The 55,666-nt window shown below is 71.5% G+C and carries 42 protein-coding genes and 1 tRNA gene; 18 read left to right on the forward strand and 25 right to left on the reverse strand.

Annotated elements, in window-relative coordinates; genetic code table 11:
- On the reverse strand, positions 1 to 3,161 hold a 3,161-nt coding region (gene putA / locus ACFHYO_RS03260; RefSeq protein ID WP_394318348.1), incomplete at its 3' end, for a bifunctional proline dehydrogenase/L-glutamate gamma-semialdehyde dehydrogenase PutA.
- Between the two features lie 119 nt (positions 3,162 to 3,280).
- On the opposite strand from putA, the gene ACFHYO_RS03265 reads away from it, so the two are divergent.
- Positions 3,281 to 3,745: an Lrp/AsnC family transcriptional regulator gene (locus tag ACFHYO_RS03265; protein ID WP_036701315.1), complete on the forward strand. Its 465-nt coding sequence runs from the start codon at positions 3,281 to 3,283 to the stop codon at positions 3,743 to 3,745.
- Between the two features lie 166 nt (positions 3,746 to 3,911).
- Entirely contained in the window at positions 3,912 to 4,553 is a 642-nt protein-coding gene (locus ACFHYO_RS03270; protein ID WP_394318350.1) for a TerC family protein, read from the forward strand.
- A gap of 66 nt (positions 4,554 to 4,619) precedes the next feature.
- Here the strand turns inward: ACFHYO_RS03270 and ACFHYO_RS03275 are convergent, their stop codons facing one another.
- The 9 genes from ACFHYO_RS03275 to cobT form a co-directional block, all read right to left on the reverse strand.
- The gene (locus ACFHYO_RS03275) at positions 4,620 to 5,801 is read right to left on the reverse strand and encodes a DUF1501 domain-containing protein (RefSeq protein ID WP_394318352.1); all 1,182 of its coding nucleotides are present in this window, start codon (positions 5,799 to 5,801) and stop codon (positions 4,620 to 4,622) included.
- A 12-nt stretch (positions 5,802 to 5,813) separates the two neighbouring features.
- Positions 5,814 to 7,181: a DUF1800 domain-containing protein gene (locus ACFHYO_RS03280; RefSeq protein ID WP_394318354.1), complete on the reverse strand. Its 1,368-nt coding sequence runs from the start codon at positions 7,179 to 7,181 to the stop codon at positions 5,814 to 5,816.
- A gap of 139 nt (positions 7,182 to 7,320) precedes the next feature.
- Complete coding sequence (gene aspS, locus ACFHYO_RS03285; RefSeq protein ID WP_394318356.1) at positions 7,321 to 9,099, reverse strand: aspartate--tRNA ligase; 1,779 nt, start codon at positions 9,097 to 9,099, stop codon at positions 7,321 to 7,323.
- 122 nt (positions 9,100 to 9,221) lie between these two features.
- Positions 9,222 to 9,857 carry a CPBP family glutamic-type intramembrane protease gene (locus tag ACFHYO_RS03290; RefSeq protein ID WP_168783666.1) on the reverse strand — a complete coding sequence of 212 codons (636 nt, stop codon included), beginning with the start codon at positions 9,855 to 9,857 and terminating at the stop codon, positions 9,222 to 9,224.
- A gap of 4 nt (positions 9,858 to 9,861) precedes the next feature.
- Entirely contained in the window at positions 9,862 to 10,689 is an 828-nt protein-coding gene (locus tag ACFHYO_RS03295; RefSeq protein ID WP_394318358.1) for a glycoside hydrolase family 25 protein, read from the reverse strand.
- A 130-nt stretch (positions 10,690 to 10,819) separates the two neighbouring features.
- The gene (locus tag ACFHYO_RS03300) at positions 10,820 to 12,199 is read right to left on the reverse strand and encodes an FAD-binding oxidoreductase (protein ID WP_394318360.1); all 1,380 of its coding nucleotides are present in this window, start codon (positions 12,197 to 12,199) and stop codon (positions 10,820 to 10,822) included.
- Between the two features lie 151 nt (positions 12,200 to 12,350).
- Positions 12,351 to 14,159 carry an aminopeptidase P family protein gene (locus ACFHYO_RS03305; RefSeq protein WP_394318362.1) on the reverse strand — a complete coding sequence of 603 codons (1,809 nt, stop codon included), beginning with the start codon at positions 14,157 to 14,159 and terminating at the stop codon, positions 12,351 to 12,353.
- An 11-nt stretch (positions 14,160 to 14,170) separates the two neighbouring features.
- A complete protein-coding gene (locus ACFHYO_RS03310; RefSeq protein ID WP_394318364.1) occupies positions 14,171 to 15,364 on the reverse strand; it encodes a patatin-like phospholipase family protein in 1,194 nt (397 codons plus the stop codon).
- 38 nt (positions 15,365 to 15,402) lie between these two features.
- Positions 15,403 to 17,265 (reverse strand): cobaltochelatase subunit CobT, encoded by a 1,863-nt coding sequence (gene cobT, locus ACFHYO_RS03315; RefSeq protein WP_394318366.1) that lies wholly within the window; start codon positions 17,263 to 17,265, stop codon positions 15,403 to 15,405.
- A 162-nt stretch (positions 17,266 to 17,427) separates the two neighbouring features.
- On the opposite strand from cobT, the gene ACFHYO_RS03320 reads away from it, so the two are divergent.
- Positions 17,428 to 17,967, forward strand: coding sequence for a hypothetical protein (locus tag ACFHYO_RS03320; RefSeq protein WP_394318368.1), 540 nt, complete (start codon positions 17,428 to 17,430; stop codon positions 17,965 to 17,967).
- Here ACFHYO_RS03320 and ACFHYO_RS03325 read toward each other — a convergent pair.
- Both ACFHYO_RS03325 and cobS read right to left on the reverse strand, forming a co-directional pair.
- Entirely contained in the window at positions 17,957 to 18,739 is a 783-nt protein-coding gene (locus tag ACFHYO_RS03325; RefSeq protein ID WP_394318370.1) for a transglutaminase-like domain-containing protein, read from the reverse strand. The genes ACFHYO_RS03320 and ACFHYO_RS03325 overlap by 11 nt on opposite strands.
- Positions 18,740 to 18,856: 117 nt before the next feature.
- Complete coding sequence (gene cobS, locus ACFHYO_RS03330) at positions 18,857 to 19,834, reverse strand: cobaltochelatase subunit CobS (protein WP_036709607.1); 978 nt, start codon at positions 19,832 to 19,834, stop codon at positions 18,857 to 18,859.
- Between the two features lie 198 nt (positions 19,835 to 20,032).
- On the opposite strand from cobS, the gene ACFHYO_RS03335 reads away from it, so the two are divergent.
- Complete coding sequence (locus ACFHYO_RS03335; protein WP_394318372.1) at positions 20,033 to 21,028, forward strand: DUF808 domain-containing protein; 996 nt, start codon at positions 20,033 to 20,035, stop codon at positions 21,026 to 21,028.
- 103 nt (positions 21,029 to 21,131) lie between these two features.
- Here ACFHYO_RS03335 and ACFHYO_RS03340 read toward each other — a convergent pair whose 3' ends face one another.
- Both ACFHYO_RS03340 and ACFHYO_RS03345 read right to left on the reverse strand, forming a co-directional pair.
- Complete coding sequence (locus tag ACFHYO_RS03340; RefSeq protein WP_036732013.1) at positions 21,132 to 21,620, reverse strand: disulfide bond formation protein B; 489 nt, start codon at positions 21,618 to 21,620, stop codon at positions 21,132 to 21,134.
- A gap of 26 nt (positions 21,621 to 21,646) precedes the next feature.
- Entirely contained in the window at positions 21,647 to 22,243 is a 597-nt protein-coding gene (locus ACFHYO_RS03345; protein ID WP_036709614.1) for a DedA family protein, read from the reverse strand.
- A gap of 200 nt (positions 22,244 to 22,443) precedes the next feature.
- On the opposite strand from ACFHYO_RS03345, the gene ypfJ reads away from it, so the two are divergent.
- Complete coding sequence (ypfJ, locus tag ACFHYO_RS03350; protein WP_394318375.1) at positions 22,444 to 23,289, forward strand: KPN_02809 family neutral zinc metallopeptidase; 846 nt, start codon at positions 22,444 to 22,446, stop codon at positions 23,287 to 23,289.
- Between the two features lie 279 nt (positions 23,290 to 23,568).
- Positions 23,569 to 26,274, forward strand: a complete 2,706-nt coding sequence (gene gyrA / locus ACFHYO_RS03355) for a DNA gyrase subunit A (protein WP_036702461.1) — start codon at positions 23,569 to 23,571, stop codon at positions 26,272 to 26,274.
- Positions 26,275 to 26,483: 209 nt separating this feature from the next.
- Here the strand turns inward: gyrA and ACFHYO_RS03360 are convergent, their stop codons facing one another.
- Both ACFHYO_RS03360 and ACFHYO_RS03365 read right to left on the reverse strand, forming a co-directional pair.
- A complete protein-coding gene (locus tag ACFHYO_RS03360) occupies positions 26,484 to 29,054 on the reverse strand; it encodes a mechanosensitive ion channel family protein (RefSeq protein WP_394318377.1) in 2,571 nt (856 codons plus the stop codon).
- 4 nt (positions 29,055 to 29,058) lie between these two features.
- Positions 29,059 to 30,090 carry a cysteine synthase A gene (locus ACFHYO_RS03365; protein WP_394318379.1) on the reverse strand — a complete coding sequence of 344 codons (1,032 nt, stop codon included), beginning with the start codon at positions 30,088 to 30,090 and terminating at the stop codon, positions 29,059 to 29,061.
- A 277-nt stretch (positions 30,091 to 30,367) separates the two neighbouring features.
- Here ACFHYO_RS03365 and ACFHYO_RS03370 point away from each other — a divergent pair, with 277 nt between their 5' ends.
- A complete protein-coding gene (locus ACFHYO_RS03370) occupies positions 30,368 to 31,873 on the forward strand; it encodes a class I adenylate-forming enzyme family protein (protein ID WP_394318381.1) in 1,506 nt (501 codons plus the stop codon).
- A 36-nt stretch (positions 31,874 to 31,909) separates the two neighbouring features.
- Here the strand turns inward: ACFHYO_RS03370 and ACFHYO_RS03375 are convergent, their stop codons facing one another.
- On the reverse strand, positions 31,910 to 32,272 hold the full coding sequence (locus ACFHYO_RS03375) for a hypothetical protein (protein WP_052174862.1): 363 nt from the start codon (positions 32,270 to 32,272) through the stop codon (positions 31,910 to 31,912).
- Between the two features lie 217 nt (positions 32,273 to 32,489).
- Between ACFHYO_RS03375 and ACFHYO_RS03380 the strand changes: the two genes are divergently transcribed.
- The 9 genes from ACFHYO_RS03380 to ACFHYO_RS03420 all read left to right on the forward strand — a co-directional run bounded on the left by ACFHYO_RS03380 (position 32,490) and on the right by ACFHYO_RS03420 (position 43,008).
- Positions 32,490 to 34,763, forward strand: a complete 2,274-nt coding sequence (locus ACFHYO_RS03380; RefSeq protein WP_394318383.1) for an adenosylcobalamin-dependent ribonucleoside-diphosphate reductase — start codon at positions 32,490 to 32,492, stop codon at positions 34,761 to 34,763.
- Between the two features lie 535 nt (positions 34,764 to 35,298).
- Positions 35,299 to 36,546, forward strand: a complete 1,248-nt coding sequence (locus tag ACFHYO_RS03385) for a DEAD/DEAH box helicase (protein WP_394318410.1) — start codon at positions 35,299 to 35,301, stop codon at positions 36,544 to 36,546.
- 117 nt (positions 36,547 to 36,663) lie between these two features.
- Positions 36,664 to 37,236 (forward strand): thymidine kinase, encoded by a 573-nt coding sequence (locus ACFHYO_RS03390; RefSeq protein ID WP_168782185.1) that lies wholly within the window; start codon positions 36,664 to 36,666, stop codon positions 37,234 to 37,236.
- Between the two features lie 164 nt (positions 37,237 to 37,400).
- Positions 37,401 to 38,516: a D-alanyl-D-alanine carboxypeptidase family protein gene (locus ACFHYO_RS03395; protein ID WP_394318412.1), complete on the forward strand. Its 1,116-nt coding sequence runs from the start codon at positions 37,401 to 37,403 to the stop codon at positions 38,514 to 38,516.
- A gap of 20 nt (positions 38,517 to 38,536) precedes the next feature.
- Positions 38,537 to 39,250 carry a dTMP kinase gene (tmk, locus tag ACFHYO_RS03400; protein ID WP_394318386.1) on the forward strand — a complete coding sequence of 238 codons (714 nt, stop codon included), beginning with the start codon at positions 38,537 to 38,539 and terminating at the stop codon, positions 39,248 to 39,250.
- A gap of 2 nt (positions 39,251 to 39,252) precedes the next feature.
- Entirely contained in the window at positions 39,253 to 40,362 is a 1,110-nt protein-coding gene (locus ACFHYO_RS03405; protein ID WP_394318388.1) for a DNA polymerase III subunit delta', read from the forward strand.
- A gap of 29 nt (positions 40,363 to 40,391) precedes the next feature.
- The gene (locus ACFHYO_RS03410) at positions 40,392 to 41,246 is read left to right on the forward strand and encodes a TatD family hydrolase (protein ID WP_394318390.1); all 855 of its coding nucleotides are present in this window, start codon (positions 40,392 to 40,394) and stop codon (positions 41,244 to 41,246) included.
- Positions 41,243 to 42,067: an MBL fold metallo-hydrolase gene (locus ACFHYO_RS03415; protein ID WP_394318392.1), complete on the forward strand. Its 825-nt coding sequence runs from the start codon at positions 41,243 to 41,245 to the stop codon at positions 42,065 to 42,067. Before ACFHYO_RS03410 ends, ACFHYO_RS03415 begins: the two co-directional genes overlap by 4 nt.
- The gene (locus tag ACFHYO_RS03420) at positions 42,064 to 43,008 is read left to right on the forward strand and encodes an AEC family transporter (RefSeq protein ID WP_394318393.1); all 945 of its coding nucleotides are present in this window, start codon (positions 42,064 to 42,066) and stop codon (positions 43,006 to 43,008) included. The genes ACFHYO_RS03415 and ACFHYO_RS03420 overlap by 4 nt, the downstream gene beginning before the upstream one ends.
- 87 nt (positions 43,009 to 43,095) lie before the next feature.
- Here the strand turns inward: ACFHYO_RS03420 and ACFHYO_RS03425 are convergent, their stop codons facing one another.
- The 8 genes from ACFHYO_RS03425 to metH form a co-directional block, all read right to left on the reverse strand.
- The gene (locus ACFHYO_RS03425) at positions 43,096 to 44,067 is read right to left on the reverse strand and encodes an ABC transporter permease (protein ID WP_036708099.1); all 972 of its coding nucleotides are present in this window, start codon (positions 44,065 to 44,067) and stop codon (positions 43,096 to 43,098) included.
- A gap of 6 nt (positions 44,068 to 44,073) precedes the next feature.
- Positions 44,074 to 45,390, reverse strand: a complete 1,317-nt coding sequence (locus ACFHYO_RS03430) for an ABC transporter permease (RefSeq protein WP_394318395.1) — start codon at positions 45,388 to 45,390, stop codon at positions 44,074 to 44,076.
- A 16-nt stretch (positions 45,391 to 45,406) separates the two neighbouring features.
- Positions 45,407 to 46,495 (reverse strand): ABC transporter substrate-binding protein, encoded by a 1,089-nt coding sequence (locus ACFHYO_RS03435; RefSeq protein WP_394318397.1) that lies wholly within the window; start codon positions 46,493 to 46,495, stop codon positions 45,407 to 45,409.
- Positions 46,496 to 46,556: 61 nt separating this feature from the next.
- A complete protein-coding gene (locus tag ACFHYO_RS03440) occupies positions 46,557 to 47,633 on the reverse strand; it encodes an ABC transporter substrate-binding protein (RefSeq protein ID WP_394318399.1) in 1,077 nt (358 codons plus the stop codon).
- Positions 47,634 to 47,742: 109 nt separating this feature from the next.
- On the reverse strand, positions 47,743 to 48,822 hold the full coding sequence (locus ACFHYO_RS03445) for an ABC transporter substrate-binding protein (protein ID WP_036708104.1): 1,080 nt from the start codon (positions 48,820 to 48,822) through the stop codon (positions 47,743 to 47,745).
- Positions 48,823 to 48,859: 37 nt separating this feature from the next.
- On the reverse strand, positions 48,860 to 49,966 hold the full coding sequence (locus ACFHYO_RS03450; protein ID WP_036700643.1) for an ABC transporter ATP-binding protein: 1,107 nt from the start codon (positions 49,964 to 49,966) through the stop codon (positions 48,860 to 48,862).
- Positions 49,967 to 50,158: 192 nt separating this feature from the next.
- Positions 50,159 to 50,245 (reverse strand) — tRNA-Leu (locus ACFHYO_RS03455).
- Between the two features lie 49 nt (positions 50,246 to 50,294).
- Positions 50,295 to 54,035, reverse strand: a complete 3,741-nt coding sequence (gene metH, locus ACFHYO_RS03460; protein WP_394318402.1) for a methionine synthase — start codon at positions 54,033 to 54,035, stop codon at positions 50,295 to 50,297.
- Between the two features lie 295 nt (positions 54,036 to 54,330).
- On the opposite strand from metH, the gene lipB reads away from it, so the two are divergent.
- Both lipB and ACFHYO_RS03470 read left to right on the forward strand, forming a co-directional pair.
- Entirely contained in the window at positions 54,331 to 55,038 is a 708-nt protein-coding gene (gene lipB, locus ACFHYO_RS03465; RefSeq protein ID WP_394318404.1) for a lipoyl(octanoyl) transferase LipB, read from the forward strand.
- 125 nt (positions 55,039 to 55,163) lie between these two features.
- On the forward strand, positions 55,164 to 55,666 hold a 503-nt coding region (locus ACFHYO_RS03470), incomplete at its 3' end, for a c-type cytochrome (RefSeq protein WP_394318406.1).

Raw genomic sequence — 55,666 nt, forward strand, 5'->3', positions numbered from 1 at the left:
CCGCCGTCCGAGAAGCTGTCGGGGGTCACGTTGACGATCCCCATCAGCCGCGGGCGGTCCATCGAGAGGCCGAGCACCGGCGGGCGCGGCGTCAGGCTCAGCCGGTTCAGCTCGCCCGTGGGGCCGGGCATGAGCCGCGTCTCGACCGGCGCCGCCGGTCCCGGGGCGGCCAGCGCCGCCGCCACATCGGCCAGCGCCGCCGGGCCGTCCGGCGTGCCCGCCGCCGCCCCCGGCGCAGGGGCGTAGAACCGCGGCAGGTAGAGCGGCCCGCCCGCCTTGGGGCCGGTCCCCGACAGCCCCTCGCCACCAAAGGGCTGGCTGCCGACCACCGCGCCGATTTGGTTGCGGTTGACGTAGAGGTTGCCGGCGTGGACCGCGTCCGTCACCTCCTGCACGCGGCCGTCGATGCGGGTGTGCAGGCCGAAGGTCAGCCCGTAGCCGCGGGCATTTATGTCGTCCACCACCCGGTCGAGGTCCTCGGCGGCGAAGCGCGCGACGTGCAGGACCGGGCCGAACACCTCGCGGTCGAGATCGCCGATGCCGCCGACCTCGATCAGCGTCGGCGGGATGAAATGCCCGCCCGCGGGGGCCGCGACCTGATGGGCGATGCGGCGCCCGGCGAGGTAATCCGCGATCCCCTCCTGCGCCTCGGCGTCGATCACCGGGCCCACGTCGGTCTCGAGCCGGGCGGGGTCGCCGACCTGCAGCTCGTCCATCGCGCCCGCGATCATCTCGGTCAGCGGGGCGGCGATGTCGTCCTGCACATAGAGGCAGCGCAGCGCCGAGCAGCGCTGCCCGGCCGAGCGGAAGGCCGAGGCGACCACGTCGCGCACCGCCTGCTCGGGCAGGGCGGTCGAATCGACGATCATGGCGTTGAGCCCGCCGGTCTCCGCGATCAGCGGTGCACCGGGGGCAAGATGCGCGGCCATCGCCCGGGCGATGGTCTGCGCGGTCTCGGTCGAGCCGGTGAACACCACCCCCGCCACGCGCGGGTCCGAGGTCAGCGCCGCCCCGACCGTGCCCCCCTGCCCCGGTAGCAGTTGCAGCGCCGCAGCCGGCACGCCGGCCTCGTGGAGCAGCCGCACGGCGATGGCGGCGACGAGCGGCGTCTGCTCGGCGGGCTTGGCCAGCACCGCATTGCCCGCCATCAGCGCCGCCGCGATCTGGCCGGTGAAGATGGCCAGCGGGAAGTTCCACGGGCTGATCGCCGCGATGATCCCGCGGGGCGGGCGGTCCACCCCCTCGCCCTCGGCGGCGTAGTAGCGCAGGAAATCCACCGCCTCGCGCAGCTCGCCCACCGCGTCGGGCAGGGTCTTGCCCGCCTCGCGGGTGAGCGCCGCGAAGATCGGGCCGAAGTTCGCCTCGTAGAAGTCGGCGGCGCGGCGCAGGGCGGCGGCGCGGGCGGCGGGCGGGGCGTCCCACGGGCGGGCATCGGCAAGCGCGCGGGCGACGGTCGCGCCGTCGGCCTCGGTCACCTGCGCCACAGCCGCGCCGGTGGCGGGGTTGCGCACCGGCTGCACCGGGCCGGTCGGGGCCGAGACGGTCAGCGGCACCGCATCGGGCACCGTCACGTCGCGCGCCACGTCGATCCGCGCCAGCGTGGCCGCATCGCTGAGATCGAAGCCCCGCGCGTTCACCCGCCCGGCGCCGAAGATCGCCGCCGGGGCCGCGAGGCCCTTGGGCGCCCGCGCCTCGGAGAGCGCCGCGAAGGGGTCGCGGGCGATCTCGGCCGGGGTCACGCTCTCGTCGACGATCTGGTGGACGAAGGACGAGTTGGCGCCGTTCTCGAGCAGCCGCCGGACGAGATAGGCGAGCAGGTCGCGGTGCGCGCCGACCGGCGCGTAGATGCGGCAGCGCCCCTTCGTCTCGCGCAGGACGATGTCGTGCAGCCGCTCGCCCATGCCGTGCAGGCGCTGGAACTCGAACCGGATGTCGCCCGCCATCTCGAGCACGGCGGCCACGGTCTGGGCGTTGTGGGTGGCGAACTGCGGATAGATCCGGTCGGCCATGCCGATCAGCTTGCGCGCGTTGGCGAGATAGCTCACGTCGGTCGCGGTCTTCGAGGTGAAGAGCGGAAAGTCGGGCAGCCCCTCGACCTGCGCGCGCTTCATCTCGGTGTCCCAATAGGCGCCCTTGACCAGCCGGACCATGATCCGCCGGTCAAGCCGCGTGGCCAGCGCGTGCAGCCAGTCGATGACCAGCCCGGCGCGCTTGCCGTAGGCCTGCACGACCACGCCAAAGCCGTCCCAGCCGGCGAGGCTTTCGTCCGACAGCACCGCGCGGATGACCTTGAGCGAGAGCACCAGCCGGTCCTGCTCCTCGGCGTCGATGTTCATCCCCATGCCGGCCGCCTTGGCGGCCTGGGCGAGGCGCAGCACGACGGGCACCAGCTCCGCCATCACCCGCGCCTCCTGCGCGACCTCGTAGCGGGGGTGCAGCGCCGAGAGCTTGATCGAGATGCCGGGGTTCTGCGCCACGTCCGGCTTGTCGCAGGCGCGCGCGATGGCGGCGATGGCGTCGGCATAGGCGGTCTCGTAGCGGGCGGCGTCGGCGGCGGTCATCGCGGCCTCGCCCAGCATGTCGTAGCTGTAGCTGTAGCCCTGCGCCTCGCGCGTGCGGGCGCGGTCGAGCGCGGCCTCGATGGTCTCGCCCAGCACGAACTGTCGCCCCATCTCCTTCATGGCGCGGGTGACGGCGGCGCGGATCACCGGCTCGCCCAGCCGCCTGAGCGCGCCGCGCAGCGTCCCGGCGATGCCGCCCTGCGCGTCGTCCAGCACCTTGCCGGTCAGCATCAGCGCCCAGGTCGAGGCGTTGACGAGGCTCGAGGATGCCTCGCCCAGATGCTTGCCCCAGTCCGAGGGGGCGATCTTGTCCTCGATGAGCGCGTCGATCGTGTCGCGGTCGGGGACGCGCAGCATCGCCTCGGCCAGGCACATCAGCGCCACGCCCTCGCGGGTCGACAGCCCGTATTCCGACAGGAAATGCTCCATCAGCGAGGGCTTCGCCTCGGCGCGGATGCGGCGGACGAGGTCCTCGGTCCGCGCGGTGATGCGGGCGCGCGCCTCGGGCGACGGGGCGGCCTTGGCGAGGTCGGCCAGAAGCGCGGCCTCGTCGCGGAACTTGGCGTCGGTGGTGAAGCGGTCGAGGTCGGGCAGGCTCATGGTCGGGCATCCGCGCGAAAGGGGTTCAGGCCCGGATATAGGACGTTGCGTCTGGACGATCCGACCAAAGATGGCGAGGATGACAGGCGATCGGACCATATTGGGGGCGCCAGACTGACATGACCGACCAGCTTGACGCCGCGAACCGCAAGATCCTGCGCGAGCTGGTGGCGAACGCGCGGATCCCGATCAGCGAGCTGGCGCGCAAGGTCGGGCTGTCCAAGACCCCTGTCGCGCAGCGCATCCGCGCGCTCGAGGCGATGGGGCTGATCACCGGCTACCGCGCCATGCTGTCGCCGCTGAAGCTGGGGCTGACCCATGTCACCTTCATGCAGGTGCGGCTGTCGGACACCCGGCAGAAGGCGCTCGAGCAGTTCAACGCCGAGGTCCGCGCCATCCCCGAGATCGAGGAATGCTACATGATCGCCGGCGGCTTCGACTATCTGCTCAAGGTCCGCTCGCGCGACATGATCGAGTTCCGCCGGCTGATGGCCGAGCGCATCTCGGCGCTGCCCCATGTCGCCGCCACCTCGAGCTTCGTGGCGATGGAGGCGGTGGTCGAGCAGGGCTGGACCCCAAGCTGAGCCGCGGCGGCGCGCGGCGCTGCCGTCGGCCATTGCCCTCACCCCCTCTGCGGGCTAGGTGGCAAGGGACGACCGCGCCGTGCGGTCCGGGCCGCGGGCCCTGCCCCGACGGCAGCCCGGCCCGGGGGCCAGACGGCGCACGAGGCGGCACGGGAAGGGACGGCCCATGGAAATCTTTACCGCAGCCGGGTTCACGGCGCTGCTGCAGGTCATCGCCATCGACCTGGTGCTGGCGGGCGACAACGCCATCGTCATCGGCCTTGCCGCCGCCGGCCTGCCGCGCGAGCAGCGCAACAAGGCGATCCTCGTCGGCATCATCGCGGCCACGGTGCTGCGGATCTTCTTTGCCCTGATCACCACGCAGCTTCTGGCCATCAAGGGCCTGCTGCTGGTCGGCGGCGTCCTGCTGCTCTGGGTCTGCTACAAGATGTTCCGCGAGCTGCGCGCCGGCCACCCTGACCCCGAGCATCTGGAAGAGGTGATCGCGGGCGACGGCGACAATGTGGTGACGGCGACCGGCAAGGCGCCGCCGCGCAAGACCTTTGCCCAGGCCGCGATGCAGATCGTCATCGCCGACGTGTCGATGTCGCTCGACAACGTGCTGGCCGTGGCGGGGGCGGCGCACGGGCACACGACGGTGCTGATCGTCGGGCTGGTGCTCTCGATCGCGCTGATGGGGCTGGCCTCGACCTGGATCGCGCGGGTCATCAACCGCTATCCGTGGATCGCATGGGCGGGCCTGCTCGTGATCCTCTACGTCGCGCTCAAGATGATATACGAGGGCAGCCACCAGCTCGGCTGGATCTGAGGCTTCCCCTCTCTGCCCGCTGACCCCGGCCCGGCGCCCGCCGCGGCCGGGGTTTCTCGTTCATGGTCAGCGCAGCAGGCCGGGGTCCGGGCCGAGCGCGAGGCCGGGGAAGATGCGGTCCTCGATCACCCCCGGCGCGACGCCGAAGAGCCCGCGCAGCGCCCAGCCGGCATAGGCGCGCACGTCGCGCGTGGGCATCAGGTCGCGGTCCTGGTAGAGCGCGCCCTCGCCCAGGCCCGGCCAGTCGCCGAGCACGCGGCCGCCGCGCACCGCCCCGCCGGCGAAGAGCATCGCGCCCCCGGTGCCGTGGTCGGTCCCGCCCGAGCCGTTCTCGCGCGCGGTGCGGCCGAACTCGGTCAGGGCGAGGACGGCGGTGCGCGACCAGTTCGGGCCAAGCCCCTCGCGCAGGGTCAGCACGGCCTCGGCCAGCTGGCCCAGCGGGCGGGTGATGACCTGCGCCTGCCGGGCGTGGCTGTCCCAGCCGGTGAGCGAGAAAGCCGCGATCCGGGTCGCGCCGTTGAGCCGCCCGGCGGCAAAGGCGGCGAGCCGCGCGCCCTCGCCCTGCGGGCCGCCCCGGCGTCCCTCGCCCGCCATCGCCCCCGCCCCGCCGATCAGCGCCGCATCGGCGGCCGCGTCGCGGAACAGCGGGTCGTCGTGATAGACCTCGGCCAGAAGCCGCTGCGCCTGCGGGGTCAGCGCCAGCCGCGCCTCGGGCGCCCAGCTCAGCGCATGGGCCGGGCCCGAGAGGATCAGCATCTCCTCGGTGCCGACCGAATAGGCGGTCTCGGCGGTGGCGCCCGGGATCTCGGCCAGCAGGCGGTTCAGCCAGCCGCCCTTCTGCTGGTCGATGGGCAGGTCGTTGCCGGTCCCCGCCTCGAGCAGGTCCTGCCCGTCGAAATGGCTGCGCTTGTCGCGGTAGGGCGTGGCCGCGGCATGGGCGAAACCAAGCTCTCCGGCCTGCCAGAGGGGCATGAGGTCGGCCAGCGCCGGGTGCAGCGCGTAGAACCCGTCGAGGTCATGCGCCCCGCCCGCCGGCCCCACCGACAGCTCCGGGCGCAGCGCCCTGAGCGCCGGGTCGCCGTAGGGCTGCACCACATCGAGCCCGTCCATCGCCCCCCTGAGCACGATGACCACGAGCCGGTTCTCGCCCGGCACGGCGGCAAGGCTGATGGTGCTGAGCCACGGGTGCGCCGCCGCCGAACAGGCGGCGAGCGTGGCGGCCCTCAGGAAGCTGCGGCGGGTGGGCATGGCGTCCCCCTTTCAGCGACGGTTGAAGTCGGTCGAGGCGAGGACGAGCGCCACCCCCTCGCGCACCGTCTCGGCCCGCGGGACGGCGGTGGCCAGCGCCTCGGACGCGCTGCCGCCGAGGGCGGTGTCGATCAGCGCGCGGGGGTCGGGCAGCGGATCGACGAAGCGCGCGGGCACCCTCAGCGCCCAGTCGATCCGGGCCGCGAGCGTCTGCGGCGTGATCCAGTCGGCGGCGGCCTCGGGCCAGCCATCGGGGCCGCGGGCGCGGACGAAGGGCTGGCCCATGCGGGCAAGCGGCGCCCAGAGCAGGCGGTTGGCGTCGGGCGGCGCCAGCGCGAGCACCTCGGCCCCCGTCACGCCGAGCGCGCGCAGCCCGGCCACCACGAAGTCGAAGGGCTGGCGCGCCTTGGCCCGGAAGGTCGCGGAAAGGTCGGGGTGGCCCGCCAGCACCGCGTTGACCTGCGCCAGATCGCCGCCGCTGCCGCGCAGGGTCGCCGCGAGATCCTCGACCAGCCCCGCGGGCGGGTCATCGGCGGCGAAATGGATGGCGAGCTTGCGGGCCAGATGCGCCGCCGTGGCCGGCGCGGCGGCGAGGTCGCCGAGCGCGCGGGCGATCTCGGCCAGGCCGTCGCGGTCGTCGCCGCCGTAGCGGCGGCCCAGCACCGTCTCGACCCCCGGCTCGGCCATCTGCGGGCGGTAGGGCACCGGGTTGCGGGGGTTGAAGCTGAGGCCGGTGAAAAGCTCGGCCAGCGCCCGCACGTCGCCCTGCGCGTAAGGCGCCCCGACCCCGAGCGTGTGCAGCTCGAGCACCTCGCGCGCGAGGTTCTCGTTCAGCCCCAGCCGCTCGCGCGACCGCCGTATGGCCGCGCGCGAGTTCGGCCCGACGCTGCTCGTCTGGTTGAGATAGACGAGCATCATCGGGTGGGTGACGGCGGCCACCACCATGTCGCCCAAGCGCCCGCCGAGGTTCGGGCGGATCGCCTCATCGACCAGCGCGGCGGACAGCAGGTGCTGCGGCGGGTTCTGCGGCACGGTGGTGAAGTGATCGGCCCAGAACTGCACGAGCCGCTCGCCGAACCCCGAGGGCGCGTCGAGCGCCCGCGCGATCCGCCGTTGCAGCACGATCAGCCGCTGCTGGTCGATCGCATCGGCCAGCGCCTTGTAGCCCGCGGGGTCGAGCGTGCCCGCGTCCCGCGCCTTGCGCGCGTCGTCGAGGCGGATGATCGCGGCGGTGGCCTCGGCCCGGGTCCAGCCGTCCGGGCGGGCGGCGTCCGCGACCCCCGCGAGCATGCCCGCGAGGTCCGCAGGCGGGGCCATCCGCGGCGAGAGGCCGAAGCCCAGCCGGATCGCGGCGAGGGCGGGATAGTCGGGCGGGCGCATCGGCGCGTCCTCGGGCGCGGGCTGCGCCCCTGCCGTTATCGCAGGGCCGGGGCGGGCGCGCACCCGCCCTCACGCAAAGCTGATGCGCGGCGGGCGGCAACCCGCCTGCAGCTCAGCCGGGGCCGCGGTCGCCGGACGGTCAGGCGTCCTTCGGCAGCACCCGCAGGCGCAACTCGCGCAGTTGCTCGTTCGTGGGCTCGCTCGGCGCGCCCATCATCAGGTCCTCGGCGCGCTGGTTCATCGGGAACATGATGACCTCGCGGATGTTGCTCTCATCGGCGAGCAGCATCACGATCCGGTCGATGCCCGCGGCGCAGCCGCCGTGCGGCGGGGCGCCATAGCGGAACGCCTTGACCATGCCGCCGAAGCGCTTCTCGACCTCGTCGCGGCCGTAGCCGGCCAGCTCGAAGGCCTTGAACATGATGTCCGGCGTGTGGTTGCGGATGCCGCCCGAGATCAGCTCGTAGCCGTTGCAGGCAAGGTCGTACTGCCAGGCGTGGACCTTGAGCGGGTCGCCATTGAGCGCCTCGAGCCCGCCCTGCGGCATCGAGAAGGGGTTGTGCGAGAAGTCGATCTTGCCGTCGTCGCCGCGCTCGTACATCGGGAAGTCGACGATCCAGGCGAACTTGAACTGGTTCTCGTCGATCAGGCCCAGCTCGCGGCCGATCTCGGTCCGGGCGCGGCCGGCAACGGCCTCGAAGTCGGCCGGCTTGCCGCCGAGGAAGAACGCCGCGTCGCCCTCGCCCAGGCCAAGCTGGGTGCGGATCGCCTCGGTCGGCTCGGCCCCGAGCGCCTTGGCGATCGGGCCCGCGGCCTCGGTCGAGCCGTCCTCGGCCTTGCGCCAGAAGATGTAGCCCATACCGGGCAGCCCCTGCGCCTGCGCGAAGGCGTTCATCCGGTCGGCGAACTTGCGCGAGCCGCCAGTCGGCGCCGGGATGGCGCGGACCTCGGTGCCGTCCTGCTCCAAGAGCTTGGCGAAGATGCCGAAGCCCGAGCCGCGGAAATGTTCGGAGACGTCCTGCATCTCGATCGGGTTGCGCAGGTCCGGCTTGTCGGTGCCGTATTTGCGCAGGCTCTCGACATAGGGGATCAGCGGCCAGTCGGCGTCCACCCGGCGGCCGCCGCCGAAGGTCTCGAACAGGCCCTGGATCACCGGCTGGACGGCGGCGAACACGTCCTTCTGCTCGACGAAGGACATCTCGATGTCGAGCTGGTAGAAGTCGGTGGGCGAGCGGTCGGCGCGCGGGTCCTCGTCGCGGAAGCAGGGCGCGATCTGGAAGTAGCGGTCGAAGCCCGCGACCATGATCAGCTGCTTGAACTGCTGGGGCGCCTGCGGCAGGGCGTAGAACTTGCCCGGATGCAGCCGCGAGGGCACGAGGAAGTCGCGCGCGCCCTCGGGCGACGAGGCGGTGATGATCGGGGTCTGGAACTCGGTGAAGCCCGCGTCCCACATCGCGTCGCGCAGCCACTTGATGACGCGGGAGCGCAGCATGATGTTGGCGTGCAGCGACTCGCGCCGCAGGTCGAGGAAGCGATAGGCGAGGCGGGTTTCCTCGGGGTAGTCCTGGTCGCCGAAGACCGGCAGCGGCAGCTCGTCGGCCGGGCCGAGGATGGCCACGTCGGTGGCGTAGACCTCGATCTCGCCGGTGGGCAGCTTGGGGTTCACCAGCGCCGCGTCGCGCAGCTTGACGCGCCCGTCGATGCGGATGACCGTCTCGGCGCGCAGCTTTTCCAGCGTGGCAAAGGCGGGGCTGTCGGTGTCGGCGATCACCTGGGTCATCCCGTAGTGGTCGCGCAGGTCGATGAACAGCACGCCGCCGTGGTCGCGGACCCGGTGGACCCAGCCCGACAGGCGGACGGTCTGGCCGGCGTCGGCCGCGGTCAGGGCGCCGCAGGTGTGGGTGCGGTAGGCGTTCATCGGGCTGTCCTTTGTTGTCCGCAGCGCTTCAACGCCGCAGGGCGCGCGGTGTCAAGCCGCAGGACCCGGGCGCCGGCCGGGACGCGCCGGATATTTGCCGACGAGCGCGGGTGCGGCGGTGCTCAGAACGGCCGCACCACGTTGCCGGAATAGAAGAACGCCCCCATCCCGACGACGAAAAGCACGTTGCCGGCGATGGCGTGGGCGACCCACGCGGCCGGGAACCCGCGCTGCTGGTAGAGGCGGGCGAAGATCAGCCCGCCCACGAAGGTCATCACCGCCACGACCGCCGACCAGTACATGAGGTGGGCAAAGGAAAACACCGCCGCGTTCACCAGCCGGGCGCTGCGCGCGCTGCCCATCAGGGGGGCGTAGCGGTGGAAGTAGAGGGCGCGGAAGATCAGCTCCTGCGGCAGCGCCGAGAGCAGCGGGTAGAAGATCAGGATGAACGGCACGAAGCGCAGCCACGCGCGCGAGGTGTTGATCTCGAACCCCGGATGGGTGGCTACCATGATCGCGTAGCCGGTCAGCCCCACGCCGAGGCCGAACAGCGCCATGCGGCCCCAGCGGATCCGGCGCCAGCCGCGGACGAGCTCGCGCCAGTCGAACTCTCCGGTCCACCAGATCAGCGCCAGCCCGGCGAGGGTGAAGCCGAAGAGCGCCGGGAACAGCCCGCGCGGCGGCAGGAACAGCGCCATGGCCAGCGGCGCGCCGATGAAGAGGACGAGGAACTCGGCCCAGCGTCCGGCGCGCTGCATGGGATCAGCGCTGCGACCGGGAGGCCACCCAGCGGTTCCACTGGGCGCGGCTGCCGGCAAAGGCGTTCAGATCGACGTTGCCGCCGAAGCCCGGGGACGTCCCCGTGCCGGTGTACTGCCAGAAGGTCCAGCGCTGGCCGGGATAGATCCGCGACGGGTGATCGGCGACCGAGCGCAGCCAGAACTCGGCCCTGACCTGCCCCAGCGCGTTGTCGTGGTAGAAATCGACGGTGGTGTAGATGACCGGCCGCTGCCCGTAGTGATTGCCGACGATGGTCAGGAAGGTGTTGATCTCGCGGTGCACCTCGGCCGGGCTGGGGCGGAAGCGGCAGGTCCGCGACTGGTGGTTCCACTCGAGGTCCAGCACCGGCGGCAGCGCGCCGCGCTCGCGCGGGACGTTGGCGATGAACCACGCCGCCTGCTCGGCGCCCGAGCGGCAGAAGTAGTAGAAGTGATAGGCGCCGCGCGGGATGCCGGCCCGGCCAGCGCCGGCCCAGTAGGTACGGAAGGCGGGGTCCGAGTGGTCGGCCCCCTCGGTCGCCTTGATGAAGGCGAAGCTGATCCCGGCCCGGCGGGCGGTGTGCCAGTCCACGTTGCCCTGATAGCGCGAGACGTCGACGCCATGGACCTGGTGGTTGTAGGGGTGGCCCGAGGTCCAGACATGCGGCGCGCTGTCGCCGAGCGCGGGGACCGCGCCGCCGACGAAGCCGCCCTGCACCGACTGGCCCGAGCCGATGCTCGCGTCCGTCACCACGTGGCGCGTGCTGCCGCCCCCGCAGCCTGCCAGCGCCGTCACCGCCGCCAGCGCGACCGCCTTGATCCAGAGTTTCATGCGTCCCGCCTCGATCCCGTATTTCTTCTTTTGCCCGGGACTATTCCACAGCCCCGCGGCAAACGCCAAGCGGACCCGGCGGCGGCGGTCAGGCGGGGCCGTTCACGAAACCGTCAGCGGCCGCGCGGGGTCAGTTCATGTCGGGCACCATCTTGCCCGGGTTCATGATGTTGTTGGGGTCGAGCGCCCGCTTGATCGTGCCCATCACGGCCCAGGCGGGGCCGTGCTGCGCCTCCATCAGGTTCCGCTTGCCGACCCCGATGCCGTGCTCGCCGCTGATCGTGCCGCCCACGGCGAGCGCGCGGTGCGCCATCCGCTCGGCCACGCCCTTGGCAATGGCGATCTCGGCCTGGTTGCCGGGCTCGAGCAGCATCAGCACGTGGAAGTTGCCGTCGCCCACGTGCCCCACCACGTCCCCGATCAGCCCCGAGGCGTGCATGTCGGCCGAGGCCGCCGCCACCGCCGCCGGCAGCTCGGACATCGGCACGCAGATGTCGGTGCTGATCCCGGTAGCCCCGGGGCGCAGCTTCAGCGCCGCGTAATAGGAGGCATGGCGCGCCGCCCACAGCCGGTTGCGCTCTTCGAGGCTGGTGGCCCAGGCGAAGCCCGCGCCGTGATGCTCTTCGGCGATGGCGCCGAAGAGCTCCGCGTCGCGCTTGACCGCCTCGGGGGCGCCGTTGAACTCGACCATCAGATGCGGCTGCTCGGGGTAGTTCGAGCCGAGGTGCAGGTTTACCGCCCGCATCCCGAGCGCGTCCATGAACTCGATCCGCGCCATCGGCACGCCCATCTGCATGGTCTGCGCGACGCAGGTCACCGCGTCCTCGAGCGTCGGGAAGGCGCAGACGGCGGCGGCCACGTCCTCGGGCTGGCCGTGCAGGCGCAGCGTCAGCTCGGTGATGATCCCGAGTGTGCCCTCGGACCCGACGAGCAGCGCGGTCAGGTCGTACCCGGCCGAGGATTTCGCCGCCCGGCTGCCGGTGCGGATGATGGTGCCGTCGGCGAGCACCGCCTCGAGCCCGAGCACGTTCTGCCGCATGGTGCCATAGCGGACCGCGGTGGTGCCGCTCGCGCGGGTCGAGGCCATGCCGCCGAGGCTCGCGTTGGCGCCGGGATCGACGGGGAACATGAGGCCGGTGGCGCGCAGTTCCTTGTTCAGCGCTTCGCGGGTGACGCCGGGCTGGACCACGGCCAGCAGGTCGGCCGGGCGGATGTCGAGCACCCGGTCCATCCGCATCATGTCGAGGACCAGCCCGCCGCGGACGGCGAGCGCGTGCCCCTCGAGCGAGGTGCCCGTGCCCCAGCCGATCACCGGCACGCCGTGGGCGTTGCAGATTTTGAGGACGGCGGACACCTCTTCGGTCGTCAGCGGCCAGGCCACGGCATCGGGCGGCGGCGCGCTGTGGAACGTCTCGGACGCGCCGTGCAGCGTGCGATCCGATTCGCCGGTGGACAGCCGGTCGCCCAGCACCGCGCGCAGTTCCGAGAGGATGTGATCGGCGATGGGCATGGCAGGCGTCCTCGGGCTCGAGCGGCAGGGGGTGACGGCGCGCAGTCTTGCACCCGCGCGGGCCGAGCCTCAACCCCGGTTGGCATACCAGATCGGGCTTCTTGCCGGGCCCAATGCCCATGCCCCGCGCCCCAGGCGCGGCGGCAGGCGGTCAAACCGTCAGATCGCCCAGCGGCGCCGTCGCCGCGGCCAGCCAGCCGCGCAGGTCGGGGGGCAGCCGCGGCCCGACCTCGGCCGCAACGCGGGCGTGATAGGCGTCGAGCCAGGCGATCTCGGCCCGGCTCAGCATCCCCGGCTCGATCAGGCGCCGGTCGATGGGCACCAGCGTCAGCGTCTCGAACCCCAGCAGGTCGCGCCCGTCCGGGCCGGTCGCGGGCTCGACCGCGATCAGGTTCTCGAGGCGGATGCCCCACTCGCCCTCGCGGTAGTACCCCGGCTCGTTCGAGAAGATCATCCCCGGCTCGAGCGGCAGCTCGGACCGGCGCGAGATCCTGAGCGGCCCCTCGTGGACGCAGAGCGCCGCGCCGACGCCGTGGCCGGTGCCGTGGTCGAAATCCATCCCCGCCTGCCACAGCGGCGCGCGGGCCACCGCCTCGATGTCGCGCCCGGCGAGGCCGCGCGGGAAGCGCAGCCGCGACAGGCCGATCAGGCCCTGCAGCACGCGGGTATAGGCGTCGCGGGCGGCCTCGGGCGCCGGGCCGACAGCGATGGTGCGGGTGACGTCGGTGGTCCCCATTGGATACTGCCCGCCCGAATCGAGCAGCAGCAGCTCGCCCGACGCCACGGTGCGGTTGCTGGCCTCGGTCACCCGGTAATGCACGATGGCGCCGTTCGGCCCGGCGCCGCTGATCGTGTCGAAGCTGATGTCGGTGGCGCCCGCCTCGCGGCGGAAGCCCTCGAGCGCGCGGACCACGTCGATCTCGGAGAAGCGGCCGGGGGTCTGGGCGTCGATCCAGGCGAGCACGCGGACCATCGCCACCGCGTCGGCGAGATGGGCGTCGCGCATCCCCTGCAACTCGGCCGCGGTCTTGCGCGCCTTGGGCAGCGCCACCGGGTCGCGGTCCCGCACCACCGTCGCGCCCGCCGCCGTCAGCGCCGCGGCGACCGCCACCGGCGCGCTCTCGGGGTCGATCCGCACGGCGCCCTTCAGGGCCGACAGGGCGGCGGCGAAATCCTCGGGCGGGGCGATGGCGACGGCATTGCCGAGCGCGGCGCGCACCTCGGGGGTGAACTTCTCGGGCGCGGCGAAGAGCTGCACGGCGCCGGTGTCGTCGATGATGGCGAAGCTCTGCACCACCGGGTTGCGGGGGATGTCGGCCCCGCGCAGGTTCAGCAGCCACGAGATGCTGTCGGGCAGCGTCAGCACCGCCGCCCCCTGCCCCGCGGCCTTCAGGTCAGCTGCCACCTGCGCCCGCCGCGCCTCGGCCGAGGCCCCGGCCAGCGCCTCGGGGTGCAGGCGCGCCGCGCCCACGGGCGGGGCCGGGCGGTCGGTCCAGATCGCGTCGACGGGGTTTTCGATGCGGGTCAGCGTGACGCCGCTCCCCTCGAGTTTCGCGGTGAGCGCCTCGATCTCGGTCACGCCGTGCAGCCAGGGGTCGAACCCGGCCACCCCGCCTTGGGGCAGCGCCGCGCGCAGCCACTCGGCGGCGCCGGTCTCTGGCCAGTTGACGGGGGTCAGCACCGCGGGATCGGTCTCGGCCCGGACCTGCACCCGGTAGCGGCCGTCGATGAACACGCCCGCGCGGTCGGCGGTCACGATGGCGAAGCCGGCGCTGCCCGAGAACCCGGTCAGCCAGCGCAGCCGCGCGTCGCAATCGGCCACGTATTCGCCCTGGTGAGCGTCGGCGCGCGGCACCAGCACCGCATCGATCCCGCGCGGGGCCATCCACGCCCGCAGCGCGGCGATGCGCGGGGCTGCGTCCGCGGGCGCGCCGCCCGACTCGAAGCTCTGCCAGCCCATGCCCGGCCCCCTCAGTTCGACGCCGCCGGACCCAGCAGCGGGCCTGGGTCCGAGGCCCAGCCGTGCCGCGATTGCCCGGTGGCGAGCCCGGCCCGATAGACGGTGTTCATGTAGACCGGATCGAACGGCAGCCCCTGCGGCAACCGCAGCGCCGGCGGCACGGCGGTGACGTGGAAGTCGAAGCCGTCGCGGCGGGCCAGCCGCTCCATCTCGGTGATGTCGACCAGCGACTGCGCCTTGATCATGGTGCTGAGGCTGCGCCCGGCGATGGCCAGCGCGTTCTGGGCCACCGTCTCGGGCTCGGGCGAAAGCTTCGAGTTCCGCACCACCCACATCCGCCGCGGGCCGCGGCGCGGCGGCAGCGTGACCTCGGGCGGATAGGCGAAGACCCCGCGGGTCACGCCGCCGTCCACATGCATCTCCTGGAAGCGGTGGCCTTCGGCGACGACGTCGATGGCGACCGGCGGGAAGGCCGCGGGGATCGAGGCCGAGGCGAGCAGGATGGCGCGGATCAGGTCGACCCGGTCGGGCTGGCCCGAGGCCGCAATGCGGCCGATGTCCCAGATCACCTGCCGCTGGGCGTCGAGGTTGGTGGTCCCGATCAGCAGCATCCGCCCCTTGCGCCGCTCGGCCGCGATCTCGTCCACCATGGCCGGGGTGACGATGGCGGCGATGCGGTCGCGCAAGGGCGAGCTGTCGCCGACCGACGGCGCCCCGGTCAGCACCTGCAGCGGTTTCAGCAGCACCACGTCCGAGCGCCGGGTCTGGGTGTAGGAGCGTTTCAGCTCGTTGTCGTAGCGCGGGCCGAGGAAGGCCAGCGGCGCGATCAGCGCCCCGGTCGAGACGCCGGTCACCATGTCGAACTCGGGCCGGTCGCCGCGCTGGGTCCAGCCGATCAGCAGCCCGGCGCCGAACGCCCCGCCGTCGCCGCCGCCCGACAGCGCGAGAATGTCCACCGCGTCGGTGCCGCGCAGCCGCGCCAGCGCCGCCGTGCCCAGCGAATCGGTCTGCGCGTCGCTGGGGCCGATGACGTTGCCATAGGCGCGGATGCGGCCGTAGCCGGGCGGCTCGGCCGTGAGCGTCACGGATGCGGGCACCGCGGGCAGGTGGCGCACCGGCCCGAGGTCGCAGGCGGCGGTCGAGAGTGCCGCGGCCAGCAGCACGAAAGTGCGGGCGGCCCGGCCCGCGCGGTTCGCTGTCGTCATCCGGTCCCGGCCCCTGCCTCTCATGCCCATCTTCACCCTCAGCGCCGCGCGCTGCCGGCCAGCGCCCGCGCGCGCTTCCGCGGGTCGCTCTCGAACAGCGCGGCGAGCTGTTCGGTGATCGCCCCCGCCAGCTGCTCGGCGTCGGTGATCGTCACCGCGCGCTGGTAGTAGCGGGTCACGTCATGGCCGATGCCGATGGCGATCAGCTCGACCTGGCGGCGCTTTTCCACCATCGCGATCACGTCGCGCAGGTGCTTTTCAAGGTAGATCGCCGGGTTCACCGACAGCGTCGAATCATCGACCGGCGCCCCGTCCGAGATCACCATCAGGATCTTGCGCGCCTCGGTGCGCCGCACCATCCGGCGGTGCGCCCACTCCAGCGCCTCGCCGTCGATGTTTTCCTTCAGAAGCCCCTCTTTCATCATCAGCCCGAGGTTGGGGCGCACCCGCCGCCACGGCGCGTCGGCGGATTTGTAGATGATGTGGCGCAGGTCGTTGAGCCGCCCCGGCGTCGCCGGGCGCCCGGCCTTGAGCCACGCCTCGCGGCTCTGCCCGCCCTTCCAGGCGCGGGTGGTGAAGCCGAGGATCTCGACCTTGACCTGGCTGCGTTCGAGCGTGCGGGCCAGCACGTCGGCGCACACCGCGGCGATCGAGATCGGCCGGCCGCGCATCGAGCCCGAGTTGTCGATCAGCAGCGTCACCACCGTGTCGCGGAACTCGGTGTCCTTCTCGACCTTGAAGCTGAGCGGCGTCGTCGGGTTCGCCACCACGCGGGCCAAGCGGCCGGCGTCGAGCACCCCTTCTTCCTTGTCGAACTCCCAACTGCGGTTCTGCTGCGCCTGCAGGCGGCGCTGCAGCTTGTTGGCCAGCCGCGAGACCGCGCCCTTGAGCGGCTCGAGCTGCTTGTCGAGATAGGCGCGCAGCCGCTCGAGCTCGGCCGGCTCGGCCAGATCCTCGGCCCGGATCTCCTCGTCGAAGGACTGGGTGAAGACCTTGTAGTCGGTCGAGGCCTCGCTGACCGGCGGCGGCAGCTCGGGCGGCATCTCGCTGTCCGGCATCTCGGCGTCTTCGACCAGCTCCTCCTCGGACTGGTCGTCGAGGCTGACCTGCGCCTGGCGCTCGTCCTCGGTCCGCTCCTGGCTGCGCTCGGGGCTGGCCTCGGCGTCCTCGCCCTCCTGCTCTTCGCGGGACTGGTTGTCGCCCGATTCGGGGTCGGGCTCGGCGTTCTCGTCGGCCTCGTCCTGCTGCGGCTCGTCGGGGTCGTCGCCGAGCTGGTCGCCGTAGCCGAGTTCCGCGATCATCCGCCGGGCGAGCCGCGCGAAGGCCGCCTGATCGGCGAGCGCCGCGTTGACGTCGGCGAGCGCGCCGCCCGCCTGCTGCTCGACGAACGGGCGCCACAGGTCGGCGACGTGCTGGGCGGCAGGGGGCAGAGCCCGCCCCGTCGCGGCCTGCCGGACCAGATAGCCGGCCGCGGCGGCCAGCGGCGCGTCGGCGGCGGCGCGGATCTGGCCGTAGCCCTTGCGCTCGGCCTCGGCCCCGAGCCGCGCGTCGATGTTCGACAGCGCCCCCGGCATGTCGCGGGCCCCCAGCGCCTCGCAGCGCGCGGTCTCCATCGCCTCGTAGAGCTCGCGCGCCATCGGCCCCGCGGGGGCGTAGCGGGCGTGGGTGGCGTCGTCGTGGTGGCGCAGCCGCATGGCGAGCGCATCGGCGGTGCCGCGGGCGAGCAGGATCTCCTCGCGCGTCATCCGGCGGCTGACCTGCGGCAGGCGCATGGTGTCGCCCGCGACGCCCGAGGGGTCGGCGGTGTAGGTGACGTTCAGCTCACGCTCGTCGGCCAGCGCGCGGGTGGCCTCGGCCAGCGCCTTCTTGAACGGATCGGCGGGGTTGTCGGCGGGTTTCATGGGGGTGTTGTGGGCCGTTCCGGGGCGGCTGTCCATACGGCGCGGCGGGCCGCGACGCGCCGGACCGGGGCGCTGCCCCGGACCCCGGGGTATTTGGGCCGGAAAGAAACGATGCCGCGCCGGGCGACGTTGGGACGCGACGCCCGACCCGGAGGACCGCCCATGCGCCGCGCCGCTTTCTGCCTTCTGCTCACCACCCTTGCGCCGCTGCCGGCGCTGGCGGCGGACGCCTGCCGGGCGGCGTATGAGCGGGGCTTCACCGAGGGGGTCGCGGCAGTCAACGCGCAGCTGGGCGCGGTGACGGCGCAGATGCAGCGCGACGTGCAGGCGCAGGTGAACGCCCAGCTCGCTACGCTGGACGCGCAGCGCAACGCGGAGCTCGAGGCCCGTCTGGCGGCGGCGCAGGGCGAGGCGCTGGCGGCGCAGGGACCGGTGCAGGCCCGTGGGGAAGGCGGCGTGGCGGTGATGCCCGCCATGCCGACCTTGCCACCGCTGGTGAGGGCGCCGGGCGGCGGGATCGCGCCGGCGCGGCCGGACGGCACGTTGCCGGGGGCTGCGGCGACCGCGGACATGGCGGCGCGTGGGACGGCGGGGCTGCCAGACGATCCGGCGGCGCTGCCGGCCGGGACGACGATCACCATCTCGGATCCGCAGGCGCTGCCGCCCGAGCTTTACCGCGCGCTGGTCGACTTCACCCGCTGATCTCGCTGACCGCGACGCTCTGGCGCTGCATGGTGGCGTTGGTCATCGTGGTCAGGAACGCCACGTCGAGCGCGTCGCGGCCGACCGCGATCAGCGCCATCTGGTCGGCGTGGGCCATGCCCGTCGCGTCGATCAGGTGCCAGGCGCCGTCCAGGTAGACCTCGGTCACCGCGTGGAAGTCGGGTGGCGTCACGCCGGGCGCGAAGACGCTGGCGATGCGCGCCGGGACCTGGGCCGCGCGGCACAGCGTGATCATCAGGTGGGCGTAGTCGCGGCAGACCCCCTGCCGGTCGATGAAGCTGTCGATGGCGGTGGTGTCGATCGTGCTCGACCCGCTGACATAGGTCAGGTGGCCGGCGATCCAGTCTCGGATCGCCTCGACCCGCGCGCCCCCGGTCAGCCCGCCGAACTGCTGGCCCGCGAAGGTCACGAAGCGGTCCGAGGGGCAGTAGCGCGAGGGCAGCAGATAGCGCAGCGCGTCGCCCGGCAGCTGGTCGAAGGGCACGTCCGAGAGGGACGCGAAATCCGGGCGCGGGCGCGTGACCTGGACCTCGGCGTGGTAGCTGCAGGTCAGGTGATCGGCGGCGCGGACCACGATCTTCTCGCCGATCCCCTCTTCGCCCGGGACGCGGGCGAAATGCTCGAGCGGGCCGAGGTCGATGTGGGCCTGCACGATCTCTTGTCCCAACGCGCCGGCGGCCTCGATCGACAGGATGGCGGGGCCGGGCGCGCTCAGCGCGTAGTCGAGCGCGACGTCGATCGAAAGGCGCATGGCAGGTCCTGCTGAGGCTGGGGCGTGGCCGCCATCCCTACGCCGCGCCTGCGCCCCGGCAAGGGGGCGGGGCGCGCGACGTGGCGGCGGATCAGGGGCGGTGGGTGCCGGCTGCGCTCAGCCGGCGCGGGCTGCCGCGCTTTCGGGCAGTTCCTCGTCGAAGAGGCGCTGGTAGAACTCGGCCACCGTCTGGCGCTCCAGCTCGTCGCACTTGTTCAGGAAGGTCAGCCGGAAGGCATAGCCCACGCTGTCGAAGATGCGCGCGTTCTGCGCCCACGAGATCACCGTCCGCGGGCTCATCACCGTCGAGAGGTCGCCCTGCATGAAGGCGGTGCGCGTCAGGTCGGCGAGCGTCACCATCTGGGCCACGATCTTGCGGCCCTTCTCGGTGTTGTACTGCGGCACCTTGGCGATGACGATCGCCGTCTCGGCGTCGTGGCTGAGGTAGTTCAGCGTGGCGACGAGGTTCCAGCGGTCCATCTGGCCCTGGTTGATCTGCTGGGTGCCGTGGTAAAGGCCAGTCGTGTCGCCCAGGCCCACCGTGTTGGCGGTGGCGAACAGGCGGAAATACGGGTTCGGGGTGATGACCTCGTTCTGGTCGAGCAGCGTCAGCTTGCCGTCCGCCTCGAGCACCCGCTGGATCACGAACATCACGTCCGCGCGCCCGGCGTCGTATTCGTCGAAGACGATCGCGGTCGGGTTCCGAAGCGCCCAGGGCAGGATGCCCTCGTGGAACACGGTGACCTGCTTGCCGTCCACCAGCTTGATCGCATCCTTGCCGATCAGGTCGATGCGGCTCACGTGGCTGTCGAGGTTGACGCGCACGCAGGGCCAGTTGAGGCGCGCCGCGACCTGCTCGATATGGGTGGATTTCCCGGTGCCGTGGTAGCCCTGGATCATCACCCGGCGGTTGTAGGCAAACCCCGCGAGGATGGCGAGCGTGGTGTCGGGGTCGAACTTGTAGGTGCTGTCGAGGTCCGGCACGCGCTCAGTGCGCTCGGCGAAGCCCCTGACCTTGATGTCGCTGTCGATCCCGAAGACGTCACGGACGTCGATCTCTTCGGTCGGTTTCGCGTGCATATCCAGATCGGCCATCGCTCGGTCCCCTTCGCCTGTCGAGCCGTGATGGAGCATCCGCGCCCGGGGTGCAAGGGACCGCGGGGGCCTCGCCCGTCTGCGGCGGCGTGTGGGGCCGGACGCTGCGGCGCTGCGGGCCCGGGCCGCGCGAACCGATTGACGCGTCCGGCGTTCACGGGCACCACCGGGGACTGAACCTTAGACGAGAGCACCGAGATGAGCGGACTGATCGCGCTTCTGGACGATGTGGCGGGGATCGCCAAGGTGGCCGCGGCCTCGGTCGACGACGTCGCGGGGATGTCGGCCAAGGCCACCGCCAAGGCGGCCGGCGCGGTGATCGACGACGCCGCGGTGACGCCGAAATACGTCCACGGCTTCGACGCCGACCGCGAGGTGCCGATCATCTGGCGCATCGCCAAGGGCTCGATCTTCAACAAGCTGGTGATCCTGTTGCCGGTGGCGCTGCTGCTGTCGGCCTTTGCGCCCTGGGCCATCGCGCCGCTGCTGATGGTCGGGGGCGCCTATCTCTGCTTCGAAGGCGCCGAGAAGGTGTGGCACGCGATCTCGGGCGGCCACGACGACCACGCCGAGATCGAGATCGACACCAGCGACCCCGCCCATCTGGAGGAGGAGAAGGTCGCGGGCGCGATCAAGACCGACTTCATCCTCTCGGCCGAGATCATGACCATCGCGCTCAACGAGGTCTCGCGGCTGGTGGTCGAGCAGGACATCCACGGCCCCGGCAAGTTCGCCATGGAGGCCGCGGCGCTGGCCTTCGTCGCCGTCATCATCACCGTCGGGGTCTATGGCTTCGTCGCGCTGATCGTGAAGGCCGACGACTACGGCGTGGCGCTGGTGCGGACCCGCTCGGGCTTCTGGGCCTCGGCCGGGCGGGCGCTCGTGCGGGCGATGCCGGGGTTCATGAAGGTGCTGACGGTGATCGGCACCGCAGCGATGATCTGGGTCGGCGGCAACATCGTCATCCACGGGCTGCACGAGCTGGGCTATCACGCGCCCTACGACTTCATCCACGCGCAGGCCGAGCGTGCCGCCCATGCGGTGCCGACGATGGCCGGGGCGGTGAGCTGGTTCGTCACCGCGCTGATCGACGGCATCTTCGGGCTGGCGTTGGGGCTGCTGCTCATCCCGCTGTCGAACGCGGTGATCGCGCCGCTATGGCGCGCCGGGCAGCGGGCGGTGGGCAAGGCCTGAGGCCCGCACGCAGCGGGCTTAGCCCGCGACCGCGGCCGGATTGGTAAAAAGAAAGCGGGGTGCGGGCGGTGTCGGCCCGCGCCGTTTCCGTCAGCGGCGCGGCTCAGCGGCGGCTCAAGCCCCGCGCCAGCGACGCACCCCAGAGGACCGTCAAGCCGGCCGAGATCAGCGCGTTCCACGCCGCCATGCTGAGACCGAGGAACACCCACGCCGGCTCGTCGCAGCGCACGACCTGCGCGCCGCGGATGCGGCTCACGAGGTCCGCCGCGCTGATGGTCGAGAGATCGGCGACCCCGCCGGCGCACGCGCTCGGCCCCGCCCACCAGTGCAGCTCGACCCCGGTGTGGTAGAGCGCAAGCCCCGTGGCCACCGCCGCCGCGACCATCCCGAGACCGGCCCAGAGCGGGCGGTATCCGGCCAGCAGCACCACCGCGCCAACCAGCAGCGCCGCAAGATGCGGCCAGCGCTGCAGCAGGCACAGCTCGCACGGGCGATAGCCCGCCGCCTGGAACCCGAGCGCAGCGAGCAGCAGCAGCCCCGAGGCGGCCGCGGCAGCAAGCGCCAGCGAGCGCGGGGCGAGGGGGTCGGTCATGGGAAGGCTCCGAAGGGAAAGGGGGATCAGTGCGGGCGCCAGGTGACGACGCGGTAGAGATAGACGAGCACCACCGCCGCCACGACGAGTTTCGAGACCGGGTCGATCACATCCGCGACACGCCCGTAGTTGGCCGAGAGCAGGAACCCGGCCGCGGTCAGCAGCCCGGTCCAGATCGCCGAGCCGAGCAGCGTCCAGGCGAGGAACCGCCCCCAGCCCATGCGCGCGATCCCGGCCGGGACCGAGATCAGCGTCCGCACCGCCGGGATCATCCGGCCGAGGAAAACCGCCTTGCCGCCGTGCCGGTCGAACCACGCCTGCGCCCGGTCGATGTCGCCGGGCGAGACGGTCATCACCCGCCCCCAGCGCGCCGCCCACCGCTTGAGCCGGGGCGCCCCGACCCAGGCGCCGAGCACGAACCAGAAGCTCGTCCCGAGCGCCGACCCGGCGATCCCCGCGATCAGCGTGGGCAGGAGCGCAAGCCGCCCCTCGGCCACCAGATAGCCGGCGAGCGGCATGATCACCTCGGACGGGATCGGCGGAAAGATGTTCTCGAGCAGCATCAGCGCGAAGACTCCCGGATAGCCCCAGGACCCGATCACCGATACCACCCAGTCGAACATCCGCCTTGCCCTCGCCGTTTCTCGTGCCATGCGCGCGGCGCGCCCCCGGGGATCGGGGGCCGCTCCGCCCTGCCCGGCCTGCGCCCGGCGGGGCCAGAAACCCCGCCTTGCAGCAGCCGTCAACCCTGCGTAACCATTCGCCATCGACGCGCCCTGCCCCCGATCCGGCGGCGGCGCAGCCTTCTGGAGGACGACGCGAAATGGAATGGCGTGGCCGCCGCGGCAGCGGCAATATCGAGGACCGCCGCAGCATGGGCTCGGCCGGTGTCGGCGGCATCGGGCTCGTCGGGATGCTGGTCGTGCTCGCGGTGGGGTATTTCTTCGGCGTGGACATCTCGCCCCTCGTCGGCGGGATGGAACAGGGGCAGCCGACCGAGCAGCGCCAGCTGACCGCCGAAGAGCAGGAGATGGGGCAGTTCGTCTCGGTCGTGCTGGCCGACACCGAAGAGGTGTGGACCGACGTGCTCGCCCGGCAGGCCAACATGGACTATCAGAAGCCCAGCCTCGTGCTGTTCTCGGGCGCGGTGCAGTCGGCCTGCGGCGGCGCCTCGGCGGCGATGGGGCCGTTCTACTGCCCGAACGACCGCAAGGTGTATCTCGACACCGACTTCTTCCGGGTGATGAAGGGCAAGATGGGCGCCGGCGGCGACTTCGCCTATGCCTATGTGATCGCCCACGAGATCGGCCACCACGTCCAGAACCAGATCGGCATCCTGTCGAAGGTGAACGAGCTGCGCGCCCGGGCGTCCGAGGTGGACTCGAACCGGATCTCGGTCCTGACCGAGCTGCAGGCGGACTGCTTTGCCGGGATCTGGGCCCGGCAGGCGAGCGAGAAGTTCGGCACCATCGACCAGGGCGACATCGAAGAGGCGATCAACGCCGCCCGCGCCGTCGGCGACGACATCCTGATGGAAAAGGCCGGCCGCGCGCCGATGCCCGACTCGTTCACCCACGGCTCGGCGGCCGAGCGGTCCGATTGGCTTCAGCGCGGGCTGGCCTCGGGCGACCTTCGCCAGTGCAACAGCTTCGCCGAGGCAGGTCTCTGACGCCGTAGCCGCGCCTGACGCGACCATACAGCGCCGCGCCCCACCCCGGGCGCGGCGCTTGCGCTTTCCGGCCGCACGCCCCTCGGGCGGGATTGGGGGCCCGGGTTTGTTGAACCTAGCGGCGGTGGGTGATAGACCGCACATCAACAACATATCGAAGGCGCACCCGTGGCCGACACCCCCGAAGACCTGCCCGAAGACCTGCCCCCCGAGGACCAGACCGACGCCGCGACCGACGCGGGCGGCGAGGATGCCGCGTCCGGGGCCGGGGCGCTCGTCATGCCCCATGACGGGCCGACGATCGACATCGCCGAAGAGATGCGCTCGTCCTATCTCGACTACGCGATGTCGGTCATCGTCAGCCGGGCGATCCCGGACCTGCGCGACGGGCTGAAGCCGGTCCACCGCCGCATCCTGTTCGCGATGGACGAGACCGGGAACACCCACGACAAGCCCTACCGCAAGTCGGCGCGGCCCGTGGGCGACGTGATGGGGAAATACCACCCGCACGGCGACAGCGCGATCTATGACGCGCTCGTCAGGATGGCGCAGGACTTCTCGATGTCGCTGCCGCTGCTGGACGGGCAGGGCAACTTCGGCTCGATGGACGGCGATGCGGCCGCGGCGATGCGCTATACCGAGGTGCGCATGGCCAAGGCCGCCAACTGGCTGCTCATGGACATCGACAAGGACACGGTCGAGTTCCAGGACAACTACGACGGCAAGGACCGCGAGCCGACCGTGCTGCCGGCGCGGTTCCCCAACATGCTCGTCAACGGCGCGGGCGGCATCGCCGTCGGCATGGCGACCAACATCCCGCCCCATAACCTGGGCGAGATCGTCGACGCCACGCTGGCGCTGATCGAGAACCCGGACCTGCCGACCGAGCGGCTGCTCGAGATCGTCCCCGGCCCCGACTTCCCGACCGGCGGCATGGTTCTCGGCCGCTCGGGGGTCCGCAAGGCCTATCTCGAGGGGCGCGGCTCGATCGTGGTGCGCGCCCGCACCCGGGTCGAGACGCTGCGCGCCGGCCGCGAGGCCATCGTGCTGGACGACGTGCCCTATCAGGTCAACAAGGCCACGCTGATCGAGCGCATCGCGGAACTGGCCAAGGAAAAGAAGGTCGAGGGCATCGCCCACGTCCAGGACGAATCCGACCGCCACGGCGTCCGCGTCGTGATCGAGCTCAAGCGCGATGCGACGGCCGAGGTGGTGCTGAACCAGCTCTACCGCTTCACCCCCATGCAGACCTCGTTCGGGGCCAACATGCTGGCGCTGAACGGCGGCCGGCCCGAACAACTGACCCTGAGGGACTTCCTGACCCACTTCATCGCCTTCCGCGAAGAGGTGGTGGCCCGCCGCACTGCGTTCGAACTGCGCAAGGCGCGCGAGCGCAGCCACATCCTCTGCGGTCTGGCGGTGGCGGTGTCGAACGTGGACGAGGTGGTGGCGACGATCCGCGCCTCGAAGGATGCGGCCGAGGCCCGCGACCGGCTGATGGAGCGGCGCTGGCCCGCGCACGATATCCTCGAATACCTCAGGCTGATCGACGACCCGCTGCACCCGGTGAACGAGGACGGCACCTACAACCTGTCCGAGACGCAGGCCAAGGCGATCCTCGAGCTGCGCCTGCAGCGCCTGACCCAGCTCGGCGTGCAGGAGGTGACGGACGAGCTGAAGGCGCTGGCCGACGCGATCCGCGACTACCTCGCCATCCTCGCCAGCCGCGCCCGGATCATGGAGATCATCTCGGCCGAGCTGACCGAAGCCAAGACGCTGTTCGCCGTGCCGCGCCGGACCGAGATCGTGGACTGGGCGGGCGATCTGGACGACGAGGACCTGATCGAGCGCGAGGACATGGTCGTGACCATTACCTCGGGCGGCTACATCAAGCGCACCCCCCTGTCCGAGTTCCGCAGCCAGCGGCGCGGCGGCAAGGGGCTGTCGTCGATGGCCACCAAGGAAGACGACGTGGTGACGACGCTGTTCGTTGCCAACACCCACACCGAACTGCTGTTCTTCACCACCGACGGGATGGTCTACCGGCTCAAGACGTGGCGGCTGCCCTTGGGCGGGCGGACCGCCCGCGGCAAGGCGCTGGTCAACATCCTGCCGATCGACGGCGGCACCTCGATCGCGGCGCTGCTGCCGATGGACGCGCCCGAGGCCGAGTGGGACGACTATCAGGTGATCTTCGCCACCGACGGCGGCGAGGTGCGGCGCAACGCGCTGTCCGATTTCACCAACATCATGCGCAACGGCAAGATCGCCATGAAGCTGCCCGAGGGCGTTAGCCTGATCGGCGTCCGCATGGCGACCGACGGCGACGACGTGATGCTGGTGACGGCCAAGGGCCGGGCGATCCGCTTTGCCGCGACCGACGTGCGGGTGTTCCAGTCCCGCGGCTCGACCGGCGTGCGCGGCATCCGGCTGGCCGAGGGCGACCGGGTGGTGTCGATGTCGGTGATCCGCCACTTCGAGGCCGACCCGGCCGAGCGCGCGGCCTACCTCAAGATGCGCCGCGCGGTGGCCGGCGCGCTCGATGACGGGGCCGAGGCGGACGAGGATGACGAGGCCGCCGAAGGCGCGACCGAGGGCGCGATCACGCAGGAGCGCTATGCCGAGATGTCGGCGGCCGAGGACCTGATCCTGACGGTGACGGCGCAGGGGGCGGGCAAGATCAGCTCGAGCCACGGCTACCCGCTGCGCGGCCGCGGCGGCCAGGGCGTGATGGCGATGGACCGCGCGATGCGCGGCGGCGACCTGGTGGCGAGCTTCCCGGTCGAGCCGGGCGACCAGATCATGCTGGCGACCTCGACCGGCCAGTCGATCCGGGTGCCGGTGGACGGCATCAGCTTCCGCTCGCGCACCGCGGGCGGCGTGCGGGTGTTCAACACCGCGGGCTCGGAAACCGTCGTCTCGGTCGCCCGGGTGGCCGATCAGGGCGACGAGGCCGAGGACGAGGCGGGCACCGCCGAGGGCTGAGGGGGACGATAAAAAACTTTGAAAAGGGGCGGCGCGAGCCGCCCCTTCTGTTTCGGGCTCCGACTCACTCGAAGACTCACGCGTGCGCGCTTGGCACAACGTGAACCCGAGCCCGCGCCGAACGGGCTCCGAGCGGCGTCTTTCTGGCGATATACCCCGGGGGGAGGCGGTCGGACCGGCCGCCGGGGGGGCCCGCCCCCCGCCGTGCCTCAGCCCCGGTCGCCGTCGCCGTCCCCGTCGCTGCCGCCCTCGGCGATCTCGAGGCCCGACGAGGTCGCCTGCGTGATCCGCGGGTCCTGCTGCTCCTCGCCCCGCGGCCGGGCCGTGGCGGCCTCGGCCTCGGCGTCGTCCGCCGCGGCGGGGGCGCCCGGCGCCGGCGGGCCGCCCAAGGCCTTCTTGCCGCCTTCGCCCAGCTCTTCGGCGTTGACGATGCGGACCTCGCGGTGGGCGAAGGGGATCTCGATCCCCTCGGCGGCGAAGCGCTCGATGATCTGGTGGCGGATCTCGGACTGCACGCCCATGCCCTGGTTGATGTCCGACAGGATGGCGCGGATCTCGAAGTCGAGGCTGTCGGCGCCGAAGCCCATGAACAGCACGTTCGGCGCCGGGTTGATCAGGACCGTCGGCTGGTCCTCGGCGATCTCGCGCAGGATGTCGACCACCCGGCGGGTGTCGCTGCCGTAGGCCACGCCAACCTTGATGATGATCCGCCCCTGCAAGTTGCCGCGGGTCCAGTTGGTGACCTCTTTCGAGATCAGGTCCGAGTTCGGCACGATCACGTCGGTGCGGTCGAAGGTCTGGATCTGGGTCGAGCGCACCGAGATGCGCTTGACGTAGCCCTGCGACTGCCCGACCTGGATCCAGTCGCCGACCGCCACGGGACGCTCGACCAGCAGGATGATCCCCGAGACGAAGTTTGACACGATGTTCTGCAGGCCGAAACCGATACCGACCGACAGGGCACCGGCGAGGATGGCAAGGCTCGACAGGTCGATCCCGGCCGAGGTCACCGCCAGCAGCGCCGAGAGGAAGATTCCGACGTAGCCGAGGCCCGAGACGGCGGCGTTCTTGGCGCCGATGTCCAGCCGGGTGCGCGGCAGGATCGAGGTCCGCACCGTCACCTGCACCACCCGCGTCGCCATGTAGCCGAGCGTGAAGACCACGACGAAGGTCAGCACCGCCCCGGGCGAGAGCTTCACCCCGCCGAGCGAGAAGCCGTTGCGCAGGCTCATCCACGCCTCGCCGAGGTCCGAGTTGCTCGCCCCCCAGATCAGCGCCAGCAGCGGCATCGCCAGCACCACGAGGCCGAAACCGATGAGCACGGGCGCGAGCGCGTTGCGCGACATGCCCCGGTCGCGCTTGACCACGGACCAGAGGTCGGTGGCGAACTCCTGCAGCACGATCACCAGCATGGCGAGGCCGATGGTCAGGGCCGCCGGCCACAGGATCGAGTTGGCGAGCGTCACGAAGCCGATCACCGCCAGCACGGGGCTCGCCAGCGCGATCAGCCGCGCCGCGGCGCCGAGCGCGGCCATGACCTTGCCGGCATAGCCCGTCTGCTCGGAGGCGTCGTGCTCGGGCCGGTGGCGCAGCACCAGGCCGAGGCGGAACAGCAAGAGCGCCCCGACCACGATCAGCGGCAGGTGCCAGACCGCCGCGGCGGCATCGCTCACCTCGAGCGGGATGCGGCTGCCGGTGCCGGGATCGGTGCGGATGCCCGAGAGCGGCAGGACCGCCTGCCCGGCGATGTGATTGACCGCGAGCGCGGCGGCCATCGAGATGCCGTAGAACTGGCCGCGTTGGCGCTGGACCTCGGGGTAGCAGATCGGCGGGTCGCTGGTCAGGGTGAAGAACCGCAGCGACAGCCAGCGCCCGGTGAAGAACAGCAGGGCCGCCACCGGCAGCACCATCAGCAGCGGCCGCGCCCACGACCCGGCCAGCCCGGTGGTGTCGAGCGCGCGGACCAGCAGATAGGCGCCCGCGGTGGGGATGGCGATCTGCCCCAGCGACACGGCAAAGGCCACCGCGTCGCGGGCATAGTCGCTCGCCCGCGAGCCGAGGCGCGAGGGCAGCGAGTCGATCCAGCGCCGCCCGTAGATCAGCAGCCCGAGCGCCAGCGCCAGATACAGCCCGATCAGCGGCAGCCGCCCGATCAGCGCCCGCCCGGCCGCGCCATAGGTCCGGTCGCGCACGTCGCCGGCGATGCCGTTGAGCACCGTCATCCCCTCGGAGGCCGCGGCGATCAGGCTCGACGGCAGCAGCGGCGAGGGGCTGAGCTTGAGGATCGCGTCGGCCTGCCGGGTGCGGGCGGTCTCGTCGATGGCCCGCACGAGGCTGTCGGCGCGGCTGTAGGCCTCGACCGCGCGCAGGCCGGGGGCCTGCAGCTGGGCGAGCTGCTCGGTCAGCTCCTTGCGGCGCTCGGCGATCTCGGGGGCCTCGGTCTCGCCCTCGGCGGGCGCCGGGCCCAGCGCCGAGATCTGGTCGCGCAGCGTGGCGATGCGCGGGGCGTTGAGCGACTGCGCCTGCAGGAAGCGGTCGCGCCACGAGACGATGTCGGCGCGCAGCCGCTGCAGCGTCTCGGTGGTGGCGCCGCCGGCGTCGACCTCGTCCTCGGCGCGGCTCGCGATCTGGTTCCACGCCTGATAGTCGGGCTCGGTCTGGGCCAGTGCCGGCGGGGCCACCGCCAGGGCCAGCCACAGCGCGGCCAGCGCGGCGAGAAGGACGGCGGACCAGCGGCGGCGGGGCGCGGGCGTGGCGCGGGCAGTCAGTGCAGCAGCCATCCCGTCAGGCCTCGGTCACGTCCGGCAGGGCCGATTCGCGCGTCTCGAGCCAGTGCGGCACCGGCAGGCCCTTGTCGCGCAGGAACACCGGGTTCCAGAGCTTGGTCTGGTAGCGTGTCCCCGAATCGCAGAGCACCGTGACGATGGTCTTGCCCGGCCCCATCTCGCGCGCCATGCGGATCGCGCCCGCGACGTTGATCCCCGACGAGCCGCCGAGGCACAGCCCCTCGTGCTCGAGCAGGTCGTAGAGGATCGGCAGCGCCTCGCTGTCGGGCACCCGGCAGGCGAAGTCGGGGGTGAAACCGTCGAGGTTCGCGGTCACCCGCCCCTGCCCGATCCCCTCGGTGATCGAGTTGCCGGGCGCGTCAAGCTCGCCCTGCGTGTACCACGCAAACAGCGCCGAGCCCTCGGGGTCGGCTATGCCGATCTTCACCCCCTTCGGCTGCAGCGCCATCCCGACCCCGGCGAGCGTCCCGCCCGAGCCCACCGAGCAGATGAACCCATCCACCCCGCCGCCCGACTGGTCCCAGATCTCGGGGCCGGTGGTTTCCAGATGCGCCTGCCGGTTGGCGGTGTTGTCGAACTGGTTGGCCCAGACCGCCCCACCCGGCAGGGTGGCGGCCAGCGCCTCGGCCAGCCGGCCCGAATAGCGGACATAGTTGTTGGGGTTGCGGTAGGGGGCGGCGGGCACCTCGACCAGCTCGGCGCCGGCGAGGCGCAGCATGTCCTTCTTTTCCTGGCTCTGGGTCTCGGGGATGACGATGACCGAGCGGAAGCCCATCGAGGCGCCGACCAGCGCGAGGCCGATGCCGGTGTTGCCCGCGGTGCCCTCGACGATGGTGCCGCCCGGGCCCAGCGCGCCGCGCGCCACGGCGTCGCGGATGATATAGAGCGCGGCGCGGTCCTTGACCGACTGGCCGGGGTTCATGAACTCGCACTTGCCCCAGATCTCGCAGCCGGTCGCCTCGGAAGCCCGGTTGAGCCGGATGAGCGGCGTGCGGCCGATCAGGGCCGCGAGATCGGATGCGTTGCGCATGGTCAGCCCTCGCTGTTGATCCTGCCGTTTAACCAGCCGGGGACGAGCGCGGCAACCCGTCCGCCGCCGGCGAGGGGCGCGGGCGCACGCGATCGTGGGCAGAGTTGAGGCGTGCGGGCAGTCGCGGTTGGCGCGCCGGGGCCGTCGCCGCAGGCGCACAGGCGACGTCAACCACGGTCGCCCCGCGCCGGGTCCGGGGGGCGGGTTGCGGCGGCAGCGGCCCGCCCCCTCGCGCGGCCCCTTGCACCCGCCATGCGGGCAGGATCATCCTGCCGCCATGACCCAGACGCCGCCCCCCGCCCCCTCGGGCCCGCTGAACCTCGCCGCGCACGTGCTGGCCGCGGGGCAGGCCACACCCGACAAGCTCGCCCTCGCCGTCGTCTCGCCGACGCGGGCCGACCGCTGGTCCTACGGGCGGTTGACGGCGGCGGTGCGGGGAACGGCGACGGGGCTGCTCGCCCGCGGGCTCAGGCCCGGCGACCGGGTGCTGCTCAGGATCGGCAACGAGCCCGCGTTCCCCATCGCCTATCTCGGCTGCATCGCGGCGGGGCTGGTGCCGGTGCCGACCTCGGCCATGCTGACCGCCCGCGAGGTGGGCAAGATCGCCGCCGAGATCACCCATGCGCTGACCATTGCCGGCCCCGGCATCGCCCTGCCGGAAGGCGACACCGCCCCGGTCCTGCCGGTGGCCGAGCTGGCCGCGATGGCGACCCTGTCCCCGGCAGCGTTCGCCGAGGGCGACCCGGACCGGCTGGCCTATATTGTCTATACCTCGGGCACCTCGGGCCAGCCGCGGGCGGTGATGCACGCCCATCGCGCCATCCTCGCGCGGGCGATGATGTTTCAGGGCTGGTACGGGCTCACGCCGAACGACCGGCTGATGCACGCGGGCGCGTTCAACTGGACCTTCACCCTCGGCACCGGGCTGATGGACCCCTGGACGCTCGGCGCCACCGCGCTGATCCCGGCCGAGGGCACCGCGCTCGAACAGATCCCGCTGCTGGCCGCGCGGCACGGGGCGACGATCCTCGCCGCCGCCCCCGGCGTCTTCCGCCGCATCCTGCGCGCCGACTGGGCGCCGATCCCCAGCCTGCGGCACGGGCTGACGGCGGGCGAGCGGCTCGACCCGGCGCTGCGCGACGCGTGGCGGGCGCGGACGGGGACGGAACTCCACGAGGCGATGGGGATGTCCGAGTGCTCGACCTTCCTCTCCGGCTCGCCCGCGCGGCCGGCGCCGCCCGGCACGGCGGGCTATCCGCAGCCGGGGCGGCGGGTGGCGATCCTGTCCGAGGACGGGGCCGAGAACCCGCCCGGCACGCCCGGCGTCCTCGCCGTCCATCGCAGCGATCCGGGGCTGTTTCTCGGCTATCTCGGCCAGCCCGAGGAGACCGCGGCCCGCCATCAGGGCGACTGGTTCCTGACCGGCGATCTGGCCGTCGCGGCCGAGGACGGGGCAATTTCGACGCTCGGGCGGGCCGACGACATGATGAACGCCGGCGGGTTCCGCGTGGCCCCCGCCGAGGTCGAGGACGTGCTCGCCCCCGTGCCCGGCGCGGGTGACGTGGCGGCGGCGGAGCTGACCGTGGCAGGCGGGGCGTCGATCATCGCCGCCTTCTGGACCGGCGACGCGACGCAGGACGCGCTCGAGGCCGCGGCCGAGGCGGGGCTTGCCCGCTACAAGCAGCCGCGGCGCTATGTCCGCGTGGATGCCCTGCCCCGCACGCCGACCGGCAAGGTCAACCGTCGGGCGCTGCGCGAGGCGCACCGGCCCCACCCCGGCTGACCCCCGGCTGACGCCGCGGGCGGGCCGTCGCGGGGCTCACTCGGGGAAGCGGATCACGTCCAGCGGATACTCCATCACCGCCTGCAGCGGCTGGTCGAGGTCCTCGCTGAAGGCGAAGACGTGCAGCGCGTCGCCGTGCAGCACGACCCGGCAGAACCGCCCCTCGCGGGCCAGCGCCTTGGGACATTCGGCAAGGTCGGCGTGATCGACCGTCGCCTCGAACACCTCATAAGTCATCACCGCCATCGGCACCGGACGGGCGGGAACGAGGTTGATCGGCGCGGCGACGCCCGCCGTCTGCGGACCGGTCTCCATCTCGCCGGGCTGCGAGGCGAGCGCCGGGGCTGCGGCGAGCACGGTTGCGGCAAGGATGCCGGCGGAAATCCTGTTGCGGATCATTCGGTTGGCCTTCTCGGGCTGGTTGCCGGAAATCCTTATCTCTTTGCTAAGGTAACAGGACTGCGCCGGATTGTCGCACCCCCGCCTGTCAGCCCGTGCCGCCGCCCGTCCGCCGACGCCCCACGGCGTCACCGCAGCGCAGGCTTGCCTGCGCCGGGCGGTTGCCGCAACAAGGCGCCCTGTGCCCCCCACCCTCTCCCGACCCGCAGGACCGCCCATGACCCGCTTTGCCGCCCCCATCGCCGAACAGATCTGGGACATGAAATACCGCCTGCGCGACGCCGACGGCACGCCGCGCTACGGCTCGGTCGAGGACAGCTGGCGGCGCGTCGCCCGCGACCTCGCCAGCGTCGAGGCCGACCCCGCCGCGTGGGAGGACCGCTTCTACGCCGCGCTCGAGGATTTCCGCTTCCTGCCCGCCGGCCGCATCCTGTCGGGCGCGGGTACGGGGCGGTCGGTCACGCTCTTCAACTGCTTCGTCATGGGCACCATCCCCGACAGCATGGAGGGCATCTTCCAGTCCCTCAAGGAAGCCGCGCTCACGATGCAGCAGGGCGGCGGGATCGGCTACGACTTCTCGACCATCCGGCCCAAGGGGGCGCCGGTGACGGGGGTGGCGGCGGATGCCTCGGGTCCGCTGTCGTTCATGGACGTGTGGGACGCGATGTGCCGCACGATCATGTCGGCGGGCTCGCGCCGCGGGGCGATGATGGCCACCATGCGCTGCGATCACCCCGACATCGAGGCCTTCATCGCCGCCAAGCAGGACAGCGCCCGGCTGCGGATGTTCAACCTGTCCGTGCTGGTGACAGACGACTTCATGGCCGCGCTCAAGGCCGATGGCGACTGGCCGCTGGTCTTCGGCGGGCAGGTCTACCGCACCCTGCGCGCCCGCGATCTGTGGGACCGGATCATGCGGGCGACCTATGACTATGCCGAGCCGGGGGTGATCTTCATCGACCGGATCAACGCGATGAACAACCTCGCCTATGCCGAGACGATCGCCGCGACCAACCCCTGTGGCGAACAGCCCCTGCCGCCCTATGGCGCCTGTCTGCTGGGCTCGGTGAACCTCGCCCGGCTGGTCCGCGACCCCTTCGGCCCCGAGGCGGCGCTGGACGAGGCGGCGCTCGACGAGCTGGTGACCGTCGCCGTGCGGATGATGGACAACGTGGTGGACGCGAGCCGCTTTCCCCTGCCCCAGCAGGCGGCCGAGGCGCGCGCCAAGCGGCGCATCGGGCTGGGCGTCACCGGGCTCGCCGACGCGCTGATGATGGTCGGGCTGCGCTACGGCGCACCCGAGGCCGCCGCCGCCACCCGCCGCTGGATGCGCCGCATCGCCCGCGCGGCCTATCTCGCCAGCGCCGATCTGGCGCGGGAAAAGGGCGCCTTCCCGCTTTACGACGCCGAGGCGTTCCTCGCCTCCGGCTTCATGCAGCGGATGGACGAGGACGTGCGCGCCGCGATCCGCACCCACGGCATCCGCAACGCGCTGCTGACCTCGGTCGCGCCCACGGGGACGATCTCGCTTTACGCCGGCAACGTCAGCTCGGGGATCGAGCCGGTGTTCGCGCTGAGCTACACCCGCAAGATCCTGCAGAAGGACGGCACCCGCAGCGAGGAAGAGGTGGTGGACTATGCCGCCAGCCTCTGGCGCGAACGGATGGGCGACGCCCCCCTGCCCGACTGGTTCGTGGACGCCCAGACGCTCGACCCGCTCGACCATGTCGCCATGCAGGCGGCGGCGCAGGAGTGGGTGGACAGCTCGATCTCGAAGACCATCAACTGCCCGCCCGACATTCCGTTCGAGGCGTTCAAGGACGTCTACCTCGCCGCGTGGGACCAGGGCTGCAAGGGCTGCACCACCTATCGCCCGAACGCCGTGACCGGGTCGGTCCTGTCGGTGGCCGAACCCGCGGCCGCCCCCGCCGCCGTGCCCGTAGAGCAGCTGCCGGCGTTCTATCTCGAGGCGCCGATGGACCGGCCACAGGCGCTCGAGGGGGCGACCTACAAGCTCAAGTTCCCGGGCAGCGAGCACGCCATCTACATCACGCTCAACGACATCGAGGAGGGCGGGCGGCGGCGGCCGTTCGAGGTGTTCATCAACTCGAAGAACATGGAGCATTACGCCTGGACCGTGGCGCTGACGCGGATGATCTCGGCGGTGTTCCGGCGCGGCGGCGACGTGTCCTTCGTGGTCGAGGAGCTGAAGGCCGTTTTCGACCCGCGCGGCGGGGCCTGGATCGAGGGCCGCTACGTCCCCTCGATCCTCGCCGCGATCGGCGGCGTGATCGAGCGGCACATGGTGGCGATCGGCTTCCTCGCTGCCGAGGGCGCGGGGCTGAAGGCCGACCCCACCGCCGACACCGCGCCCCCCGGGCCGGGGGCCGTCCCCGTCGGCCCCTCGTGCCCGGCCTGCGGGATGCCGGGGATGCGGATGGTCGAGGGCTGCCTGACCTGCCCGAGCTGCGGCCACTCGAAATGCGGCTGAGCCCGGATGCGGCAGGGTTTCTGCCGCATCCGCCCTTGACTTTCGGCCCCCCGGCCCCGATCTAGGCCACGTCCAGGAACCCGCTGCCGCGTGAGCAGCCGCAGTCTGACTGCCAAGGGCCGGACGCTCAATCGGTTTCCCCTCTCACGCAGGGTTGCCCGCGGGACCTCGTATCGCCCCGCGCCCCTGACGTTGCCGCGACCGACCCCTGACCGGGGCGGCGTCGGCGTGATCTTTCCGCGCGGCCCGATACGGGGGCGGCGCCACAGGACCATGAGAAATGACTGACAACATGACCCAAGCCCGCCCCGCCAACCCGGCCGGGCGCACCCAGAAACCCCGCCGCAGCGGCGACGCCCCCCATCGCGGTCCCCGCGAGGGCGCGCACGGCACCGACGGCCCGCGCGGCAAGTCGCGCTTCGACGCCGACAAGCCGAAATCCGCGGGATTCGGCGCCCGCCGCGGCCCCGGCCGCGCCAAGAAGGCGCGCGCCGAAGGCCAGGCCGAGCCCTTCATCCGCCGCGCCATCCCCGAGATGGACACAGCCTTCACCCGCATGGGCATCGACCCGCGCGTGGCGATTAACCTGCCCGAGCTGGGGCTGAACGAGCCGACGCCGATCCAGGCCGAGGCGATCCCGGCGCTGGTCGCGGGCCGTGACCTGCTGGGCCTCGCCCAGACCGGCACCGGCAAGACCGCCGCCTTCAGCCTGCCGATGCTGACCCGCCTCGTGACCAAGGGCGAGCGGGCCGAGCCGATGAGCTGCAAGGCGCTGATCCTCGCCCCCACCCGCGAGCTCGCCACCCAGATCGCCCAGAACGTCGAGGCCTTTGCCCGCGGCACCGGCATCCGCAGCTTCCGGGTCGTCGGCGGCGCCTCGATCAACGTGCAGGTGGACCGCCTCGCCCGGGGTGTCGACGTGCTGATCGCCACGCCCGGCCGCCTGATCGACCTGATCGAGCGCAAGGCTGTCCGCTTCGACCAGACCCGCTATCTGGTGCTGGACGAGGCCGACCAGATGCTCGACATCGGCTTCATCCACGCGCTGCGCCGCATCGCCAAGCTGCTGCCGGCCGAGCGTCAGACGATGCTCTTCTCGGCCACCATGCCGAAGCTGATGGAAGAGCTGGCCGACAGCTATCTGACCGATCCGGTCCGCGTGGCGGTGAACCCGCCGGGCAAGGCCGCCGAAAAGATCGACCAGGGCGTCCACTTCGTGAACCAGGGCGACAAGGCGGCGCTGCTGGCCGAGTATCTCTCCAAGCACCCGGGCGAGCTTGCGATCGTCTTCGGCCGCACCAAGCACGGGTCCGAGAAGCTGTCGAAGCTGCTCGAGAAATGGGGCTTCTCGGTCGCCGCGATCCACGGCAACAAGTCGCAGGGCCAGCGCGAGAGGGCGCTCTCGTCCTTCCGCTCGGAAGAGACGCAGGTGCTCGTGGCGACCGACGTCGCGGCGCGCGGGCTCGACATCCCGCAGGTTGCGCATGTCTACAACTTCGACCTGCCGAACGTGCCCGAGAACTACGTCCACCGCATTGGCCGCACCGCGCGCGCCGGGCGTGACGGCCGCGCCGTGGCGTTCTGCGCCCCGGCCGAGGTCGGCGAGCTCAGGGCCGTGGAAAAGGCCATGAAGGCGCAGATCCCGGTCATCGGCGGCGAGCCGCCGGCCGGCCCGGTGCCCAGCCCGCGCAAGCCCGGCGCCCGCCCGCAGGGCGACGGTGCCGCCCGCAAGCGCCCGGCGCGCCGCCCCTCGCGCGCGCCGAAGGGCCAGCAGCGCGGCTGACCCCGCGCCCGCCTCGACCCCGTCCAGCCCGGCGCCCCCCCGCGTCGGGCTGGATCTTTTCGGCCCCCCCGTGCGCCCGCCCCTTGCAGCCGCCGCGCCGAGTTGGCACCCCGCGGCATGGCCAAGCTTTATTTCCACTACTCGACGATGAATGCCGGCAAGAGCACGCTCCTGCTGCAAGCCGCCCACAACTACCGCGAGCGGGGCATGACGCCCCTGCTGCTCATCGCGGCGCTCGACACCCGCGCGGGGCCGGGGCGGATCGGCAGCCGCATCGGGCTGGGCGCCGACGCCATCGCCTTCGACGCCGACACCGACCTCTTCGCGCTGATCGCGGCCGAGGGCCCCGACGCCGCCTGCATCTTCGTGGACGAGGCCCAGTTCCTCACCCCCGCGCAGGTCTGGCAGCTCGCCCGGGTGGCCGACGACTGCGGCCAGCCGGTCATGGCCTACGGCCTGCGCACCGATTTCCGCGGCGAGCTGTTCCCCGGCTCGGCGGCGCTGCTCGCCATTGCCGACGACCTGCGCGAGGTGCGCACGATCTGCCATTGCGGGCGCAAGGCCACGATGGTGGTGCGGCTCGGGCCGGACGGCGCGGTGCTGCGCGAGGGCGCCCAGATCCAGGTCGGCGGGAACGAGAGCTACGTCTCGCTCTGCCGCCGCCACTGGCGCGCGGCGATGGGCGCCTGAGGCGGTTCAGGGAATCTTTACCGCCGCGCTGTAGGACGAGAGCGGGGGTGAGCGTTGCGGCAGGGCTGCGGCTGCGTTAACCCTGACGCCGAACCGGCAAAGGACGACCCATGCGGCTTTCATCGCTTTCTCGCACCGCCCGTGGCGCGCTCGCTGCCGCGATCATGGCGCTGACCGCGCTGCCCGCGGCGGCGTTCGACACCACCGCCCGCGCGGCCTGGGTCTATGACGTCGCGACCGGCACCGTGCTGATGGAGAAGGACGCCGACCGGGCGATTCCCCCCGCCTCGATGTCGAAGCTGATGACCGTCTACATGCTGTTCGAGGCGATCCACGAGGGGCGCGTCAGCCTCGACACGCGTTTCCCCGTCTCGACCAAGGCCCGGCAGATGAAGGGCTCGACGATGTTCCTGAACGAGCGCGACCGCCCGACGGTGGAAGAGCTCATCAAGGGGATCATCGTGCTCTCGGGCAACGACGCCTGCGTCGTGGTGGCCGAGGGGCTGGCCGGCACCGAAGAGGCATTCGCGCGCGAGGCGACGGCCCGGGCCAAGGCCCTGGGGCTGACCGAGACGCATCTGACCAACGCCTCGGGCTGGCCCGATCCGCAGCACCGGATGTCCACCCATGACCTCGGCGTGCTGGCGCAGCACCTGATCACCGACTTCCCCGAGCTCTACAAGAACTTCGCGCTCAAGGAATACGCCTTCGACAACCGCGCCCCCGCCAACCGCCACAACCGCAACCCGATCCTCGGGCTCGGGATCGGCGCGGACGGGCTCAAGACCGGTCATACCGAAGAGGCGGGCTACGGCCTTGTCGGCTCGGCGGTGCAGGACGGGCGGCGGGTGATCTTCGTGCTGAGCGGGCTCGGGTCGGAAAAGGCGCGGGCCGAGGAATCCGAGCGCATCGTCAACTGGGCCTTCCGCCAGTTCACCATGAAGACCGTGGTGCCAAAGGGGGAACGGGTGGCCTGGGCGCCCGTCTGGCTGGGGGCCGCGCGGCGGGTGGCGCTGACCACGCAGGACGGCGTGAATGTGCTGATCCCGGCCGGGGCGGCCTCGGGCGTGACCGCCGAGGCGGTGTTCGACGGCCCGATCGAGGCGCCCATCACTGCCGGGCAGCGGCTGGGCGAGCTCGTGGTGACGGTGCCGGGGTCGGTGCAGTCGCGCCTGCCGCTGGTCGCCGCGGACGACGTGCCGCGCGCAGGCTTCATGGGCCGGATGCAGAACGCCGCGATGCGGCTGGGCCGTCAGGCCGCCGCAGCCGTCGGCGGCTGACGCGCCGGGGCCCGCGGACGGTGTTCATCAGCCTCGAGGGCATCGACGGGTCGGGCAAGTCCACCCAGGCGCGGCGTCTGGCCGAGGCACTGAGGGCCGAGGGGCATGAGGTCGTGCTGACGCGCGAGCCCGGCGGCGCGCCGGGGGCCGAGGACATCCGCCGCCTGCTGGTCGAGGGCCGCGCCGACCGCTGGTCGGCCGAGACGGAGCTGCTGCTCTTCACTGCCGCGCGCCGCGATCACCTCGAACGCACCATCCGCCCGGCGCTCGACCGCGGGGCGTGGGTCGTGACCGACCGCTTTGCCGACTCGACCCGCGTCTATCAGGGGGCGACCCGCGGCGACCTGCGCGCGACGGTCGATGCGCTGCACGCGCTGATGATCGGGGTCGAGCCGGACCGGACCTTCGTGATCGATCTGGACCCGGCCGAGGCGCTGGCACGGACCCTGCGCCGGCAGCTGCCGGACGAGACCCCGGCCGCCGCCGCGCTGGCCGAGGCGGCCGCGCACGCCGTCGCCGCGCCGCCGGTTGCGGCCGTGCCCGCCGGCACCCACCTTCCGTCAAGCAACGATGCCGCGCCCGAGGACCGCTTCGAATCGATGGGCCTGCCGTTCCAACGCGCGCTCCGCGACGGGTTCCGGGCGCTCGCCGCGGCCCATCCCGACCGCATCCGCCTGATCGACGGCAGCGGCCCGGCCGAGGCGGTCGCCGCCCGCGTCCGCGCGGCGCTCTGAGGATGGCCCGCGATCTCGCCCCCGACGACCCGCCGGTCGAATCCGACCGCGTCCCCGGCGCCCCGCACCCGCGCGAGACGCCCCGCGTCATCGGTCAGGACGAGGCTGCGGCCGGTTTCCTCGACGCCGCCGCCGCCGGGCGGCTGCACCACGGCTGGCTGATCACCGGCCCCCGCGGCACCGGCAAGGCGACGCTTGCCTGGGCCATCGCCCGCTGGCTCATCGCTGGCGGCGAACCCGGCCGGCTCGAGGTCGACCCCGACCACCCCGCCGCCCGTCGGATGCGGGCGCTGGCCGAGCCGCGGCTGCATCTCGTGCGCCGCAGCGAGGACGACAAGGGCCGCCTCAGGGCCGAGATCGTCATCGACGACATCCGCCGGATGATCGAGTTCTTCCACCTCTCGGCCATCGACGGCGGGCGGCGGGTGGTGATCATCGACGCCGCCGACGACATGAACCCCCAGTCCGCGAACGCGGTCCTCAAGATGCTTGAGGAGCCGCCGCGCGACGCCATGCTGCTGCTGATCTCGCACCAGCCGGGCCGGCTCTTGCCGACGATCCGCTCGCGCTGCCGGCAGCTCCGCCTCGGGCCGCTCGCGCCCGACGACATGGCCGCGGCGCTCGCCCCGCTCGAGGTCGAGGGCGATCCCGCCCGCCTGGCCGCGCTCGCCTCAGGCTCGGTCGGCGAGGCGCTGCGGCTTGCCGGGCAGGACGGGCTTGCGCGCTACGCCGACCTCGTGGCGCTGTTCCAGACCCTGCCGCGGATGGACCGCAGCCGCGCCGCGGCGCTGGCCGAGACGGCGGGCGGGCGGGCGGGCCCGGACGGCGATCCCTTCGACCTGACCATGACGCTTCTCGACCGTTTCCTCGCCCGCGCCGCCCGCGCCGGGCTGATGGGCCCGCCCCTGCCCGAGGCCGCGGACGGCGAGGCCGCCCTGCTCGCCCGCCTATCCCCCGACGAGGCCGCCGCGCGCCGCTGGGCCGAGGCGCAGGCGGAGCTGTCGGCGCGGGCCCGACGCGGCCGGGCGGTCAACCTTGACCCCGCGGCGCTGGTGATGGATATGCTCATGACCCTCGCCCAGACCGGCGCCGACGCGCCCGCGCGGGGATGAATGCTGACCCCGCAGCCGGGACCGATCCGATGAGCACCGACGCACCCCGGCCCGCCCGGTCCCCCGAACCCGTGGCCGAGACCCCCGCGGACCGTCCGCATCTGGTGGACAGCCACTGCCACCTCGATTTCCCCGATTTCGCCGGCGAGCTGCCGGCGCTGGTCGATCGCGCCCGCGCCGCAGGCGTCACCCGGATGGTGACGATCTGCACCCGGTTGCGGCTGGAACCCTCGGTCCGGGCCATCGCCGAGGCGCATGACGGCGTCTTCTACGCCGCCGGCACCCACCCGATGTATGCCGCCGAAGAGTCGCTGGCGACGGTCGAGGATCTCGTCGCCCTCGCCCGTCACCCCAAGTTCGTGGGCATCGGCGAGACCGGGCTCGACTATCACTACACCGCCGAAAGCGCCGTCCGGCAGGCCGAGAGCCTGCTCGTGCACATCGAGGCCGCGCGCCGCACCGGCCTGCCGCTCATCATCCATGCGCGCGACGCGGACGACGACATGGCCGCGATCCTGACCCGCGAGCACGCGGCGGGCGCCTTTACCGGCGTCATGCACTGCTACACCTCGGGACCGGCGCTGGCCGAGGCGGCGCTTGGGATCGGCTTCTACCTGTCGATGTCGGGCATCGCGGCCTTCCCGCGCTCGACCGAGCTGCGCGAAATCTTCGCGGCCGCCCCCCGCGACCGCATCCTGATCGAGACCGACGCCCCCTACCTCGCCCCGCCCCCGCACCGCGGCAAGCGGAACGAGCCCGCCTACGTCGCCCACACCGCCAGGGTGGGCGCGGCGCTGTTCGAGATGGAGGAGGCCGCGTTCGCCGCCCTGACCAGCGCCAACTTCGACCGCCTGTTCACGCGCGCCGCGGGGGTTACGGGGTGAGCGCGCCGGCCGAGGGGCAGCTTCGCGCCGTCATCCTCGGCTGCGGGTCGTCCGGCGGCGTGCCGCGGCTCGGCGGGCACTGGGGCGCCTGCGACCCGGCAAACCCGAAGAACCGCCGCCGCCGCTGCGCGCTGCTGGTCGAGCGCCACGGCCCCCGCGGCGTCACGCGGGTGCTGGTCGACACCGGCCCCGACCTCGTGCCGCAGCTCACAGACGCGGGCGTCGGGCTGCTGGACGGGGTGGTGTGGACCCATGCCCACGCCGACCACATCCACGGCATCGACGACCTGCGCCAGATCGTCCACTACCGCCACAGCCTGCTGTCCGGCTGGGCCGACGCCCCGACCGAGGCCGCCTTGCGGACCCGCTTCGGCTATGTCTTCGAGACGCCGCCCGGCTCGGGCTATCCGCCGATCGTGACGCTGAACCGGATCGACGGCCCCTTCGCGATCGAGGGCGCCGGCGGCGCGCTGCACCTCACCCCCTTCACCGTCGATCACGGCGGCACCCCGGCGTTGGGGTTCCGGATCAGCGCCGGCGCGGGCGCCCCTGCCCTCGTCTATCTGCCCGACGTCCTGGAAATCCCCGAGGCGGCCTGGCCCGCGATCATGGAGCCCGAGGTCTTCATCTGCGACGCCCTGCGCTACACCCCGCACCCGAGCCACGCGCATCTCGCGCTGGCGCTGGAGTGGATCGCGCGGTCGCGGGCGCGACGCGGGGTGCTGACCAACATGCACATCGACCTCGACCACGACACGGTCATGGCCGAAACCCCCGACCACATCGTCCCGGCCCATGACGGGATGGACATCCGGCTGTGACGGCGCTCTTCGACGTCATCCTGCCGGTCTTCCTGGTCATCGGCTTCGGCTATCTCGTGGCCTGGCGGGGGCTTTTCGCGCCGGCCGCGGTGGACGGGCTGCAGCGCTATGCGCAGAACTTCGGCGTGCCGGTGCTGCTCTTCAAGTCGATGGCGGCGCTGGACCTCTCGGCCGAGTTCGACCCGCGGCTGCTGGTATCGTTCTACGCCGGGGCACTCGCCTCGTTCCTCGTCGGCTGGGTCGTCGCGCGCCGCGTGATCGGCCGCAGCCCCGAGGATTCCGTCGCCATCGCCTTCGCCTGCCTCTTCTCGAACTCGCTGCTGCTCGGCATCCCGATCATGGAGCGCGCCTACGGCACCGAGTCGCTCGCCGGCAACTTCGCCATCATCGCGCTGCATTCGCCGATGCTCTACACGCTCGGCATCACCGTGATGGAGTTCACGCGCGCCCGCGGGACCGGCGTCTCGGCGGGGCGCGTCGCGGGGCGGGCGCTCAGGGGGGTGCTCAGGACGCCGCTGGTGATCGGCATCCTCAGCGGGCTGACGATGAACGTGCTGACCATGGCCGGGCTGGTGCTGCCCGGCGGCTTCTGGGCGGCGGTCGAAATGATCGCCCGCTCGGCGCTGCCGGCGGCGCTGTTTGCGCTGGGAGGCGTGCTGCTGCGCTACAAGCCGCAGGGCGACGCGGCCTCGATCGCGCTCATCTGCGCCTGCTCGCTGATCCTGCACCCGGCGCTGACCTGGGGGCTGGGGCAGATGCTGGGCCTGCCCGTCGCAGGGCTGCGCTCGGCGGTGGTGACGGCGGCGATGGCGCCGGGGGTCAACGCGTATCTGTTCGCCAATCTCTACCAGTCGGCGATCCGGTCGGCGGCGTCCTCGGTCCTCATCGCCACGGCGCTGTCGATCCTGACGATCTGGGGCTGGCTCGCACTGCTGCCCTAGGCCCGGCTAGGGCCGCGAAGCCCTTGGGCGCCGCTGTCGCCGCGACCTCGGCCGACCGCCGGGGACGTCGACCCCACCCACGCGCCCTCAAGCCGGGGTCAGCCCGCGCAGACGCTCGCCCCGGCGCCGGAGCACCTCGACCGTGGCAAGCAGCGCGATCGAGAAGATCACCAGCAGCGTCGCCACCGCGAGGATCGCGGGCGAGATCTGCTCGCGGATGCCGTTCCACATCTGCCGCGGGATGGTCTGCTGGTCGGGGCCGGCGATGAACAGCACCGCGACGACCTCGTCGAACGAGGTGACGAAGGCGAAGAGCGCGCCCGAGATCACGCCGGGAAGGATCAGCGGCATGGTGATCTTGAAGAACGTGGTCCGCGGGTTCGCCCCCAGCGAGGCCGCGGCCCGGTTCAGCGACTGATCGAAGCCGATCAGCGTCGCCGTCACGGTGATGATGACGAACGGAATCCCCAGCGTCGCATGGGCCAGGATCACGCCGAGATAGGTGTTGGCGAGACAGCCCGAGTTCGACAGCATCGGCGCCAGCAGCCGGCCGATGGTGCTCGTCGTGTCCACGCAGGTCGAGGAGTAGAAGAAGAACATCCCCGTTGCGGTGATGATGATCGGCACGATCATGGGCGAGATCAGCACCGCCATGATGATCCGCCGGAACGGCATCTCGGGCCGCGACAGCCCCAGCGCCGCCAGCGTCCCCAGCACGGTGGCGAGGATCGTCGAGAAGAACCCGACGATCAGCGAGTTCTTCGCCGCGTTCAGCCACTTGGCGTTCGCCCAGGCGTCCGCCCACCAGCTCGCGTCGCGCGGCGCGTCGGCCCGCGACATCCCGAAGGTCAGCAGCGTGTCATACCAGCGCATCGAATAGCCGTCCGGGTCGAAGGACAGCATCTTCTCGGTGAAGGTGAAGTAGGGCTCGGCGTTGAAGCTGAGCGGGATCACCACGATGATCGGCGCGATCAGGAAGACGAAGATCGCCACGCAGATCGCGATATAGGTCCAGTGCCAAACCCGTTCGAGCGGCGAGGCGTAGGTGGGCAGCGCCATGTCGGATCACCCCAGCTTGAGATTGTCGATCCCGACCAGCCGGTCGTAGATCCAGTAGAGCACCAGGACCGCGCCCAGCAGGATCGCCGCCAGCGCCGCCGCCATCGACCAGTTCAGCGTCTCGGTCATGTGCATCGCGATCATGTTCGAGATGAGCTGCCCGGTCGAGCCGCCGACCAGCGCGGGCGTGATGTAGTAGCCGACCGCCAGGATGAAGACGAGCAGCGCCCCGGCCCCCAGCCCCGGCAGCGTCAGCGGGAAATAGACCCGCCGGAACGCCGTCCACGAGGTCGCGCCCAGCGATTTGGCGGCGCGCACGTAGCTCGGGTTGATGGTCCGCATCACCGAATAGAGCGGCAGGATCATGAACGGCAGCAGGATGTGGGTCATGGCGATGACCGTGCCGAGCTGGTTGTAGATCATCTGCAGCCGCTGCTCGTTGCCGATCACCCCGAGCCACACCAGCAGGTCGTTAATGACCCCCTGCTGCTGCAACAGCACCATCCACGCCGTGGTCCGCACCAGAAGCGAGGTCCAGAACGGCAGCAGCACGAGGATCATCAGCAGGTTCGACTTCCGCATCGGCAGCGTCGCCAGCAGATGCGCGATCGGGAAGCCGAGCAGGAAGGTGGTGAAGGTGATCAGCAGCGACAGCATCAGCGTGCGCTTGAACAGCATCACGTAGACCTGCTGCTGCGGCGGGGCCATGACCACGTTGCCGGCGTCGTCGCGGGTGCGGTCCACCGCGGCGAGGTAGAAGTTCGCGGTGTACGCCGTCGAGGCATTGCGCATCGCCCGCCACAGCATCGGCTCGCCCCATTTCGGGTCGGCGTCCAGCAGCGCCTCGCGGTAGGGCGGCTCGAACCCGTCGCGCGCCTTCCGCCCGGTGGCGGTGAAGAGCGAGCGGGTGCCGGGCACGTCATAGTTTATGCGGGTGCCGACGATCCCAACCGTGCGGTTGTCGGCCGCGGCCTTAAGGTCGGCGGCGAGCGCGGCAAAGGCGCTCTCGTCGGGCTGCGTGCCGGGCTTGTGCTCGGCGAACCAGGCCGAGGTCTGGGGCATGTTGGCCGAGAAGCCATCGTTGTACATCGAGCGGTGCAGCATCTGCCCGATCGGGATCACGAAGGTGATGACGATGAACGCCAGCAGCGGCAGCACCAGCAGGAAGGCGCGGCGCCGCGCCTTGGCCTGGCTGCGCGCCAGCGCCCGGGCGAGCGGGCGGCCATCCGCGGTGGTCAGCGGCGCGCTCGGGGCGGTCACGGTCGGGCTGGCGCCCGAAGCGCCGGCGACCACGGCGGCGTGGGGGTCGAGTGCAGATGCCATGCTCGGGTCCTTCCTCTCAGCCCGCGGCCAGCCAGGCGGCGAAACGCTCGCGCAGCTCGGTCTCGTGTTCGGCCCAAAACTGCGCGTCCACCGCCAGGGCGGTGGCGACGTTGGCGGGGGCGGTGGGCAGATGCGGAGTCATCGGTACCGGCGCGCCGCGCTTGGTGGTGCCCGCGAAATTGCCCACCATCGCCTGTGACGAGAGCCGCGGCGGGCCGTAGGGCAGCTCTTCGGCGAAGCGCGCCAGCGGCTCGGGCGCGGTCGAGGCGGCGACGAAGGCCAGCGCGCCGGCGCGGTTCGGGGCGCCCTTGGGGATCACCCAGCCCTCGAGTTCGTAGATCTGCGCGTCCCACAGGATCGCCAGCGGAAGCCCGTCCACCTCGGCCGCCTTGAAGATGCGCCCGTTATAGGCCGCGGCCATCGCCACCTCGCCATCGGCGAGAAGCTGCACGGGCTGGGCGCCGGCCTCCCACCAGACGACGTCGTGCTTGATCGTGTCGAGCTTGGCGAAGGCGCGGTCCTGCCCCTCGGGCGTGGCGAGCAGTTGATAGACCTGATCGCGCGGGACGCCGTCGGCCAGCAGCGCGAGTTCGAGCGTGAACTGCGGCGTGCGCGACAGGCCGCGGCGGCCGGGAAAGCGCGTCAGGTCGAAGAAATCCGCCGCCTGCGTCGGCGCGGCGCGGCGCGCGTCATAGGCGATGACGGTCGAATAGATGTCGGTCGGCACGAAGCACGGCCCGAGCGTGCCGGGCATGAAGTCCGCCGCCGCGGCCGTGCCGTCCGGGGCGGGGACGAGGGTGGCGGGGTCGATCGGCTCGACCTCGCCCTCGTCGCACAGCCGCATCGCGGCCCCCTGCCCGACGCTCGCCACGTCGGTGGTGACGTTGCCGGCCTGCACCTCGGCGTGGACCATGCCGTGGGGGTCGTCGCTGTCCGAGAACCGCACCATCGTCCCGGTCGCCTCGGTGAAGGGGCGGGCCATCGCCACCTCTTGCGCGGCCGAGAAATCGCCGCCCCAGGACAGCACCCGCAGCTCACCCGCGCCCGCCCAGGGCACCGGGGCGACCGAGACGAGCAGCGGCAGAAGGGCAAGGCGCATCAGCATGGCGAGGGGTCCGTGAGTTGGGGACCGGGGCGCCCGCGACGGGGCGCCCCGGCGCGCGGGATCAGCTGGCGAGCCAGGCGTTGAAGCGCTCGGTCAGCTCGGTGCCGTGGTCGGCCCAGAAGGCGGCGTCGTTGACCAGCCCCTTCGCGGCGTTCTCGGGGGTCGAGGGCAGATAGGGCGCCATGTCGGTCGTGCCGTCCTTGTACTTGCCGACGCTGGCCGCCGCCGACTTCCGCGACGGGCCATAGGCGATCATGCTCGACATCACGGCCTGACGCGCGGGGTCCGAGGCGAAGGCGATGAACTTCATCGCCGCATCCTTGCCGGGCGCGCCCTTGGGGATCACCCAGTAGTCCATGTCCAGGTTCACGCCGTCCCAGACGAAGCCGAAGTTCTTGCCCTCGCCCACGATGGCGTCGAAGATCCGGCCGTTGTAGGCCAGCGTCATCGACACCTCCTTGTCGGCAAGCAGCTGCGGCGCCTGGGCGCCGGCTTCCCACCAGACGACGTCACCCTTGATCGTGTCGAGCTTCTTGAACGCCCGGTCCACGCCCTCGGGCGTCGAGAGCACGTCATAGACCTCGGCCGCGGGCACGCCGTCGGCCAGCAGGGCGAACTCGAGCGCGTATTTCGGCCGCTTGATGATGCCGCGCTTGCCGGGGAACTTGGCGGTGTCGAAGAAATCCGCGACCGTCTGCGGGGCGCCGTTCGGGAAGGCGTCCTTGTCATAGGCGATGGCGGTGGACCAGACCATGATCGCGGTGCCGCACTCGTTGAGCGCGCTCGGCAGATAGTCGTCGGCCGCGGCCGAGCCGTCCGCGCCCTTGGCCAGCGCCGCCGGATCGATCGGCTCGATCAGCCCCTCGTCGCACAGCCGGATCACGTCCGACTGCTCGACCTCATAGACGTCCGAGGTGATGTTGCCCGCCTCGACCTCGGCCTTGAGCTTGGCGGGCGGGTCCGAGGCGTCGAGCACGCTCGTCTGGATGCCGGTCGCCTCGCTGAACGGCTTGACGTAGGCCTCCTCGACCGTCTTGGCGAAGGCGCCGCCGTAGGTGGTGACGTTCAGCGGCCCCTCGGCCAGGGCGGGCGCGGCGATCAGCGCCAGCGCGGTGCCGAGGATCAGTCTGGTCTTCATGATGTCTCTTTCCCCTCCACGAAAATGGGCGCCGGCGCCGGTCAGGCCCGCATCGGCGGCCCGGATACCCCCCGCACCACGCGGCGGGGGGGACCATTGCAACCGTTCGTCAGCCAGCCAGCCAGGCGTTGAAGCGCTCGCTCAGCTCGCCGTCATGATCGACCCAGAAGTCGAGGTTCGAGCTCAGGCCCTTCTCGAGGTTCTCGGGCGAGGTCGGCAGGTGCGGCCCCATCGGCTGGTCCTTGCCGGCGATGTTGCCGACCAGGCCCGAGGCCGACTTGCGCGGCGGGCCGTAGCTGATCTGCTCGGCTGCCTTGGCCAGCTGCGGCGCCTCGGTCGAGAAGGCGATGTAGTCCATCGCGTTCTGCTTGTTCGGCGCGCCCTTCGGCACCACCCAGCCTTCCATCTCGTAGATCTGGCCGTCCCAGATGATCTTGAACGGCTTGCCCTCGCCCACGGCGGCGTTGAAGATCCGGCCGTTGAAGGCATAGGCCATCGTCACTTCGCCGTCTGCCAGCAGCTGCGGCGGCTGGGCGCCGGCTTCCCACCAGATCACGTCCTTCTTGATGGTGTCGAGCTTCTTGAAGGCGCGGTCCACGCCCTCGGGGGTGCCCAGAACCTGATAGACCTCGGCCGCCGGCACGCCATCGGCCATCAGCGCCAGCTCAAGGTTGAACTTGGCGCCCTTGCGCATGGTGCGCTTGCCCGGGAACTTGGCGGTGTCGAAGAAATCGGCCGGGGTGGCGGGCTTGGCGTCGGCGAACTTGCTGTCGTCATAGGCCAGCACCATCGAATAGACGTCGGTGGCGACGAAGCATTCGGTCACCGCGCCCTCGATGAAGTCGTCCTTGGCCGCCTCACCGCCCGGACCGGCCGAAAGGATCGCCGGGTCGATCTGCTCGAGCGCGCCCTCGTCGCACAGCCGCACCGCGTCGGCATATTCGACCGAGGCCACGTCGGCGGTGACGTTGCCCGCCTCGACCATCGCCTTGATCGGGGTGGCGGGGTTGTCGGCGTCGGTCACGGTGATCTTGATGCCGGTCTTTTCCTCGAACGGCGCGTTGTAGGCGACCTTGTGGCTTTCGCCGTAGGCCCCGCCCCAGTCGAGCACGTTCAGGACCTTGTCCTGCGCCGAGGCAGCGCCGGCGAGGACCACCAGCGCGGTGGTCGAGATCAGCAGCTTCTTCATGTCTCTCTCCTGTTGGTCTTGTCGTTGATTGGGTCTGTCAGACCGGGTCGAGGGCCCGGGCATCCTGCGGGTTCCAGCCGATGCGGATGTGCTGGCCGGGCGACAGCCGGGTCTGGCCCAGCGTGTTGCGGAACTTCATCACGAACTCGTCGCTGCCCGCCACCTTCATCCGGGCCCGCAGGATGTCGCCCATGTAGATCACGTCGCGCACCTCGGCGTCGATGGTGTGGGCGCCCTGGGGCATCATCTCGGGCTTGAACTCGACCCGCTCGGGGCGGATCGAGACGAGCGTCGGCTGTCCCGCCTCGCGGACGTTGACCGCGGTCGCGTCGATCAGCTCGCCATTGGGCAGGCGGACCACCGCCCGCTCTCCGTCGAGCTTCTCGATCACGCCCGAGAGCTTGTTGTTCTCGCCGATGAAGCCCGCGACGAAGCTGTTCTGCGGCTTCTCGTACAGCTCGGACGGCGGGGCGAGCTGCTGGATGCGGCCGTCGTTGAAGACCGCGATCCGGTCCGACATGGTCAGCGCCTCGCCCTGGTCATGCGTGACATAGACCACGGTGATTCCCAGATTCTCGTGCAGCGCCTTGATTTCGTACTGCATATGCTCGCGCAGCTGCTTGTCGAGCGCGCCGAGCGGCTCGTCCATCAGCACCAGCTTGGGGTCGAACACCAGCGCCCGGGCCAGCGCGATGCGCTGCTGCTGGCCGCCCGAGAGCTGCGCCGGGCGGCGGTTCTTGAACTTGCCCATCTGCACCATGTCGAGCGCGCGGGCGATCCGGCTCTCGCGCTCGGCGCGGCCCATGCCGCGCACCTCGAGCGGGAAGGCGAGGTTCTCGCCCACCGACATGTGCGGGAACAGGGCGTAGCTCTGGAACACCATGCCGATGCCCCGCTTGTGGGGCGGGACGTCGTTGATGTTCTTGCCGTCCAGACGGATCTCGCCGTTGGTCGCGGTCTCGAAGCCGGCAAGCATCATCAGGCAGGTCGTCTTGCCCGACCCGGACGGCCCGAGCATCGTCAGGAACTCGCCCTTGCCGATGTCCAGATTGAGGTCCTTCACCACAAGGGACTGGCCGTCATAGCTTTTCTGGACATGGTCGAAGACGACGAAACCGTCGCTCCTGGCCGAAGACGTACCCACGCGCCCCTCCTTGGTCGGTCCGATGCGGTGCGAGACTAAGCGGCGATCACCGCGCGCCGCAATCCGAATCTAGCGGTCGGGGGCCGATGAACGCGGCAGGCTTGCGTCATTTCGGTGGCAGGATTGCGACAGCCGGGGGAGGCGTCGAACAGGAAAAAGGGGCGCCCGGTTGCCCGGGGCGCCCCTCATTCATGGTGCGGTCGAGAAGACTCGAACTTCCACTCCGGTTAGGGAACAGCGACCTCAACGCTGCGCGTCTACCAATTCCGCCACGACCGCATTCCGTGGTGGGCGTGACATAGCCGCGCCCGCCGGGTTTGAAAAGGGGTCATTCGGCAGCGACGACACGTCCCGGCAGATAATTCAGCACCGGCGCCAGCCAACGCTCGGCCTCGGCGAGACTCATGCCCTTGCGGGCGGCGTAATCCTCGACCTGATCGGCCTCGACCTTGGCCACCCCGAAGTAATAGGCGTCGGGATGGCCGATGTAGAGGCCCGAGACCGACGCCCCCGGCCACATCGCCATCGACTCGGTCAGCTCGACGCCGGTCGCCTCGGTCGCGGCCAGCAGCGAGAAGAGGGTGGATTTCTCGGTGTGGTCGGGCTGCGCGGGATAGCCGGGCGCGGGGCGGATGCCGGGGTAGGATTCGGCGACCAGCTCTTCGGTCGAGAGCGCCTCGTCCGGGGCATAGCCCCAGTAGGACCGCCGCACCCGCTCGTGCAGCATCTCGGCCATCGCCTCGGCGAAGCGGTCGGCCAGCGCCTGGACGAGAATCGCCGAGAAATCGTCATGCGCGTCGCGGTAGGCTTGGGCGCGGGCCGTCTCGTCGCCCGCCGTGACGACGAAGCCGCCGACCCAGTCCGCCTGCCCCTCGGGCGCCACGAAGTCCGCCAGCGCCACGTTCGGCCGCCCGTCGCGCTTGGGCAGCTGCTGGCGCAGCGTGTGCAGCGTGGCGAGCGGCGTGGTGCGGTCGTCGCCGGTCCACAGGCGGATGTCGTCGCCCACCGCGTTGGCGGGCCAGAAGCCCACCACCGCGCGGGGCTTGAACCAGCCCTCGTCGATGATCCGCGCCAGCATCGCCTGCGCATCGGCAAAGAGCGCGCGCGCCGCCTCGCCCTGCTTCGGGTCGTCGAGCAGGCGCGGATAGACGCCCTTCATCTCCCAGGTCTGGAAGAACGGCGTCCAGTCGATGTAGCGGGCGATCTCGGCCAGATCCCAGTTCTCGACCACCCGCGGGCCGGTGAACTGCGGCGCGGTGGCCCGGTAGGCGGCCCAGTCGAGCTTCGGCGCATTGTCGCGCGCCGCTGCCAGCGGCAGGCGCTCGCGGTCGGTCTGGCCGCGGGCGTGGCGTTCAGCCACATCCTGATATTCGGCCCGCAACTGGCTGACATAACCGGATTTTGCCTCGCCCAAAAGGTTGGCCACCACGCCCACCGCGCGGCTCGCGTCGGCGACATAGACGGTCTGCCCGGCGCGGTAGCGGGGGTCGATCTTGACCGCCGTGTGCACGCGGCTGGTCGTCGCCCCGCCGATCAGCAGCGGGATGTCGAAGCCCTCGCGCTCCATCTCGGCGGCGACATGGACCATCTCGTCGAGCGACGGGGTGATGAGGCCCGAGAGCCCGATCACGTCCACCCCCTCGGCCCGCGCGGTCTCGAGGATCTTCGTCGCCGGGACCATCACGCCGAGGTCGATGATCTCGTAGTTGTTGCACGACAGCACGACGCCGACGATGTTCTTGCCGATGTCGTGGACGTCGCCCTTGACCGTCGCCATCAGGATCTTGCCGGCCGAGCGGGCGCCGCCGCCGGCCTTCTCGGCCTCCATGTAGGGCAGCAGGTGGGCGACCGCCTGCTTCATCACGCGGGCCGACTTGACCACCTGCGGCAGGAACATCTTGCCGGCGCCGAAGAGGTCGCCGACGACGTTCATCCCCGCCATCAGCGGCCCCTCGATCACGTGCAGCGGGCGCTCGGCGGCAAGCCGCGCCTCTTCGGTGTCGGCCTCGATGTATTCGGTGATGCCGTTGACCAGCGCGTGCTCGAGCCGCTTGTCCACCGGCCAGTCGCGCCAGCGCAGGTCCTTTTCGCGCCCCTTCGCGCCGCCCTCGCCGCGGAACCGCTCGGCGAGTTCCAGCAGCCGCTCGGTGGCCGAGCCGCCGGCGGCGGGGCGGCGGTTCAGGACCACGTCCTCGCAGGCCTCGCGCAAGGCGGGGTCGATCTGGTCATAGACGGCGAGCTGGCCGGCGTTGACGATCCCCATGTCCATCCCGGCCTGGATCGCGTGATACAGGAACACCGCGTGCATCGCCTCGCGCACCGGCTCGTTGCCGCGGAAGCTGAACGACAGGTTCGAGACGCCGCCCGAGACGTGGACGTGGGGCAGCGTCTGGGTGATGCGCCGGGTCGCGCCGATGAAGTCGTTGCCGTAGTTGTCGTGTTCCTCGATCCCCGTCGCCACGGCGAAGATGTTGGGGTCGAAGATGATGTCCTCGGGCGGGAAACCCATGTCGGTCAACAGGTTGTAGGCGCGGGTGCAGATCTCGACCTTGCGGTTCTCGGTGTCGGCCTGGCCGGTTTCGTCGAAGGCCATGACGACGACCGCGGCCCCGTAGAGCCGGCAGAGCCGGGCCTGAGCCAGGAACGCCGCCTCGCCCTCCTTGAGCGAGATCGAGTTCACCACCGGCTTGCCCTGGACGCATTTCAGCCCGGCCTCGATCACCTCCCATTTCGAAGAGTCGATCATCACCGGGACGCGGGCGATGTCGGGCTCGGCGGCGATGAGGTTGAGGAAGGCGGTCATGGCGGCGGCCGAATCGATCAGCCCCTCGTCCATGTTGATGTCGATGATCTGGGCGCCGTTCTCGACCTGGTCGCGGGCCACGTCGAGCGCGGCGGGATAGTCGCCGGCGGTGACGAGCTTGCGGAAGCGGGCCGAGCCGGTGACGTTGGTGCGCTCGCCCACGTTGACGAAGGGAATGGCCTCGGTCTTGACGAAGGGCTCAAGCCCCGAGAGGCGCAGTTTCGGTGCGATGTCAGGGACTTGCCGGGGCGCCTTGCCGGCGACGGCGGCGGCGATGGCGGCGATGTGCTCGGGCGTCGAGCCGCAGCAGCCGCCGACCACGTTGACCAGCCCCTCGTCGGCGAAGCCGGCGATCTGGGCGGCCATCTGGGCGGCGGATTCGTCGTATTCGCCCATCTCGTTGGGCAGGCCGGCGTTCGGATAGGCGCAGATGAGCGTGTCGGAAACGCCTGACAGTTCAGCCAGATGCGGGCGCATTGCGGTGGCGCCGAGCGCGCAGTTGAGGCCGATGGTCAGGGGGGCCGCGTGGCGCACCGAGTGCCAGAAGGCGGTGGGCGTCTGGCCCGAGAGGGTGCGGCCCGAGAGGTCGGTGATCGTCCCCGAGATCATCACCGGCAGGCGCAGGCCGGTTTCGGCAAAGACCTCTTCCGCGGCGAAGATCGCGGCCTTGGCGTTGAGGGTGTCGAAGATCGTCTCGATCAGGATCAGGTCCGCGCCGCCCGCGACGAGCCCTTGAATCTGCTGGGTGTAGGCCGCGCGAAGCTGATCGAAGGTGACGGCCCGGAAACCCGGGTCGTTGACGTCGGGGCTGATCGAGGCGGTGCGGTTCGTCGGCCCCAGCGCCCCCGCGACCCAGCGCGGGCGGCCGTCCTGGGCGGTCGCCGCGTCGAGGGCGCGGCGGGCGAGGCGGGCGCCCTCGCGGTTCAGCTCGAACACCCGCCCCTCCATCCCGTAGTCGGCCTGGGCGATGGTGGTGGAGGAAAACGTATTTGTTTCAACGATGTCCGCGCCCGCGAGCGCATAGCGCAGGTGGATCGCCTCGATCGCCTCGGGCTGGGTCAGGTTCAGCAGGTCGTTGTTGCCCTGCTGCGGGTGGTCGGCGTGCAGGTGGCAGCCGCATCCCCCGGAGCGATTTGATTCGCCAAGGAAATCCGCCTCGCCCAGGCGCAGGTTCTGGATCTGCGTGCCCATCGCCCCGTCGAGGATCAGGATGCGCTCGCGGGCGGCGGCGCGGATGGCGTCGAAGGCGGCGGAGAGGCGGGGCATGGGACGGACTCCGGGCGGGCGGTTTGCGGTGGATATAGGCCGCGCGGGAGGAAATGGAAAACTCATGTTGTGCGGGGTGAAGTTGAGCGGGTTTCACGTTGTGGCGTTGGTGCGCGACGGGAGACGACCAGCGATCACCGCGAAAACGGCACTGCACATCCCGTGCACCGTTCGCCTGATGTTCATGCAGCGTTCATGCACAGTTCATGCGAACGGTCGTGCGCACCCGATCGCGCTCGGCCAGGCCGGGACGCGGCCCCTTGCGCGCGGCGCCGGGTCGGGCCACCTCGGCGCCATGACCGCGCCGCTTCCCACCCCCGACACCGTGACGCTGCCCCCGCTCGAGGGGAGCGCGGTCGAATGGCTGCTCACCCCCGCACCTGTCGGCCACCCCGAGGCGGTGGCGTGGATGGAGGCGCGGGTGGCAGCGATCCTTGCGGGCACCGCGCCCGAGACGCTGTGGCTCGTCGAGCATCCGCCGCTCTACACCGCGGGAACCTCGGCCCGGGCGGCGGACCTGACCGATCCGGGCCGGTTTCCGGTCCATCCCACCGGGCGCGGCGGGCAGTACACCTATCACGGGCCGGGGCAGCGGGTGGTCTATGTGATGCTCGACCTCAACCGCCGCGGGCGCGACGTGCGGGACTTCGTGCAGGCGCTCGAGGGGTGGGTGATCGACGCGCTGGCGGGGTTCGGCCTGCGGGGCGAGATCCGCGAGGGCCGGGTGGGCGTGTGGATCGCCCGCCCCGACCGCCCGCCCCTGCCCGACGGGACGATGCGCGAGGACAAGATCGCCGCCATCGGCATCAAGCTGCGCCGCTGGGTCAGCTTCCACGGCCTGTCGATCAACGTCGAGCCGGACCTGTCGCATTACGCGGGAATCGTCCCCTGCGGGATCAGCGGACACGGGGTCACGAGCCTCGTGGACCTCGGCCTGCCGGTCGGGATCGAGGATCTGGACGCCGCCCTCAGGGTCACGTTCCCGCGACATTTTGCCGGTTGACCGAACCATTTGACTTATGTCGTGTTGCGGGATTGCAGGCGGTGCTATGAGCTGTCCATGACGGCGCGCCCGAGGGGCCGCTGCGCCGCGCAAGCAAACGTCAAACGCCCTGGAAGGACGACCCGATGAAGATCAGCCTTTACGCCACTCTCGCCATGTTCGCCCTGGCCGTTCCGGCCGCAGCCCAGGACGCCGCGGGCGACCCCGTCAAGGGCGAGAAGGAATTCAACAAGTGCAAGGCCTGCCACATGGTGCAGGCGCCCGACGGGACCGACATCGTGAAGGGCGGCAAGACCGGCCCGAACCTCTATGGCGTCGTCGGCCGCAAGGCGGGCACCGAAGAGGGCTTCAAGTACTCGGACGCGCTGGTGAAGCTGGGCGAGGCCGGTGAGGTCTGGTCGCCCGAGGACCTGATGCACTACATCACCGACCCGAACAGCTACACGCAGGAAAAGACCGGCGACAACAAGCTGAAGACCAAGATGACCTTCAAACTCGCCAAGGGTCAGGCGGACGTGATCGCCTTCCTCACCCAGCACTCGCCGGACGCCGGCGCGGCCCCGGCCGCCGGTTCGGCGCCTGCCGCGGCGGCCCCGTCGGCAGCGGCCCCGGCGGCAGCGGCCCCGGC

Source organism: Paracoccus panacisoli, from assembly GCF_042435015.1.
GTDB lineage: Bacteria > Pseudomonadota > Alphaproteobacteria > Rhodobacterales > Rhodobacteraceae > Paracoccus > Paracoccus panacisoli.

What these genes read in the sequence shown, in the direction of transcription:
- ACFHYO_RS03320 (WP_394318368.1), top strand. Translation starts at nt 17,428, where the DNA reads ATGCGCCGCGCCGCTTTCTGCCTTCTGCTCACCACCCTTGCGCCGCTG.
- ACFHYO_RS03305 (WP_394318362.1), bottom strand. Translation starts at nt 14,159, where the DNA reads ATGGGCTGGCAGAGCTTCGAGTCGGGCGGCGCGCCCGCGGACGCAGCC.
- ACFHYO_RS03375 (WP_052174862.1), bottom strand. Translation starts at nt 32,272, where the DNA reads ATGATCCGCAACAGGATTTCCGCCGGCATCCTTGCCGCAACCGTGCTC.
- ACFHYO_RS03290 (WP_168783666.1), bottom strand. Translation starts at nt 9,857, where the DNA reads ATGCAGCGCGCCGGACGCTGGGCCGAGTTCCTCGTCCTCTTCATCGGC.
- ACFHYO_RS03335 (WP_394318372.1), top strand. Translation starts at nt 20,033, where the DNA reads ATGAGCGGACTGATCGCGCTTCTGGACGATGTGGCGGGGATCGCCAAG.
- ACFHYO_RS03270 (WP_394318350.1), top strand. Translation starts at nt 3,912, where the DNA reads ATGGAAATCTTTACCGCAGCCGGGTTCACGGCGCTGCTGCAGGTCATC.
- cobT (WP_394318366.1), bottom strand. Translation starts at nt 17,265, where the DNA reads ATGAAACCCGCCGACAACCCCGCCGATCCGTTCAAGAAGGCGCTGGCC.
- ypfJ (WP_394318375.1), top strand. Translation starts at nt 22,444, where the DNA reads ATGGAATGGCGTGGCCGCCGCGGCAGCGGCAATATCGAGGACCGCCGC.
- metH (WP_394318402.1), bottom strand. Translation starts at nt 54,035, where the DNA reads ATGCCCCGCCTCTCCGCCGCCTTCGACGCCATCCGCGCCGCCGCCCGC.
- ACFHYO_RS03295 (WP_394318358.1), bottom strand. Translation starts at nt 10,689, where the DNA reads ATGAAACTCTGGATCAAGGCGGTCGCGCTGGCGGCGGTGACGGCGCTG.
- ACFHYO_RS03275 (WP_394318352.1), bottom strand. Translation starts at nt 5,801, where the DNA reads ATGCCCACCCGCCGCAGCTTCCTGAGGGCCGCCACGCTCGCCGCCTGT.
- ACFHYO_RS03360 (WP_394318377.1), bottom strand. Translation starts at nt 29,054, where the DNA reads ATGGCTGCTGCACTGACTGCCCGCGCCACGCCCGCGCCCCGCCGCCGC.
- ACFHYO_RS03395 (WP_394318412.1), top strand. Translation starts at nt 37,401, where the DNA reads ATGGCGCTGACCGCGCTGCCCGCGGCGGCGTTCGACACCACCGCCCGC.
- ACFHYO_RS03345 (WP_036709614.1), bottom strand. Translation starts at nt 22,243, where the DNA reads ATGTTCGACTGGGTGGTATCGGTGATCGGGTCCTGGGGCTATCCGGGA.
- ACFHYO_RS03380 (WP_394318383.1), top strand. Translation starts at nt 32,490, where the DNA reads ATGACCCGCTTTGCCGCCCCCATCGCCGAACAGATCTGGGACATGAAA.
- ACFHYO_RS03425 (WP_036708099.1), bottom strand. Translation starts at nt 44,067, where the DNA reads ATGGCGCTGCCCACCTACGCCTCGCCGCTCGAACGGGTTTGGCACTGG.
- cobS (WP_036709607.1), bottom strand. Translation starts at nt 19,834, where the DNA reads ATGGCCGATCTGGATATGCACGCGAAACCGACCGAAGAGATCGACGTC.
- ACFHYO_RS03365 (WP_394318379.1), bottom strand. Translation starts at nt 30,090, where the DNA reads ATGCGCAACGCATCCGATCTCGCGGCCCTGATCGGCCGCACGCCGCTC.
- ACFHYO_RS03410 (WP_394318390.1), top strand. Translation starts at nt 40,392, where the DNA reads ATGAGCACCGACGCACCCCGGCCCGCCCGGTCCCCCGAACCCGTGGCC.
- ACFHYO_RS03405 (WP_394318388.1), top strand. Translation starts at nt 39,253, where the DNA reads ATGGCCCGCGATCTCGCCCCCGACGACCCGCCGGTCGAATCCGACCGC.
- gyrA (WP_036702461.1), top strand. Translation starts at nt 23,569, where the DNA reads ATGCCCCATGACGGGCCGACGATCGACATCGCCGAAGAGATGCGCTCG.
- ACFHYO_RS03310 (WP_394318364.1), bottom strand. Translation starts at nt 15,364, where the DNA reads ATGACGACAGCGAACCGCGCGGGCCGGGCCGCCCGCACTTTCGTGCTG.
- ACFHYO_RS03430 (WP_394318395.1), bottom strand. Translation starts at nt 45,390, where the DNA reads ATGGCATCTGCACTCGACCCCCACGCCGCCGTGGTCGCCGGCGCTTCG.
- ACFHYO_RS03340 (WP_036732013.1), bottom strand. Translation starts at nt 21,620, where the DNA reads ATGACCGACCCCCTCGCCCCGCGCTCGCTGGCGCTTGCTGCCGCGGCC.
- ACFHYO_RS03265 (WP_036701315.1), top strand. Translation starts at nt 3,281, where the DNA reads ATGACCGACCAGCTTGACGCCGCGAACCGCAAGATCCTGCGCGAGCTG.
- ACFHYO_RS03445 (WP_036708104.1), bottom strand. Translation starts at nt 48,822, where the DNA reads ATGAAGAAGCTGCTGATCTCGACCACCGCGCTGGTGGTCCTCGCCGGC.
- ACFHYO_RS03435 (WP_394318397.1), bottom strand. Translation starts at nt 46,495, where the DNA reads ATGCTGATGCGCCTTGCCCTTCTGCCGCTGCTCGTCTCGGTCGCCCCG.
- ACFHYO_RS03370 (WP_394318381.1), top strand. Translation starts at nt 30,368, where the DNA reads ATGACCCAGACGCCGCCCCCCGCCCCCTCGGGCCCGCTGAACCTCGCC.
- ACFHYO_RS03325 (WP_394318370.1), bottom strand. Translation starts at nt 18,739, where the DNA reads ATGCGCCTTTCGATCGACGTCGCGCTCGACTACGCGCTGAGCGCGCCC.
- ACFHYO_RS03300 (WP_394318360.1), bottom strand. Translation starts at nt 12,199, where the DNA reads ATGCCCATCGCCGATCACATCCTCTCGGAACTGCGCGCGGTGCTGGGC.
- ACFHYO_RS03280 (WP_394318354.1), bottom strand. Translation starts at nt 7,181, where the DNA reads ATGCGCCCGCCCGACTATCCCGCCCTCGCCGCGATCCGGCTGGGCTTC.
- lipB (WP_394318404.1), top strand. Translation starts at nt 54,331, where the DNA reads ATGACCGCGCCGCTTCCCACCCCCGACACCGTGACGCTGCCCCCGCTC.
- ACFHYO_RS03440 (WP_394318399.1), bottom strand. Translation starts at nt 47,633, where the DNA reads ATGAAGACCAGACTGATCCTCGGCACCGCGCTGGCGCTGATCGCCGCG.
- aspS (WP_394318356.1), bottom strand. Translation starts at nt 9,099, where the DNA reads ATGAACGCCTACCGCACCCACACCTGCGGCGCCCTGACCGCGGCCGAC.
- ACFHYO_RS03385 (WP_394318410.1), top strand. Translation starts at nt 35,299, where the DNA reads ATGGACACAGCCTTCACCCGCATGGGCATCGACCCGCGCGTGGCGATT.
- ACFHYO_RS03390 (WP_168782185.1), top strand. Translation starts at nt 36,664, where the DNA reads ATGGCCAAGCTTTATTTCCACTACTCGACGATGAATGCCGGCAAGAGC.